The organism is Taibaiella lutea (assembly GCF_008629695.1).
Lineage (GTDB): Bacteria > Bacteroidota > Bacteroidia > Chitinophagales > Chitinophagaceae > Taibaiella > Taibaiella lutea.
On sequence record NZ_VWSH01000002.1, the window covers coordinates 608,126 to 665,796 of the forward strand.

Consider the following 57,671-nt stretch of genomic DNA (forward strand, 5'->3'; position numbering starts at 1 on the left):
AACGGAGCTACAAATGATACATCGGACCATGTACCGCCGCCATCTGTCGAAACGATAAGGATCAGGCTTTCGGTTTCAGGAGGTGTAGCATTTGACTGAATGCCAAAGTAGGCAACATCATATTCCAGAATAGCATTTACCGCTGATGCCGGAAGCGAAATGGTTGGTAAAGATAATATTGCCGCATCTGCAGTCGCCTGTGTGCCGTCAATGCCAATTGCCTTTGTGTGTGCAGGATTGTTAAGTGAAAAATTTAAAGCGCTTAATGCATTGGGTGTAATGTTATCCGGCGCTCCTGTAACCCATAGCGATGCGGGAGATGATGCCCAGCCCGTAGGGAGTGCCGGATTGCTTACCGAATCGAAATCTTGCGAGATAAATACCTGTGCGTTTGCGCTATTTGTAATAAGCGTCCCCACCGCCGCACATAGCAGCAGTATTTTCTTTGATATCATTGATGTTAATATTATTACGGTTTGAGTTTAAATATTGGTTTGTGATAAGGAGACAAGAGGCCGGAAAAATACCCTACCTGTGGTTGTTAAATCTTTTTAAAACTTAACGTAGGGAAATAACATGTGCACCTCGTTCGGCACGAGGTGATGCCTCGTAAATCACGAGGTTGACCTACTAAACCACGAGGTGATACCTCTTAAATCACGAGGTTGACCTACTAAACCACGAGGTGATACCTCTTAAATCACGAGGTTGACCTACTAAATCACGAGGTGATACCTCGTAAACCACGAGGTTAACCTGCTAAACCACGAGGTGGTACCTCGTAAATCACGAGGTGGACCTACTAAACTACGAGGTGGTACATCGTTTGGGACGAGGTAGGAGATAAATCGGTTAAAAAAGGGGGAATTTCCCCATGGGTGGGATTCTTTTTTGTGGTTTTGATTGGGTAATATTGTTGGAACAAATCGTTGTTTTTAGAGAAAACACCAAAAAAAGGAAATTTAAAAATAAACTAAATGACAGCTAATTTAGACGCATTAATACCAAGAGAAGACTTTGAGATTAAAGATAATAATCAAACTCCTTCACAGAGCTTACCTGCTATTCAGGTTAGAGATTTAGAATCGGGTTCATTTCTATATCAAACTTTACGTAAACCTGATTTTCAAAGAGAAACTTCAGAATGGACACCTGAAAAAGTTTGTGATTTAATTCAAAGCTTTTTGGATGGAGACTTAATTCCTGCTGTAATTTTTTGGAACTCTGGAGGATATAATTTTGTAATTGATGGTGCACATAGGTTAAGTGCAATCATAGCTTGGGTAACAGACGATTATGGAGATGGTGTAATTTCTCAATCCTTTTTCGAATATAGTATTTCACTTGAACAGGCAGAAATTGCAGATAAAACAAGAAGGTTAATTAAAAAGAAATTCGGCACTTATAATGACCATAAGTATGCAATCACAAATCAGGACAAAGTGACTTCTGAAATGCTTGAAAGAGCTAAGAAGTTAGCTACATTAACTATACAACTCCAATGGGTTCGTGGTGATTCCAGTAAAGCCGAAGCTTCTTTTTTTAAAATTAATGAGCAGGCTTCTCCAATTAATGATACTGAAAAAAAATTACTAAAATCAAGAAAGAAACCCAATTCAATTGCCGCTAGAGCAATTATTAGGTCAGGAACAGGGCATAAATATTGGTCAAAATTTACTAATGAAAGGCAAACTGAAATTGAAAATTTAGCAAAGGATATTAATGACTTACTTTTTACGCCAAAACTTGAAACGCCGATTAAAACATTAGATGTCCCTTTAGCTGGGAAAGGATACTCTACTCAAACTCTTTCATTAATTCTTGATTTAATTAATATCACAAATGATATTAAAAGTGATATTGATTTGATTGACGATTTGGATGGAACCGAAACCATTAATTACTTAAAAAAAACAAAAAAAAGACTAAACAGAATAACTGGCACTCATGCTTCCTCTTTAGGGTTGCATCCAGCGATATATTTCTATAGTACAACAGGAAGGTATCAAGTAACTGCATTTTATACAATATTGTATATAATGCAGGGCCTAGAAACAAAGCCAGAAGCATTAAATAAATTTATCGAAGTGAGAAGTAATTTTGAAGATTTTTTAATGAGTTATAAAAGTATCGTGAACCAGACTAATACAAAATTCGGTAGCGGGTTAAAAAGCTATAGAAAGTTAAGTAATTTATTTTTGCATATAATTACTCAACTGCAAAATGGTAAAACTGAGAACGAGATATTATTGAGTTTTCAAAGAAATCAAGATTTTGACTATATTAATCCAGAAAAAATTGATTACGATGAATATTTAAGAAAAGACTTTTCAACCGAAACAAAATCGGGTATTTTTTTACTAAGTGCTTTAAAAAATCCAATAAAATGTAGTATATGTAACTCTTTAATACATAAAAATTCGATTACGGTTGATCATATAAAACGAAAGGAAGATGGTGGTCTTGGAATAATTGATAATGGGCAATTAGCTCATCCTTATTGTAATACCACATTCAAAAATTAATTACATCAATAGTCGTTAAACCGAATTTTATATTTTATATGAATATACAAGATCAAATCAAGGACTACATTGCGAGTCAGCCTGAATCCAAACGCAGTGACATGCAGGAATTGCACAACACCATTCTGGAAATAAAGCCGGAATGTAAATTATGGTTCCTGGATGGTAAGGACGGTGAGAATAAAACGGTTTCCAATCCTAATATCGGTTATGGGGCTTACACTATTAAATATGCCGATGGAAAAACAAGGGAATTTTATCAGATTGGTATGAGTGCAAATACAACCGGCATCTCTGTCTATATCATGGGCATCGATGATAAGACCTACTTAGCCAAAACGTATGGAGAAAAGATTGGCAAGGCAAGTGTGACAGGATATTGCATTAAGTTCAAAAAGCTGAAAGACATAAATGTGGGTGTGCTGGAAACGGTGATAAGGGATAGGTTTGAAATGCAGGATGAAAAGGCGAATTAATGATTAAGTACAAATGAAATTTGATGAGTGTAATTATAGAGCAGATTCTTGATGAAGTAAAATATAAACTCAGCAGTGAAAATCAGGTTCTTTTTATTTCAATCTGTGGTTGTGCTGATACCGGTAAGAGCACGTTTGCAAAAGTCATAGCTGAAGTACTTTCTGCCATGAGTATCACCTGTAATTTCCTTTCAACAGATTCCTTCATGCTTGAAAGACAGGAAAGAAACAAGCTTGGCATAAGTGGCTATAATCCGCAATCATTGAATATAGACGCACTGCTGAATGTGTTGGCGTTATTAAGGAAAAACCAAACATACAGGTATTACGCCTATGATAACAAGACAGGAAGAAATTCAGATGAAGGCATAGTAATGCGACCTTCAAAGGTTTACATAATAGAAGGAATACATGCTTTCAACCAACAAATAAGGCAACACACATCATTCGGTATTTTTATTCATGCAGAAGATGAAATACTAAGGAAAATGAGGCTCCGTGCCAATGTCAGTAAAAGAGGATTTGACGAAGAGACTGCAGGAGAAAAGATTGCATCAGAGATGATGGAATTTAACGCCTATGTTTTGCCCGACCGTCATTATGCCAACCTGATTATAAATGTAGATGAACATTACAGTTATCGTATTGCATAGGAATCACATCCTGTTTGCCTTCTGCTCTCTTATCATGGTTCCGTAATCCTTATTTTGCGACAATGCCAGTATGCATTGTGTCAACCTTTTAACTTTGGTAGGTTCCGTTTTGGCATCGCTTATCCATTTGCTGAAATACAAACGATGGGATGGTGCAAGGCTTTCAAAATATTGCTTTGCGTCTTCATCCTCTTCAAGACAGGCTATCAATTCGGGATGTACAGGTATTCCTGAATCATCTTTTTCAATCTTTACATCCAGCATGGCTCCGTGTTTTTTTGCAATGCCTTTCCGCATTTGAGCATTGACAGCCATTATAAAACAGCCATCGCCCATAGGCATTAATGCTACATTATGAATAGGGAATTTATCCAGCATACCTTTTACCCTGAATGATTTTTTATTGCCGGGAAAAAGCTCCTGTGCGAGGTCTGCCGGAATTTCAATATAAGTCCAGCCGGTTTTTTCGCCTTGTTCGTCAAATTTGTGGATGATGGTTTTGTATTGAATCATCTTTCCTGTTCCTGTTTAAGAATGAATCGCAATGATAAATGTAGTGATTTTCTATTTTGCAACACTATCTGCATGACGGGCGCTGTCCTCCAGAAACCTGCAACATTCATTGATAAGCCATAGCTCGCTTTGCTTGTGTGGCGAATGGCCTGCATTGTTCACCATGCAGATTTGTTTTGCTCCCGATGTATTATTGGCAATAAATTGTACTTGTTCATAGCTTCCGAATTCATCTTCTACGCCCTGTATTACCATGACCGGACAGGTTATCGCAGGTAAGAAATGTTCTATATTCCAGTCCCTGAAATCATTCCTTAGCCAGGTTTCCGTCCAGGCATGGAATAGGGCTTCCGTTTTATTGCCATGATATTTTTGCAGCCGTTCTTTAAGATTGGTGGTTTGATATTGGTATTTGGTATGTGCTATACCGTCCAATGTAATTTCTTCTACAAAAACATGTGCGCCTTCGGTAATAACGGCTGTAAATGCATCGGGATGTTTTGCGGCAGCTATTAAGGCTATGGTGCCGCCATCGCTGTGTCCGAATAAGACAGGATTTTCAATATGCAGTTGCTCCAGTAATTCCATCAGAATAGTTGCTTCGGCTTCCATGTAATCCTTTGTCCTTTGCTCATCAGAGAATGGGTCTGATAAGCCGTAACCACGCCTGTCATACATCATATAATTCAAACCCGATGATGCGGCCAATTGCTCCGGAAAGCTTCGCCATAAGGCATTACAGCCTAAAGAATCGTGAAGGAAGACAATGGTTTTATTTTCCGGATGGAGTATTCCCTGCTGTATATTTAATTCGAAATCACGGATGGTGATTGTGTTGTTGGTTATGGTGTGTGTCATTTTCGTAAGACTTATTTTTAATGTTTGCTTAGTCCTGTAAGGGTTTAGAACCCTTACAGGGCTAATTTTTTAGATAACAAAACAGGCTATCCAAAATGCCATCTTAAAATAAGAAACCAGATACCTGTTGTAATCATGGAAATGCAAATTCCCAGGCCTACCACAAGATTGGCTAATTTGGGATTAAGATTATATTGGTCTGCAATGATGCCCGATGTGAGCAACGTGGGCATGGCGGCTTCAAAAATACTTATTTGAGGAATGATGCCTTTCAGTCCTAAAGCCACTACGATGCCAAAGACAATGAATGGCGCGAGCATCAGTTTATAAAAAAGCGTAAAGGCAATGTGTTTCATTTCGCCACGCCAGCCGGAAAACTTTAATTGTAAGCCTATAGAGAACAATGCCAACGGTCCTACGGTGCCTGCAAGCTTATCGAACAAGGGATTCAGCGGATTGATATCTATAAAATGAGGAATGGTCAGTGCAGCCACACATCCTATCAATGGCGGGAAGGTCAGCACTTTTTTTAAGACCACTCTCGCCGTAAGCTTTTGTTTTTGAGAAGAGCGAATGGCGATGATGATGCCTATGGTTGACAGAAGTGTAAATGTTACCTGGTCACAGATAATACCGATGCCCAACTCTTTTTCGCTGAAATAGGCCATGATTAAAGGAAAACCTACAAAGGAAGTATTGCTTAATCCTGCCACCAGTTTCAAACCTCCCTGAGTGGAACGTGACATGCCTTTTTGCCGCCTGGAATATAAGGTGATATAAAGCCATCCACAAAGCCATATCACAATGGGTGACAAAGCGGGTACCAATAAGTCTCTGGTCCATTGTATATGCGGTAAATACTTGAAAGAAACAGCAGGAAGGGCAAGGTAAATAAGCCATGCATTAATGCCTTTGTGCGCATCTTTGGGTAAAGCACCCGAACGCCGGAATAAGATGCCGGCAATCATACAGATCGCAATTATAATAAAGTTAGCCATAGAAACGAGGCCGCAATTTGCAGCTTTTCTTCAAAAGCATCCTACTTGTTTTTATGAAATCAGTTTAATATCATTAGCTTAATCACTCTGGCTTGTCTGTTTTTGATTACATTTCAGGAAACCTATAAGGTTTTTAAAACCTTATAGGTTTAAGTTAATGACGTTATTAATTACCTTTTTAAAGATTACTGAACAGGCAGGGAAGTGCGGTAGGCTGTTCCCTTAAACAAACAAACGAGTTCTCCTTTTTCATTGGTTGTCCTGATATCGTATAACCCTGTTTTATTTCCCAGATGTAACTCCTGAGCTTCTACCGTTAAGACCTCTCCTGCAAAACATGGTTTTGTAAAAGTAATAGAGACATCCAGCGCAACGGTGATAATGCCATGTGAGTTACAGGCGAAAGCAAAAGCCGAATCAGATGCAGAGAAGAGTACGCCGCCATGAATGCGTTCAAAGCCATTAAGCATGTCTTCTTTAACGGTATAATGTAGCTTGCAATAACCGGAATCAACTTTATCGACCTGCAGGCCAAGCCAATTGCTGAACCTATCGCGTTCATTCATTATTTTAAAAACTTCCTGAGGTGTTATGCTTTGTGTCATTGTTTTGTTTTTTATTCGTTGGTTGAAACCCACTGTCATTAACTTATGGTGTTACCTCCCCTCAATCCCCTCCGAAGGAGAGGAGGACGCGAAAACGACGAAGCTCTAATCCTATTTACTCTCGCCCCCTTCCCCTTTGGGGAAGGCTGGGATGGGGTTTCTAATCAGGATAATATCTTAAGATAATGACACTGGTTGACATCGACGGCAATTGAATATGGTATGCAATTACTCTAATTTCTAAATATTTCCGGCTGAATAATACTGCTTTGAATGTGAGATTTTCCCGCAGCGTCGCGGCGTCGCCGCGGGAAATAGATATTATTATATTACCCTTTTCTTTTGTCAATAATCCTATTCAGCTTTCCTCCGTCACTCCTTGGAATACTTTCAGGCATCATTAGCGTGATTTTCATGCTTAAACCTATATCGTCTTTGATCTTCTTTTTCAGTAGTTGCAAGGCTTTTTGAAAGCGATCATTTTGCAGCGGGACATCTTGTTCTTTTTGAATGGCTTCATGCAGATTCCTGTCAACTTCGGCGCATACTTCCACTTCGTCCATTGTTCCGGTTCTGGAAACGATCAGCTGATAATTAAGGCTTAGCTCCGGAATAAATTCCAATATGGCTTCCACTTGTGTGTGAAATAAATTAACGCCTCTTATAATCAGCATGTCATCTGCCCTGCCTGCTATGGGAGCCATTTTGATATGTGTCCGCTTATTGCTCTTTTCGTACGAAAGACTTGTAATGTCATTTGTCCAGAAACGGAGGAGGGGCATCGCTTCTTTGGTAAGTGTGGTAAATGTCAGCACACCTTGGCTTCCATAAGGCAGCGGTTCTCCGGTATCTTTATCAACAATTTCAGGATAGAAGTGATCTTCCCAGATATAACTTCCGGTGCCTTTTTCTTCAAAGTCTTCAGAAGAAACACCCGGCCCCATTATTTCGCTCAAACCATATATATTGCTTGCAGAAAGCCTTAATCCTTTTTCCACATCCGTTCTGATACCTTCCGTCCAGGGCTCTGCTCCTAATATGGCATACTTTAATTTTATGGATGAAGGGTCGATTCCCTGTTTCCTGATTTCTTCGGCAAGTGTCAATGCGTAAGATGGGGTGCAACAAATGGCATCGCTTTCAAAATCGCGCATCAGCATTAATTGTTTCTCTGTTCCGCCGCCTGATATGGGCAATACCGTCATGCCTAATTTTTCAGCGCCATAATGCAAACCCAAGCCTCCGGTAAATAATCCGTAGCCATATGCATTTTGCAAAAGCATGCTGGGTTTACAACCTGCTGCGGCTAAAGAACGTGCTACTACTTCCGAAAAGATTTCCAAATCATGCCAGGTATAACCTACAACAATGGGTTTCCCGGTTGTGCCGCTGCTGCAATGCAATCTTGCCACTTCATTTTTGGGAACTGTAAATAACCCGAACGGGTAGTTGTCACGTAATGCATTCTTTTTGGTGAAAGGTATTTTGTAGAGATCATGAACTGTTTGTATGTCTTTGGGAGCAATGCCGTTACTATCAAAAAGCTGTTTGTAAAACGGAACTTTGGCATAAAGCTGTTCTACTTTGTCTTTAAGATTCTTGTTTTGCAATGACCTTAATTTGTCTAAAGGCATTGTCTCTATTTCTTTATTGAAAAGTGACATACAATCGTTGATTTAATTTTTAAAGTTAAAACGAAAATGAATAAGGATGATGATTGTGTGCCCGTTTATGAGTTATGTCAATTTTTGGAGCTGAAGCTTTGGGATAAGGTTCTCGCAGCGGCGCGACGGCGAAAATGGAAAGGTGGAGTTATCCTGTGTCAAGGGAATCTTTCGCACAATAAAAAAAGCGGTTTGAAACTGAAGTCTCAAACCGCTTTAAAGTATTTGAATAAATTAGATTTTCTCTTGAGTGGTTTTGGGTTTTCTCATGATCGCTACCACTTCCACTACAAAACCTGCGATGATTAGAAACGGTGCTAATGTAATACGGCGGAAGCTATAGATTTCTTCTTTGTTGAAAACATGCGGATCCTGGCTTTTACCGCCTGCCATTAATATAAAACCTAAAAGAATCAGGCCTATTCCGGCAAACATGATATAGTAATTTGTTTTGTCGAAAAGGAACAGCGTGTTCTTGGATGCCGGTGATTTTTTTGGAGAATTAACTACTGCCATTTTATATTTTTTAAAGGGCTAAAATTAGTGTTTTTATTGGAATGTAATAAAGTTTTTAATAAAGGTCGTCGAGTTTTAGTTTCAGGTATTTGATTACGGAACGGTGCGTACTCAGAACGGAAATCAGTACTCCGACCAATAATATTACCAATGAAAGAATGGCCAACGAGGTTCCGTCATTAAAAATAACCATTTGAGGAATATAAGAACTTGCTGCATACTTCAAAAGATATAGCCCTATGATTGCTATCAGACCGCTGAGCAAGCCTGTGGTAATGGCTTTTTTGTCGAAAGGTTTTGCAATAAACCACCTTGTAGCGCCTACCATTTGCATGGTTTTTATCAACAAACGATTACTGAACATGGCCAATCTTACGGTATTGTCGATAATAATAATAACCGCAATAAATAATATTAACGCAATGGCACCCAATACCAGGCCGAATTTCCTGAATGTTGCATTCATCTGATCAACTACTACCTTTTCGTAAGTTACTTCCCTTACAATATTGCTTTGCATCAAAAAGGCTTTAATCTTATTGATGCTGTCGGTATTTACATAATCGGAACGCAGGTTTACAGAGATAGAAGAATACAAAGGGTTGACATCTAAAAGCTGCATGAAATCTTCGCCCATTTCTTTTTGCATTTGTGTGGCAGCCTCTTCTTTTGTAACAATGGTAGCCTTACTTACAAATGGTTGTTTCTGAAGAATACCTTCCAGTTGCTTGGTTGTTTCATCACGGGTATTGTCATGAAGGATAACCTGCAATTCCATTTGTTCCTTAAAGTACTTGGACATACCGCGACCGTTAATTACTAACCATCCGATTGTTCCCAAAAGGAAAAGAACTAATGAAATACCAATAATAGAATATATATATGAAGGTGCTTTTTTCATTTTGATTATTTAAATTATCCTGTCCGGATAATAAACGATTGCTGTTTACTATTATTCCGCACGACAAATGTTTACGGAAGCAAGCAAAAATAAAAATTTGAAACTAAAGCAGCCTATTTAATTTCAATAAAAAACAAAATAAAGGAAATGAATGATGGCGGGACGGATTTTTAACCTTATTTAACCCGGAGCATTTTATTCCTAACCTTTTATAGTGTTTAAAACCTCATAAAGGTTGGATTACCGATTACTTAAACCTCAAAGCTTTTACAATACTGATACCTTTTACCATTATAACCGGAATCAGCATAAACAAAACGCAGGCTAACAAAGTTCCCAGGTCAATCAGCAATATTTGCCAATACACTATTTTGATAGGTACATATTGCATATAGTAGGCCGATTCTTCCAGTTTAATGAAATGGGTATATTGTTGTATAAGGCAAAGGCCAAGACCAAATACAGTGCCAAACAGAATACCTTTGATGGCGACATTAGCGGCATGATACATAAATATTTTTTCCAATTTGGCATTCGGCATTCCGATGGCTTTTAAGGTGCCTATCATATTGGTACGTTCCATAATGAATATCAACAAGGCCGTTGCCATATTGATAATTGCCACGATAGCCATAATGAAAAGGATAACATAGGCATTTGTATTCATGAGTCCGAGCCAGCTGTAAATATTGCCATACAAATCCTTCATGGTTGTCCTGTCCATTGGCGGCGTCAGGTATCTCTGGTAAATATGTTCTGCAACAGTGTCGGATTGTTCATAATCCCTTATGCTGACCTGATAACCATTGATTGCTTTATCATTCCAGTTTGAAATCCGCCTGAGCAATCTTATATCACAAATAGAAAAATTATTGTCAATTTCTTCCATGCCCGTGTGGTAGGTGCCGCAAATCTGTAATTTTCTTACACGGGGAAATTCCTGTTCCGGGTCAATGAACCAGACCATAAGTGTATCGCCGATTTTCCGATCCAGTTTGTTTAGTATTGTTTGTGATAAAACAATCTGGCGTGTATATTCCGGAACATTAAAATCGGGTTTCGAGCCTTCAAACTTTATGGCATTATTGCTTTGCCAGTCATAATCATTTTCCACGCCTTTTAACTTAATGCCCTGCATGGTGGTGCCGGTATTCAGAATGGCTGCCTTTATGGCAAAAGGATGTACCGCTGTTACTTCAGGTTCCGATTTAATTTGTTTTTCAAGGGAAGCATTATAGTCAAATGGCGCAAGACTTATAATGGTTGACGGATTTGGATTAAAAGGTGCAATCTGGATCTGTCCCCAAAATACAAAAAGCTTATCCTTAATAGTTTCTTTAAATCCAAACACTGTTGCCACCGCAATAATCATTACTGCTACGCTCAATGCCGTTGCCACGGTTGCCAGTCTGATAATAAACCGGGAAAAGGAAGCTTTTTTATTAGCGCCTATGCGTTTTGCTATGTAATAAGATAAATTCAAACAGGACAGGAAATTATGAGGGACAAATGTAAGTTTCATGTTTCAAATTCCAAGTTCTAAATTAATAATAACCATCTCTTTCAAATCTAAATTTTGCTTCGCAAGAGAAAAGTTCTAAATTTCCGACTTCAAATCTTCCAACTTCAAAGGCATGTCCGTTACACTCATCATAATCATCATTACTGCTGCAATCTCATTTGCTGCTTTTCAAAATCATAGCTTAATGGATAAACTGTTGCTTTGGCCGGCCAAAATGAATAGTCCGGTTGAGTATTATCGCTTTCTTACAGCCGGATTTGTTCATGCCGATACCATGCATCTGGCCTTTAATATGATTTCATTCTATTTTTTCGGTGAAATATTAGAGAAGTATATTGGTTACCAGTATTTTATTATACTTTATTTAATCGGAATAATCGTTTCCTGCATTCCGAGCTATTTCAAAAAGCGCCATAATCCGGCTTATCGCTCCCTTGGTGCATCGGGTGGGGTAGCCGCTATTATTTTTGCAAGCATTTATTTAGATCCCTGGAATACGATTTATATCTTTTTCTCAATTCCCATGCCAAGTATCTTGTTTGCTGTAATATACCTTGGATATACCGCTTATCTGGCTAAAAAAGATGCCGGCTTCGTAAATCATGACGCGCATCTTTGGGGGTCCATTTTCGGCCTCTTATTTATGCTGGTTATTGATCCGAGCCACGGAATGTATTTCATAAATATGTTGCAACACCCAAGGTTCGGTTAACAATACCGGATTTTAGCTGAAAATAACTTAGCCCAATCTTCTTCTAAAGATTGGGCTTTTTTGTGTCCGGAATATCAAGAAGATGCTTTTATCCTTGTGATGCCTTAACGAGGTTCTAATCAGCGAAAGCAGGCTTATTAAGTTTAATCAAAATGAAGCCTGAAAGAGTAGGTGAATGTCAAATGAATCTCCTGAGAATTGCATAAAAGAAAATAAAGATATTATGTCTCATTTTAGCAAACTTTCAGCGGTCCGAATCTTTTGCTATGCCTGCCGTTTTTAAACCTGTTTTTGTATTTCAGTACTTGTTTTAGAAAGAAACATCCAACGCTTAATTGCCTGTTTTTATTTTAAGATTTTGTGTGATTTAGTCAATTGCGGAAGCATTTGATAAAATGGCATTTAATCATCCGTTTTTTGCTTTAAAACAAATTAGATATATAAATGAATGCTTCGTGTTGAATCTTCTTTTTTATTATTTATTTTTTAGTTTAAGATATTTTAGTTCTTATTGAAATATTTATCTGAAGCTAATTTGTGAAAAATAAAAATTCAAAATTAAATTATATAAGAATTGAATTCAAATCTGAATATTCAAACTATTTCGGAAGGTGACCTTTACGTTCGTAAATCTATTTATGTGATTTGTTTATATGTAATTGAACTGAACGAATGATTTTTATTTAATATTTATTTCTATTTCGCATGTGTTAATATCTAATGTTTTTATTTTATTTGTTAGTTAAATTAAATTTAATTATATTATTTAAATTTTTAATATTTAAATAAGGCTTCTTCTTTTAAATAGTTGTGTGGATTTTTAGACGTCTAAAATATTTTGATTTTATCAAATATTTACTTTTCAAACTATTAATATTATTAGCTAAATAAAAAACATGAAAAAATATAAATTTGTTTAAAATTAAAGTTTAAGTAAATATAAATTTATTGTGTCTATTTGGCACTATTTATTTCATTTCTCAGATTTCAATTAAATAGGGTAGGGATATAAAATTCTATTTTTTAAATTTAATAAAATCATTTAATGTTCTATTTTATTTTTTAATAATTTTTATAAACCATTTTAGCATAAATACAGAAATCTGCGGCTTCAAAAAATTGACTTAAACAATCATAGATAAAAATAGATAATTTAATTCATTTTTTCAAAGGTTTTTTTGCATCTGATTTTTTAAATTCAAATTTATATTTTAGTTTGAAAATATAATTTAAAATATTGAAAACCAAAATTTTAAGTTTATTTTTTATTTTACCTAATGCCATACTGGCAGAGAATAATTTTTGTTTAATTAATTTGATACTAAAATGCTAAAAAACAAAATTTTATATAGGTTATTGTTATAAAAATATACATTAAGCCTGATGTTATTTCAAATTCTAATTTCAAATTAATTTTTATACTTATGTATAAATGAAATTTACTGTTTTTCTCCCTTTTGCCGATAAAAATTTATATATTTAGGCATCGGATGGAAAATTCAAATTTTACATTATAATATTTTAGAATGAAAAAAATATTTAGTATATTATCTTTAATAACTTTTTCGTTGGCTGCGGTATTTACTTTCCTCTTTCTTGAAAAATGGGTTAATGTCGAAATGTCAGTAATTAATGCTTTGTGGTTTGCTTTTACTTTTTGTGTCGTAGGCTATGCTGTTTTCAGAAAATCTTTGACAACATGGATTTTAGTCGCCATGGTAGTAGGTGTACAAGTCGGATTACACTTTCCGGATATTGCACTTAACCTTCAGGTGTTAAGTAAGGTATTTTTAAAATTAATTAAAACAGTAATAGGACCCATTCTGTTCGGAACGTTGGTAGTAGGAATAGCCGGACATTCCAATCTGAAACAACTTGGCAGGATGGGTTGGAAATCCCTACTCTATTTTGAAATTGTAACCACTTTTGCATTGCTCATCGGGTTGCTTGCTATTAATATTTCACAAGCCGGAAGCAATATTCATATTCCGGAAAGACTCATTCATGCTTTGCCAAAGTCTTCTGAAAGACAGATGCAGGAGAAGATGATCGCTATTTTGGATAGTTCAAATGTGAGCGTACCGGCAGGACTTATCAATCGTTTACCTGATGCTCCGGGCAAAACCTGGCAGGATCATATACTCGATATCTTCCCTGAAAACATAGCGAAATCTGTCGCCGAAGGCCAAGTATTACCCATAGTGGTTTTTAGTATTATATTCGGAATCGGTCTTGCCATGCTTTCCGAAGAGAAGAAAAAGCCCATGCTTTTATTTGCCGAAAGCCTTTCGGAAACCATGTTCAAATTCACAAATATTATCATGTATTTTGCTCCTTTCGGTGTCGGAGCTGCCATCGCACATGCCACCGCTGAGCTCGGAACGGACATACTTTTTGCCCTTGGAAAACTGCTTTTGACCCTTTACTGTGCGCTCCTTGTGTTCATCATTTTGGCCTTTGGTTCAGTGATGGCAATCTGTAAAATACCCGTGAAAAATTTCATCAGGGCAATAAAAGAGCCCGTTTCCATCGCTTTTGCAACCACCAGTTCTGAGAGTGCACTTCCCAAGGCAATGGAAAATATGGAGAAGATTGGCGTTCCGCGTAAAATCGTCTCATTTGTAATGCCAACCGGATATACCTTTAATCTTGATGGCACTACACTTTATTTATCTTTGGCATCTATCTTTGTCGCACAAGCTGCAGGTATTCATATGAGTATCGGTCAACAAATCGCAATGGGGCTGACTTTAATGCTCACCAGCAAAGGCGTGGCAGGTGTGCCAAGGGCTTCTTTGGTTATTTTAATTGGCGCTGCAGCTACATTTAATCTTCCTTTATGGCCTATTATGGCGATTTTTGGTATTGATGAATTGATGGATATGGCGCGGACTTCCGTAAATGTAATGGGAAACTGCCTTGCAAGCTGTGTGGTTGCCCGTTGGGAAAATGAATTGGATGACACCAAATTGCACCAAAAATTTATTGTGGATTAATTTTTATTAAATTAAAGAATACCAATTAATTGTGAATTTTACTTTATCTATAAGTTCTATTAAGATTTTACTATTTGTTGTCTGCCTTTTCTGTTGTTTGACATCCATCGGGAAAGTGCGCATTGCATCCTGGAATTTGCAGAATTTCGGAACAAACAAGAAAGATTGAATAATCGATTTAATGGCTCAATCATTGAAAACCTTCGATATTGTTGCAATACAAGAGGTCAATTCCGGGTCTTCAGGTGCACAGGCAGTGGGAAAATTGGCAGATGCGCTCAATCGAACAGGTAACAAATGGACCTATTCCATCAGCGAAATCACCACTTCTGATAATCCGCAGGAAAGAGAACGCTATGCTTTTTTATGGAAAACCGGCGAAATAAAGCCCAAAGGAAAAGTTTATCTGGCTTCAAAATTGCGTAATGAAATTTGCAGGGAGCCGTTTATGGGTACCTTCGAGAAAGGAAATCTTGTATTTACTTTGGTAACTATTCATGCCATTCCGAAGAAAAAGCAACCTGAAACAGAACTGAAATACCTGAAATCAATACCTCAATTGTACTCCGGAAACAACCTCATTTTTATGGGGGACTTTAATTGTCCGGAATCGCATACGGTTTTCAATCCCTTAAAAAAGCTCGGTTTTGTGCCTGCATTCACAGGGCAGAAGACTACTTTAAAGCAGAATTGTAAAAATGGAGACTGTCTGGCCTCGGCTTATGATAATATATTTTATCCGGAAAATAAATTCAAGAAATTAACTTCCGGTATTATTTCATTTTATACTGCAATTCAATGGGATATGGTAAGAAAAGTGTCAGACCATTTACCTGTTTTTGTGGAGTTGGAATAATTATTGTGAATAGGTAAATGGCGAATAGTCAATTGGTTATTTCTCATTTACTTTTATTTATCTCTTTAAACCTTATAGGTTTTAAAAACCTATAAGGTTTAAATAAAAGCCTAACTTAATAAACATTGATTCGCCATTTGCCTATTCACTCCTTCAGCTCCGGATATTCCATTTTAAAAGCTCTCAAAGTATCCCTGATGATTGTAGCAACCAGATAAGATTTGTACCAATTCTGGTCAGCCGGAATAATATGCCAGGGCACCGAATCGCATTTTTTGAAAACTGTTTCATAGTATTTCATATACGCTTCCCAAAGTTCGCTTTCAGCCAGGTCTGACTGATTATATTTCCACATTTTGCGGGGAATTTCAAGGCGTTCCTCCAGTCTTTTTCTTTGCTCTTCATGACTTACATGCAGGTAAAGTTTAATAACATGCGTGGCATTCTCTTCCAGTAATTGCTCAAAATTATTGATAGCATCTATGCGCCTTTTTGCTGTTTTATCGTCGCACCAGCCATGCACTCTCGTTATCAACACATCTTCATAATGTGAACGGTTGAACAATTGAATCATGCCTTTTTCGGGCGTATTTTTATGAATGCGCCAAAGGAAATCGTGCGCTGCCTCCTCTTCCGTTGGTGTCTTAAAAGATTGGACTTTAACACCTTGCGGATTCAACGAACCGAAAACATCTTTAATCAACCCATCTTTTCCGGATGCATCCATGCCCTGAATGACAACCAATAAGGCATGTTTTCTCTCTGCAAACATCAGGTTCTGGAGCTCATCCAGCTCCTGAAGAATGGCCAGTGTTTTGCCTTTTGTTTCATCTTTGTCAATACCTTTTGGAGCTCGTGTACTTATTTTAGATAATTTGATCTGTTCTGACATTTATCTTGTTTTGTTGAAATTTTTCAATAGGTACTCCTTATTCTGAGTCTATCTGTTTCCTGTAAGCCTTAATAAAAATAGCTCCCAGATTCTTGTTCGGCGGTACATAATCGCTAAAAAGATCATTTGTTACAGCCCCTTGTGCGGCAAAATACCTCGAAAGATCATGCCACATCTCAATCCAGTTTACATCCTCACCGGCCAGCAACATTTTGTTTACTGCGCTGATAATAGGTGTATTAACCCGATATGCGCCTACTTGTTTGGATGAAATAATATTGGCATCAGGCGAAGCATCCAGCACTTTAGCCAGATTATGATAACCACCGCAGGAACCCAAAATCACGATTTTAGCAGCAGGGCTCAGATGTTCCAGCGTAGTAGGCAGGTAATAGCTATGTCCGCGGTGGATAACAATAGATGGTTCCAGGGCATTATCATCTATATATGTTTGCAATTGCTTTTGGGCATAAACATCGTTTTCGTCCGCCTCTTCCGGCAAAGGCACATTTACATAAATCTCAATCGGCACTTTCCCCGTTGCTGTAACAGTAGCCCAATATTTATTCCTTTCAATCTTCCAGTTGCCGTTTCTGAAAAGGCTGAGATAACCGTTAAAAGCACCCATTCCGTCCTTGTCGCCATAAAAAAAGACCTGTTGCACAATTTTTCCGTCCTTATTTTTTAAAACACTAATCGGCACATAAGTGATGGGCGGCAAAATATTCTGAAAATCATTATTGATAGCAGAATCGTTTCCGGCACTATTAAAAATAGTATAAAGCAATGCATAAACCGCTGTTCCTTTTTTATTAATTCTCTGATGGTATTGCTGCAATATTTCATCCTTCAAAAACGAAATCAGTTCCGGGTCGGTCAGGCTTCCGAAGGCATCCGCCACATCAACTGCATCTTCCAAATCATTCAAAGGGCCTTTTTCCAGACCCGAAACAAACTCTTTCATCAATTCATTCTGATGGTTTTCGTCCATCGAATTGAGGAATTTTGAAATTTCATTATAGCCTGCCGACATTCTCAGAAAGGTTCTGAAGCGGCTTTTATGCACTTTTTCGAGGAAAGCATCGCCGCTCATCGGTTTCATTTTTTCCATCATACGGTCAAACATCCAGGTGAAGCTGCTGGTATAAATTTCATCCTGGCTGCCAATCATCATGAAATAAAGCTCTTCAGCATTGAAATCCATCAGGCCTTTGAAACGGATATTTGCAGGGCTTTCGTGCAGCTCATTTGCAACCCTTACGAATTGCAATCCTCTGAAATTAATTTCATTATCCAATGTTTTTTCAACTTTAGATGTACCTTGTAACTTTAATGCTACCAGTGCTTTAAAATAATTATTTTGATTACGGCTAAGCTTATCGACTTCTTCAATTGTTTTGCGTCCTTCATAAATTTCATCTAAGAACGGCAAAGCTTTTTGTGGTGCAGCCGATTTTTCTGCAATAGCAGCAATAGTTTTTACAAGCGGATCCTGGTTCCTTTTAACGGCTTTTCCTAAATTGCCGGTTGACAAGGCATAATTCAAAACAATATTCGGAACCACTTTTGCCGCTGCTGCAATAACAGGATCAGCATAAGGTTCATTTACAAATTCAGGCAGCCTGTTTATCATCATTTCAGGGCTGGCCATTCCGACAGCTTCATAAACCGACCCTTTTAAATCAGGATAATTCGTCAACAGTGCAGTATTATCGAGGGTAATGATATTTTTATTTTTTGAAATGTAATCTGCAAGGTTATTTTCTTCAATTCCCCTCAATATATTATCGAAATTTTCTGCTGATTTTTGAATATAAGCAGCATTTTCCCGCGTAGTGCGTAGGTTATTCCATTGACGCATCCGTGTTTCCAGAATCCGGTAATATTGAATTTTGGTTGCATGAGGAATATGCATGTTTTCTATATGAATCAATATTTCCGGAGCTTTGAACAACAAAGCTTCGGTAAGTTTTTGAGAAATGACAGTATCTTCCAGTTCAATAACCTTATCCACTTCCCCGTCTTTTAAATCGCTCTGTCTGATTTGTGCCTTTACTTTATCTGCAAATAAAGCTCTGTTGACCGGAACGGGATTCATCAAAGTATCTGTTTCAAACACAGGAATTACTTTAATGCTGTCATTTTTAGATTTTTGTGCATTTGAATTTTCAGAAATGAGGATTGCCGACAGAATCAATAGTAGAAATTTGTCCATATTTAAAGATAATTAAATATTATGAGAACACGACTTTATATTAACAGCCATTTACCTGAAATAGTTCTTAAAATAAGGATTACTGAGTGTCTATTTTATATCAGAAAGACAGACGCAACCTGCGGCGCCTCATCGGTAGAGCCCGACAGCGTCCCTCAACCTGCGGCACTTCATCAGGAAAGTCCGATAACGTCCCTCAACCTGCGGCGCTTCATCGGGAAAGTCCGATAACGTCCCGCAATCTCCGGCACCTCATCGGGAAACCCCGACAGCGTCCCTCAACCTGCGGCGCCTCATCGGGAAAGTCCGACAGCATCCCTCAACCTGCGGCGCCTCACCGGGAAAGCCCGACAGGGTCCCTCAACCTGCGGTGCTTCATCGGGAAGCTCCGATGGCGTCCCGCAGGTTGCGGGATATTGATAATCAATTATTTAGGTATTTTGGCTAAAATCAGTCCAAAAAGGCAAAATGATTTATTAGTGTCCGAAATAAAAAAAGATGCATCTGAATGCATCTTTAAAAATGGGCTAGATCGTTGGCGGCAAGAGAATTAATTAATTTTCAAATCGTTTCAGAAAACGCTTCATCATTTCCGTTTCAATATTTCGATTTCTTCCTGTAGCTTTAATAAAATGTTTTGAATATTGGCAAGCGTTTGTGTCTCCTGTTTTTCAATCAATTCTTCTTCTTCGGTATCGCTTTCAATATCTTCCTGAATTTCATCTACATCTTTCTGAATTTCATCAATATTCTCCTCTATTTCTTCAATATCTTCCTGAATCTCTTCCACATCTTCCTGAATTTCTTCTACATTTTCCTGGATAATTTCAATGTCCTCGCTATTCTTATTGACAGACATCTGAATGAAAATGGCCAGATAAATGGCTTCGAGCGAAACAACCGTTGTTAATACCAGCAGCATTCTTTCGAAACTGACAATACCCATTCCCGGTAATAGAAATGCTATAATAAAGAAGAATGAATGGAAAATGAGGGAAGAAATAGACCCTATCCACCGCGTTGCAAGATCTGCAACACGTTCTAATTTTATTTTTCTTTCTTCTCTTGCTGTCATCATACCCTATATTTTGCAGATTGGCTGCAAAATTACTGTTTCGGGTTTACAATAAGAGATTGTATTCCATATTCGTTGGATTTAATAAAAAAGCGTTGCTGTTAAGCAACGCCCGGAAATACAAATTCAGTTTTATTGTACTCCGGTTTGTGGAAACACAAACCGGAGCAATCATTATTTTAAAATTATTCCGCTTCGTTATTCAACATCATTTTTCTGTACGCTTTAATAAAAATAGCTCCTAAATTCTTGTTAGGCGGCACATAATCGCTGAATAAATCCTTTTCTCCTGCAGGCCTTGTGCTGAAATATTTTTCCAGACCGGTCCATGTATTGATCCAATCCACATCTTTAGCCACAAGTAATTGATCAAATATAGATTTGATAATAGGCTCATTTACAGATTTGGAACCTACTTGTTTGGATGAAATGATATTTGCATCGGGTGCTTTGTCCAGCACTTGTGCCAGCATGTGGTAGCCGCCGCATGAACCCAGCATCACAATTTTAACTTCAGGCGTAAGGTTTTCCAGAGAGCCGCCCAGGTGATAGCTGTGCCCACGGTGTATGACAAAAGTCGGAACGACTTTATTATCGCTCATATATTTAAACAAAGCATTCTGAGCTTCTTCGTCCTGCGGCTCTTCCAAAGGTAAGTTTGCATAAACCGTAATAGGGTTTACCGCTCCTACAGATATAAAAGTCACCCAGCTTTTATTTTCCGTTTTTTTCCATTTGGCAGCCGGGAAATTTGTTTTAAAGCTTTCAAAAGAACTTTTTCCGTCTTCATCGCCATAAAAAAACGCCTGAACAACCACTTCTTTTTTATCATTAATCAAAGAACTATACGGCACAAACGTAATAGGAGGAATAACACTTAAGTTACCGCTTAATTGGGCTGAATTATCCGCACTGTTAAAAATGGTGCTTAATATACCATATACTATTATGCCCTTTTCGCTATGTTCATTATTGGCATTATAGGTCCTTTCATAGTTGCTTTTGATTTCTTTTTTAAGAAACAGCATTAATGAAGTGTCTGTAATGCTGCCGAATGCATCGGCCACATCTACCGCATCTTCCAGATCATCGTTACTGCCCATTTCCAGATTTGCCACAAAACCTTTCATCAATTCGTTTTTCTTGTCCTCATTCATAGTCATCAAAAAAGGAGAAAGTTTATTGTAACCAGCAGCCATTCTGATGAAAGTACGGAAATGGCTTCTGTGTACGGTATCCAGTAACTGATCGCCGGTCATGGGCTTCATTTGTTCCAGCATCCGGTCAAACATCCAGGTAAAGCTACTGGTGTAAATTTCGTCCTGGCTGCCAATCATCATGAAGTATAATTCAGGAGCGTTGTAATCCATTATTGATTTGAAACGGACAGGGGCGGGGGAGTCGTGGAGGCTGTTGACTTCACGCACCAGTTCCAGACCGCGCAAATTCAATTCCTGATCTACCGATTTTTCGGTAACGTTATCATTTTCTATCTTCAGGCCAACCAATGCTTTATAATAAAGTTTGGGATCGGAAGTAATAGCATCCACTTCTTTAATTGTGCGCTTCTTTTTATAGATCTGTTGCAGGAACGGCAAAGCCTTTAACGGCTGACGCGATTCGGTACCAACTCGCACAATGGTTTGTACCAATGGATCCTGATTTCTTCTTACGGCTGCGCTCAGGTAGCTCGTAGAAGTGGCATAAGTCAAGATAGTTCCCGGCATGATTTTTGCCGCAGCGGCTATAATCGGGTCGGCATAAGATTCTCTTGCAAATTCCGGTAGGCGCTTAATCATCATTTCCGGTTTCGCTTCGCCCACAACTTTAAAGACATAGGCTTTTTCAGCTGGGTAATCGTCCAGCAATGCGCTGTTGTCTAAAGTATAGATATTGGCATTTTGCTGCATAAAATCATGAACGGTATTGAATTCGCGCGCCAACATCAATTCCTCAAAATTGGCTATCATCCTTACTACATAAACGCCGTTTTCAGCTGTATGCGATTTGTTATTCAATGCGCGCAGAAGCACTTCCAAAGCACGGTGGTAATAAATTTTGGTTTGATGCGGCGTATTGGGCAGGTTTTCAATATGAACCAGTACATGTCTGGCATCGGAAAGCATGCCTTTGGTAAACAAACGGGCGGCCATAGTGTCTTCTATATCTATGGTGCCATCCACTTCTCCATCCATCAAATCGGCTTTTTTAATCTGTTTTTCAACATTTTCCGTAAACATCTGCCTGTTTATCGGAATTGGATTAATCAAAGTATCGATTTGCCAGGGCTCCAGATGTTCCACTTGTACCACTTTCTTTCTTTTCTTTTTGGATTGAGCAGCAACATCAGTCGAAAACAACAATGTTCCTGTGGCAACAGTCAATAAAAGAAAAGCAATTTTATTCCTCATAGATTCAGTTAATTAATTAAAAAAGCCAGGCATTCAGCACCGTTTTTGCAAATGCGGTTAAAATTAAGCTTTGCGCCTGTGATACAAAACCTTTTAGCAATTATTTAGGCATAAAATTAAATATAGACGCTTCTTTCATATTGTTTCTTTGGGGGCATCAAATGCCTTACTTTTGCAAACCCAAAACAGGAGAACTAAAACGCTTATATAAATAGTATGTTCAAAAAATATCTTCGGATTCAGCCTGCACCTGTACAATTAGTTATAATGCTTGCCTTTTGGAGTTTGTTGTTTTTGCTTGGAGCATTCGCAATGATGCGTTACATAAGCATTGCAGCGGGTATCTCTTCCGAGCATCTGGATTCGTTTATGCAAGGCGACATGTACAACCATCCCAATGTTATTTTTATTTCGCAGGCTATTTTCCAGATTACTACCTTTTTACTTCCCGCCTTATTATATGCTTATCTGGCAGATCCCCAACCCGGGGCATATCTGGGATTGAAGAAACCGGAGAAACCGATTCAGATTGTATTGGCCGTGTTTTTAGGTATTTTTCTTATATTTTTTGTAGCGCCATTAGGCTCCTGGTTAAAAGATCTTAACCTGGGAACAGCATCCAAGGAACTGGACGAGCAAAGAGAAAAATTTATAAATACCTATTTGTCAAGCGGCAATACATTGGCAACTATCAGAAATATCATGCTGATAGCAGTTGTTCCGGCGTTTTGTGAAGAATTTTTCTTCAGAGGTTTGTTGATGAAATTTGCCCACAGCTTTGTACCCAAATGGTGGTTTTCAATCGGCGTTTCTGCATTGGCTTTTGCTGTCTTTCATACCTCCATTTCTGAATTTGTACCCATTTTTATTTCAGGCGTCATTTTAGGAATTGTATATTATCTTACATCAAGCATCTGGTTGAGTGTTTTGTTGCACCTGGTTGTCAATGGTGTACAGGCACTGGCGAGTATTTACTCGAACCCGGCACTGGATAAAAGTCTTGAAAACAATCAGACAGTCATTATTTTATTTATTATAGCCACCTCGTTGGTTGCAACAACATTATTTTTTCTTTTTAAAAGCAGGACCATATTACCCCGCAACTGGAGCGTTCATATACCTGAAGGCAAAGAAGGGCAATGGGATATGAATAACATCTGATATCTAAAGTGTAATATCTAAACATCTAAAGTCTAACATCTCAAATCTGAATAATGAATTGGCCTGTCTTTTTTACCCGTTTGGGCTCTGCTATAGTTTTTGCCATTGTGATGATGCTGGGGCTTTTGCTTGAAAACCCGAGTGCAATTTTTATGCTGGCATTGCTGATTGGCTTTTTGTGTATCCGGGAGTTTTTTAAGTTGATGTCATTGATATTTCCGGATGCTTATTTCCCGGAATGGCTAATGTGGCTTACGCAGATTTTTGGTGCAGGCGTTACTGTTTCCATCCCCATGATGATGTTGACGGCGACACCTCAGATTGCAATTATCACTGTAATTTTTCCGGTATTATTGATGTTATTGACCATTTTACATAAGAAAACAGGATTAATTGCAGGTTTTTCTGCAATCGTGGCATTGTTTTATATTTCAATGCCAATGGCTTTTCTGGTAACACTAAGGGGCATTTACTTTGTTATTCCCCTGGCTTTGATTTTAATGATCTGGATGAATGATACCATGGCTTATATCGTAGGTTCCTTTATCGGTAAAACGCCTTTTTCTCCGATATCTCCAAAGAAAACATGGGAAGGAACAGCCGGTGGCGCTATCCTGACCATTGCAGGCGCCGCAGTATGGGGTTATTTTGCGCCTGATTCTGTCAAGCAAAATTATCAGATGATTGACTGGATGGTGCTGGCATTACTGGCTGCCACAGCCGGAACCGCAGGTGATTTACTGGAATCTAAAATGAAAAGACTGGCCGGCGTAAAAGATTCCGGTAACATGATGCCGGGGCATGGCGGCGCTTTGGACAGATTTGATTCTTTGTTGGTTACCTTGCCATTTGCTTTTTGCTATGCTGCTTTGTTCATGAACTAAAATTGTGCTTATCTTTGCACCCTTTTGAAAAAAGATATCAGCTTTTAGACAATAGATATTAGATTTCCATACTCTATATCTTTGGTTTATGGACAGGCTTTAAAGTAGAATCTTTAAACGCAAGTATCCGATTCAACTCTTTTTCTAATAGCTGACATTTAAAATCCGGTATCTAATATCTAACATCTAAAGTCTAACATACCCATAATTATGTACTTACATCGCGAAGGTTATATACACGTAACAATAGCAACCATTCTTTTTGCCGGTCTGGCGTGGTTGAATGCCCATTTTCTTTTAGAAATTATTCCGGTTTTATATTGGCTGTTCCAGATAGTATTCTTCTTGCTGTGGTTTTGGGTTCTATGGTTCTTCCGTATTCCGAAGCGTAATTTTACAAAAGGAGACAATTTGATTGTAGCGCCTGCCGATGGTAAAGTTGTGGTAATTGAAGAGGTGATGGAGCCTGAGTTTTTTAAAGACAAAAGATTGCAGGTTTCAATCTTCATGTCACCATTAAATGTGCACGTAAACCGCAGCCCTATCAACGGAAAGGTTGATTATGTAAAATACCATCCCGGAAAATATCTGGTAGCATGGCATCCGAAATCTTCTACGGAGAACGAACGCACAACAGTAGTGGTAAGCAATAATAATGTAACTTTACTGATGCGTCAGATTGCAGGAGCAATGGCCCGCCGTATTAAGTATTATGTGAAAGACGGCGATGCGATTAAGCAAAATGACGAATTCGGATTTATTCGTTTCGGTTCCAGGGTGGACGTATTTTTCCCGGTTGGAACACAGATAGATGTTAAGATTGGTGAAGCGGTAAAAGGCGGTATTACTGTTTTGGCTAAAATGTAGTAGATTCGATTAGGTTTTACAAAATTCATTAAAAACGAAACTGTTATGCCTCTGAAAAAGATAAAGGGAGATCAGCCGAGAAGAAAAAAAGCATTGGAAAGATTTAAAAACAGAGTGCCCTTACCGGCTATGTTGGACAGGAAACAACAAGATATATTAATTATTGATAAGGCATTAGCATCATTGTATAACGATGGTGACAAAGTTATCAGATCTTTGCAGGACGATATTTTAAAACCCAATAAGATAAATCTGGTAGAAAAAGATACCGATCGCATCTGGGACATCATGATGAATTCGGGTTTGGTACATGCCGTAATTGGCTTTGGAAACACCGGAAAACTTGATTTGACGTCTGAAGGTTATCAGTTAATGAGCCAGTTTGGAAGCTACAGCGCTTTTATACAGGAACATCAAAGACAAATTGCGCAGCAAAACCAGACAATGGCTTTCCCCCAATTTATCATCGAGCAAAGTGAAAAAGAAGCGCCTAAAGAAGAAGGTGGTGAAGAAGAAAAAAAGGCCGTAGGCAGAAAACCTTCGGATTCTTAAAATTTGAATTAAAATGACAGATATAATAACAGCAGCGCCCGTTACATTTACCGAAGGTGCTTTGAAAGAAATAAGACAACTACAGGCGCAGCCTGATATGGAAGGCATGATGTTGCGCGTGGGCGTGAAAGGTGGCGGTTGTTCTGGATTGAGCTATGTGCTTGGTTTTGACAAAAAGGAAGATGATGATGTAGAAAGCGAAGTGCAGGGCATTCCGGTTATCATGAAGAAAGCACACGGTATGTATCTTTTGGGAATGGAAATCGATTATGCCAGCGGATTGAATGCAAGGGGTTTTATTTTTAATAATCCGAATGCAAGCAGTTCCTGCGGTTGCGGCACCTCGTTTGCGGTATAATTAGTGCTGTATTTGGAAATTTAATAATTGGAATTTGGTACTTGATGCCAAATTCGTGATAATGGATACTTAATGAAGAAGGTAATTCAATATATCGTATGCACAGCAACTCTTTCGGGTTGCTTTGTTGCTTTTGGGCAAAACAAAAAGACAGTAAGCAAACCGGAAACTTCTAAGCAGGAAGAAAGCAAAAAGGATAACCTTAATAAAACCGACAATCAGAACCGGAAACAAGGCCTTTGGTTTTATAAGCACGAAGCAGGGATGGGGGAGCCGCTGACCTATGAATACGGCCAGTATATCAATGACAAAAAAGAAGGTGTCTGGACAACGCTGGATGCGGAACAGCGATTGGTTTCAACCGAAAATTATACCAAAGGCGTATTGAACGGTACTTCGCAATATTATGAAAAAGGCAGACTGGTGTGTATCGGTAATTATCGCGGACTTGATCAGAGCAAAGAATACGAAACAATTGTGGTGACTGACCCCGATACCTACAACGATACGCTGGTAACAGTCAGGACAGATATCGGATATACCAAACATGGAATCTGGCGTTATTATAATCCTGTCACCGGTCAGATGACAAGGGAGGAAGAATATCAGGTCGATAATTTGATTTTCAGCAAAGAATACCATTTCATTTCCGCCACCGATAGCCTGAAAGCAGTAGAAAGAAACAGCCGTTTCCTTTCAGATAAGAAGAACTATTACAAACCGCCTTCTGGAAAAAATAAGAGTCTGATTAAATAAGAGGCAGAGTAATCAAAAAAGAAAAGATGTTTTATTGAACAAAGGGCAAATCAAACGATTTGCCCTTTGTATTTTCATCAGCATTTATTGCTTAATTCTTGCTAATCTTGATGCTTTCGGTATGACTGTCATCATTGTATTGAATCATATAAAAGCCCTGGCTTATTTCAGAGATATCTAATGTAGATGCATTGCTTATCTCATTCCATGTTTTGATAACTTTACCACTTATGTCCACCAACTGAACATGGGCATTGTTACCGATCGTGCCGATGATATTCAATTCCACCTTATCTTTTGCAGGATTAGGATAACATTGTATTTTGAATGTTTCACCGGTAGATACCTGCAACTTAATTGTGTTACTTATGTATCTACCGTCATTTTTATCAATTGAAACAAGGCGGTAAAAATTATTACCTGTAAATGGTGCATCATCCCAGAAATTATAAGCACCTGCCTTTCCGGTTGCCTTCACTGTGCCCATTTGTTCAAAGCTTTTACCATCTTTACTTCTTTCAATATTGAATTGAGCAGTCACGTTTTCTTCAAATGTTTTCCAATCGATACGGTTTCTTGAACCAGCATTGATACCACTGATATTTGAAATCCTTAATGGCAACGCGGTATTGCTGCCACCGATTCCAAATTCGGAAAACCCTGTCAGGCCTGAACTTGCAATTATAGGATTTGCGTTAGAGCCTGTAGGGGCAATAGTAGTGCCCGGTGCATCCCAATTTGAAGATGAATTAGCTCTTTTCAACAATACGAGTCCTGTATAGTCGGTAACATCTGTTGCACCGCTATCAACAAACGTAGCTGTATAAATACCATCCGTTAAACCGTCGCCGGCTTCCACTCTCCAGTAACCATCATGAGAAACTTTGGTGATACTTGGATTGGATGACAATGGCAAACCTGTAGTACCGGGGCTTGAATTGATCCATTGTGCGGTAAGTGTTCCGCCTGCTGCAGGAGATGCCGTGAAATTAATAGTAGCAGACTTGTTATTAGCCGAGGTACCTATAGGAAATGCGGTTGTAGATAATGAAGCGCCGATCCATCTTTTTAAAAGACCATTTGCAGTTCTGCCCCCGTTGGCTGTTAACGTGCCCAGTGCAGTTGGAGAAGTGCCTACTGTTAGCGTGGATCCATTTAAATTCAGGTAGTTTGTTGTAAGTGTCAATGTACCTGTTACATTTAAGTTACCACCGCTCAAAGTTGTAGGATTAGTATTGCCATCAATAGTAAGGTTATTTAAGACACGTGCAGTGTTGACTTCCGGTCCGATAGTAATGGGATTGGTTGTTCTCAGATAAGAAATGTTTTGACCTCCTGTTCCGATATTGAAGTTTGGAGCTACGTCGAATGTACCGCCGGTCGTAGCTGTAGTCGTATTACCAATTTGAAGTGTGGCCGTTGTGCTTCCGCCGTTGCCCAATGTCAGGTGATTGGCATTTACAAAACTTCCGGAGAAAATGATAATTCTGGTAGCCGTAATATTACCGAAAGCAGGATCAATAGTGAAATTCAGGTCATTCTGTAATTCAAGGCTTGTCATAGGCGCTGTTACCGAACCGGAACCTGAATAGCTGATATTGGTAGCCGCTTTAAATGTAATGAACCTTGAACTTGCACCATTATGCACCATTGTACCATTGTTTATGATGCTATTGCCATTGAACAAATAAACGTTATTGCCAAAATCAAAAGTGTTTCCAGCATTGATCTTTACATTGAGTGAAAGGTTATTGTAACTTACAGGACTGGCATTAAAAATTGCCGAATGCGCTGCTGAAGTATTGCTGATCTCAACATTGGGTAATACACCGGCTACAGTAAATGTTTTTGCTGTACCGGAATTCTCATTTCCTAAAAATAAAGTCCCGCCGGTTACGCCTAAAACGCCTGTGCCGGCCTGATTACGGAAATCTCTTGGTGTTGTTGCAGCACTATTTGCCAGTTGTACCGTGATGTTACCTCCTGAAATCAATATAGTGGAAGAAGTGCTCGTTCCTAAATCAAAACAGGCAAGTGTAGTAGAGCTGTATCCCAGTTGGTTTACCGTAACATTACCTGCAGTTTGGCTGTAACTTATAATGGTTCCTGCAGCGGTGGTACCGTATCTGCCTGCTACATTCAATGTGCCACCTTCTATGGTGGTGATACTATTAGCTCCCAAAGCGGCTGAATTGCCCGACGCAGTACCTATATTGTAAGTACCTGCAGACAACCTCAATGTACCGTTCATAGTAACATTTCCGGCTTGTCCTGGTATTGTAAAGTTTGGATTGTTAAGCCAGATTCCGCCTGTTGCCGGAATGGTATAAGCTGCTGATGTAAACACGCGGTTGGTCATGTTGAATGAACCCGATATTTTCAAAGTACCATTGGTAATTGTAAGGAAGCCGGAAACATCTGTATTAACTCCTTTTACAGTAAAAGTAGGTATAGTCAAATCCAGAATATTTGTTGCTGCAGTTCCTTTATTCATCGTCATCGACATGATATTTGTAGTTGTGCCTGTGCCGCTGAAAGTATTGCTGCTCGTCCCCGTAAAAGTAAGGTTTGCACCGGCCGTATTGGAATTGGTACTGAGATCCAGAACGCCGTTATTAGTCAGGTTTCCACCTACGGAAAGCACATGTCCTGTTTGTGTGCCTGTAGTACTTGTAGTAACACTTGAACCTGCATTGATGGTCAAATTACCTGTAAGTGTTAATGTTCTTGCTGTAGTAGCTTCAAATACAACTGAGCTCGGAGTAGCTCCGCCAATCGTAAGATTATTTGCATTTGCGTTTATGTCAACAGTGATATTGTCGCCATTCTGAATTGTAACATTATCACCCGATGTTGGAACTACGCCATTTGTCCATGTAGAGGTGGCGCTCCATAATCCGCCGCCGGTACCGTTTGAAGTTATGTTGCCGGGAGGAAGAGTCGTAAGTGTAGCACTCGCAAAGCTTGAATTGCTTTCCCTTATGGTGCAGACTTTCCAATAAGAAGTTGAGCTTGGCAAGAATCCCGTAGCATTATAAGTGGTCGTATTTGCGGCGTTAGTAGTTATATAAGTGTAAGTAATTCCGTCTAAAGAGCGATATATAGCAAATCCTGTTTCATCAGTTGAATTGTCAGTCCAGTTTAAGGTTCCCGAAGCTTGTGTTATTGCTGTAAAATTCGCAGCAGTCGGAGCCGGTACCGTTGAAGCAAAACTATATACAGTCCTTGAACCATCAGTTGTGGAAGAAAGGTCGGCTACCGTAGATCCCAAAGTATATTGATTGCTGGTAGCTGTTCCGGAAGTGGCAACTGCTAATGTGCTGGATGTTATGGTTTCAAATGATGTGGCAGAAGTAGAAAAACCGATGTATTGCGGTTCCATGCCACTCAGGTAGCCTGTGCTTGAATTCCTGATGATTGTTCCGTAAGTATAATCGATATTTCCGGTCGCTTCAGATAGTTTTATCTGATAAGTAGAATAAGGAGCCGCACCTGCTGCATCATATATTACAGACATATTCAGGTATTCTATCACCAGTGTTCTGTTAGGAGCAGTACCTAAAAGTTTATAGTGAATCTTACCCGTAGTACCTGTAACACAATCTGAGCCCCAGGCTGCTATCAATGACTGGCTTGCAGTGCCTAAAACGTATTGAGCAGTACCTACTACGGTACCTCCCAGTCTTAAGTAGCCATTTGAGTTAACGGAAAATTGCGTGTATCTCGTACCCATAAACCAAAAATCGAAACCGATATTGGTTACAGAGGATGCACCATCATCAACACCTGCGGCTACCAATTGAGTGGTTCCCGAACTCATGTCTGTTAGCGAACCATTCGTGGTTTTCGTGAATGCGTAATTTACAGCAGATTGCCCTCGTACAGCAGTGGACATCACACAACCTGAAAGCATTGCCAGGGCGGCAAAGTAGATTTTTTTCATAAAATTGGTCTTTGGTAGTGGTTAAAAAAATGGTTATTAGTTAATAAAACAAATCTGTTTTATTCAGTCATGTCATAAATATAATATATTTTTTGGGTTTAAAGAAGGTTTTAATTTTTTGTAAAAAATTTATGTTTTGGGCGAAAACATAGGTATAATGATACGGGCCTCTAAAAAATAAATGTGCAATTCAAACAAATCATAAGCAGGCAATTGAAAAACCAATTCTTTCCCTATCTTCGTAGCCTCGAAAAAGATAACCATATGTTTCAGGCATTAAAACAAATAAAGGCTAAGCTGACCTCTCCGGGTGAGCCGTATTTTATTGTTTAATTGTCAGAATATTTCAATAATTACGAAGCTTGCCTCCAAAGGGCAGGCTTCTTTTTTTACAACAATTATCAAAACAAAAAACAAGGAATGAGTACATCGATTGCACCCCAACAATTAATCCGCTTAGCGCAGGAATTTGACGCGCCATTGTATGTTTATGATGCAGCTACTATGCGTCGCCAATATCATAAGCTTGAAAATGCATTCAAGGATTGTAATGTAAAGATTCATTATGCCATGAAAGCGCTTTCCAACATCAATGTGCTGAAGATTTTCAAGGAATTGGGTGCAGGACTGGATGCTGTTTCCATTGAAGAAGTGAAAATCGGATTGATGGCAGGTTATGCAGCTGAAGAAATTCTTTACACACCCAACTGCGTTTCCTTTGCCGAAATTGAAGCATGCATTGATTTGGGCGTAAAGCTGAATATCGATAATATTTCCATACTGGAACAATTCGGTAATAAATATGGAAATACCGTTCCTGTTTGCATTCGCGTCAATCCGCATATCATGGCAGGCGGTCATTACAAAATATCTACCGGGCATATCGACAGCAAATTCGGTATTTCCATTCATCAGATGCGACATGTGGAGCGTCTTATCAAATCATTGAATATCAAAGTAGAAGGCATTCACATGCATACCGGCAGCGATATCCTTGATGTGGGTGTTTTTCTGAATGGTGCCGAAATCCTGTTTGATCTTGCATTGGGTTTCCCCGATATTGAATACATCGATTTTGGCAGCGGCTTTAAAGTAGGGTACAAACCCGATGATGTTACTACTGACATTGATGTATTGGGCGAAGGATTGACGGAGCGTTATCGCAAATTCTGCAGGGAATATGGTAAAGACATTCAAATACATTTTGAGCCGGGCAAATTCCTGGTAAGTGAATCGGGTTATTTCTTAGCCAAAGTAAATGTCATCAAACAAACCACTGCAACGGTTTTTGCAGGATTAGACGCAGGTTTCAATCATTTGATGCGCCCTACCTTATACGATTCCTACCACCATATTACCAATCTTTCCAATCCCGAAGGCAAACAACGTGTTTACACGGTTGTAGGCTATATCTGTGAAACCGACACTTTTGCATGGGACAGGCCATTACCCGAAGTAAACGAAGGCGATATCCTTTGCTTCCACAATGCAGGTGCTTACGGATTTATGATGGCTTCCAATTACAATTCAAGGACACGTCCGGCTGAAGTTTTAGTTGATGGAGACGATTATAAACTGATTCGCAGAAGGGAAACGCTCGATGATATCCTGGCAACACAGGTTTTATAACATACTTCTCTATAATACAAACCGCCCGGCTTATATAGTCGGGCAATTTGCTGCTATGCTGAAATTAATTAATGATTGCTCCTTTATTATTGGCCAGTTTTTCCCGCCATTGTTGTATCTGCTCAGGCGTAAGTTTTGTCCAATCTGTTGTTTCGCCTACAATTTTTAAAGGCGCCTGAGTGCGGTAGGAACGGGTAGGGTTACCGGGAAACTTTTTGTCAGTAACGTTTGGGTCATTCTCAAAAGCCCCTGTCGGTTCTACAATATAAACCCGTTCCTTTCCCTCGCCTTTCGCTAATGCGGCAGCAAGTCCTGCGCCATTGGCATTTGCCGTGAAATAAATATGATTCATTATTATTTCGGGCTGGTAATTGGACCTGTTGCCCGGTATCAGTAAATCGCCAACCTGCAAATCTGCTCTGGTGCCATGATAAAAAGGGCCTTTGTCAGATAATTTACCTGCGGACGAAATGGATAATTCATAATTCCTTTTTGCATTGTCAGGATCATTTAATTCCTCGTAGCATTTGGAGATATTAAGATACAGGTTAGGAAAAGCACCGCTGACCAGGTCGTTATTGATTGCCAAAGCAAGCTGCAAAGCTGTTTCCAGCCATTTTAGTTTTTCTGAAGCAGTTTTCTGATGCCTGGCAACATAATAAGCTGCGATAAATTTTTCAAAATCGTTTGTTGCTTCGTTCCATGCCTGAAGGAATAAACTGCTTGCTTCTTCCGGTTTATCCTTTTCTTCCATCTCCATGCCTTGCATACAGAGCTGTACAATATGATTGCCTGGGTTGAATTCCATTGCTGTATTTTGTTTGGTTTTTGTTATCGCTAATATCGGGTATTATTAACTTTTGTGGTTGTTAAAATAAGAATAAGCGCATACGCCTTACCTTATTAAATTCACATCTCCTTTTTGTTTATACGAGGTGGTGTTGCTGCAATTTGCTGTGACAATATAATAGTATGTGCCCATTCCCATATTGCCCCCATTATATTTGCCGTCCCACTTTTCTTTGGGATTATGAGATATAAATACTCTTTTGCCCCATCTGTCGAATACCTGCAATACAAAGTTGTAGGGATGCCCTAATGTTTCTACTCCAAATCCATCGTTTAAGCCATCTCCATTGGGTGAAAATGCATTCGGTATCATTATGTTGCAACAGGCTTCAGCATATATGGTTACTCCGGATTGTCCGGAGCAACCATACTCGTCTGTTCCTTTAACAAAATAATGGTTTTCATCGGTGATAATCTTTACTACCGGCCTTTGCCTGTCCCGAAGTGTATCTCCTAAATTGTTATAGTAGATATATTCTTTTGCCCCGGCCCCAATTAACGATATAGTATCCCCTTCGCAAAGCACATCTCTTAAATGCGGTTCATATTCCAATGTTACATTTGGTAATGGATGTACTTTTAAATCTAACGTTATGAGCGAATCACAACCATTGCTATTTGTAAAAGTATCTGTTGTTAAGGCTGTAGTTGTAAAATTCCTTCCATTAAAATCATACGATTCGCCCTGACAAAGATTAATATGTAACGTATCATGAGTTGTTTTTGATACATTTATCGTAACATTCCTATACAAGCTATCGCAGCCATTGCTGTTTTTGAATGTATCAATAAATTCAGTGTTATTTGTATATACCTCACCTGAATACATTACCGCATCACAACCCGTTATAACCGAATCGATCGATGTCGGCACAGGAGTATATGCCACTGATATATGTACTATACTATCACAATTCAATGAATTAGTACCCGTAAAATAATAATCACCTGATGACGTAATGGTATTTCCATTCCAGTTAAAGATAACATTGTAGCAGAGTATTGTATCCAATTCATTATGGCTTTGGGGTTTTACAGTAAGGTGTATGGTGCGGATACTGTCACAGCCATTAGCAGCAGTAAAAGTATCTATATGTGTGCCTGTAGTTGTATAACCATATAAATTTCCTCCCTGGCATATCGAGTCTGTTATAGAAAGATATGATTTTGGTTTTACGGTAAGGTTTATGTTGCGAATACTGTCACAGCCTTGTACTGAAGTAAATGTATCTATATATGTCCCAGAAGTTGTATGACCCAGAAATGATGCCCCTTCACAAATGCTTTGATTGATTGTGAAAGAATAACTTATACATTCGTTGAATTTTACCAAAAAGGCATCATAAGTTCCTCCACCAAAAATGTTCTGATGGCCTCCGAAAGCAATATCATTTGTAGATCCAGTGAAACCTGATAGATAAAGATTACCCGAAGCATCAGTAGCACAATGCCATCCCTCTTCATAACTTGATCCTCCGTAATAGGTAGCCCATTGACGAATACCTGAAGCATTGAACTTTGCCAAAAAAGCGTCATAACCTCCCCCATAAACATTTTGATATCCTCCCGATGTGATGCCGGTTGTAGACGTAGTCCAACCAGTCATATAAACATTACCAAAAGCATCGGTGGTACACGCTTCTGCTGCATCCGCACCGGCCCCACCATAATAGGTAGCCCATTGGCGAATGCCAGTAGTGCTGAATTTTACCAAAAAGGCATCTGAACTACCTCCTATAATATTTTGAAAACCTCCTGAAGCGATATTATTGGATGAATAGGTCATACCCGCTAAATAAATATTGCCTATATTATCAGTAGTACAGGACCATCCCTCTTCATAACCTGATCCCCCGTAATAGGTAGCCCATTGACGAACGCCGAAACTATTAAATTTTACAAGGAAAGGGTCAGAATTCCCCCCAAAGGTATTCTGATAACCTCCTGAGGCAATTCCATTTGTGGAAAAAGTTCTACCCGACATATAAACATTACCTGAAGCATCAGTAGCACAAGAAAAGCCATCTTCATTGTTGGAACCACCATAATAAGTAGCCCATTGACGAATGCCAGCGGCATTGAATTTTACCAAAAAAGCATCTCCAAATGATCCTCCACCGTAAACATTTTGATAACCTCCAGATGCTATACCACTTGTAGATGCAGTGCTTCCTGCTAAATATACGTTACCTAAAGCATCGGTAATACAAGAACCTCCGTAATCATAATCTGATCCACCATAATAAGTGGCCCATTGACGAATGCCAGCAGCATCAAATTTTATTATAAAGGCATCGCTTGTTCCTCCCCCATAGACATTCTGATAGCCTCCGGAAGTAATGCCGCTCAAGGAAGCTGTAGTTCCTGTCAGATAAATATTGCCCGAAAAATCAATAGTACAACTTCTGCCAGCATCATTACTTGCACCGCCGTAATAGGTAGCCCATTGGCGGATGCCGGACGCATTGAATTTTACTAAAAAGGCATCATTACTTCCTCCTCCATAAATATTCTGATAACCTCCCGAAGCTATAATACTTGGAGACTGGGTTGATCCATTTAAGTAGGCGTTACCAAGGGCGTCAGTAGCACAGGAATAACCATAATCAAAACTCGTACCACCATAATAAGTAGCCCAATCCAGCGTCGGGTCTATTACCAAAGTTTGATTCGGATCGTATTGTTGTATATTAAAGCTTAGTTTTTTGTCATTGAGAATATAAGCACTTTCTATCTTTTTTCCGCTCTGGAAGGTTTCAGGTGCTTTATCCGTAATTTTACCCATACTGTTCTCCAAATGCAGATTGCCGGATGTATCAATGCTGCTTTTTTTTACCCATTTTAATTGCATCTGTATCTTATTGGGGTCGCCGCCGGGATGCACTTCAAATTCATATTCCATTTTTCCATCCCGTACATACAATACCCAATCTATATTCGGGTAAATATTTTTGTAACGTACTTTTTGATAGCTGTGCACATTCAAAGCATCATGGTTGTAATAATTGATATAATCAGTGCTTTTTTGTTCAGTTGTAATCCTGGCATGTTGATTAGCTCCGAATAGTTGCATGTCCATTCTGTAAGTTTCCACGCTTACTTTCTCCATTAATTCCTGCTGATGTTTTTGCTCCTGAGGTGTAGATGCCGGATCTGATATTGCCTTTGGATCATAACCTTCAGGGTAATTTATCTTTTCAAACTGATAGGCAATGCCATCATTCAGCAAGAATACTTTAAGGTTTTGATCTTTTACAGTAAACTTAACCCGGTTGGCATCCGGTCCTGTAATTTGCCCTTTGTTTTCTTCAAACGATAAGTTGTTTTGGGTACGATTCAGAAATCCTTTGGCTTGTGATAAATGATTTTCCTGTGCAGAAATGGCAATGCAAGAAAGGATATGAATAATTGTAGTTGCTATGAAGAATATTCTTTTCATGGATATAGATATATGAAGCTGATTGAGTAATCATTACCGAAGCTGCTATCCTGAATCTGTTTAGTCAATTATGCTCTTAAATAGTGTTCAATTTATCATGCATCAAATATACTAATATTAGTAATTGCTATTGACCATTATCTTGTTTTTCTACGTTTGCCATTCTTTAATATTCAGTTTTCATTATGTCTGTGGCAGATCCGATTTTTCTTGTGCACTTTTTGATTGCGTAACCTTCCATCTCATTTATGTAAACCTCCATTTCTATTATTAAAACTTCTGTTTCAATTATTTAAACTCTAATTTTATTTAAGTAAACTTCAATTTCTATTATTTAAACCTGAACTGCAATTATTAAAACTTCATTTTTAGTTTTATAAACCTCTTTCTCTTTTTTTAAACTTCCTTTTCTTTTATTTAAACTTCTTTTTTAATTATTTAAACTTTGAATGCTATTCATGCTACTTAAACTGTAAAAGGCTGAAACGACAGATCTGCCTTAATTGTTATACGGATCTTTATCAGTATACGAGCGAATCTGTCATTAATTCCAAATATAAAGGCCTGCCGTCTGTAATCCTTCCTTCGTCGAAGATTATACGTAATTCGTCTAAAATGTAATATCGACGAAATATATCGGCGGTAAGTTTGCATAGAAATAAAGAAACAATAAACTATAGAAGTAACCGGTAACCCTAATCCCTGACAACTCCCCCCATTGGAGGTAAGATTAGGGTGATTTTACTCAATAACTTTGCAAACACAATTTACTATCATGAAAAAGCTATTATTTACAACTATAGCAGCATTAGGTTCCCTCTCGCTGTTCGCTCAAATGCCTGAAATAAATATACCCGTTCAGCAAGCGCCTGTGGCTAACAGTGTTACAGTGAGTGGAAACGTATATGATTCCGTTGCCAAAACACCGCTGGAGTTTTCTTCCGTAATGTTGGTGCATGAAGGCGAAAAGGCTGCAGACGGTATCAATTCCGACAGCCTGGGTCACTTTGCATTTAACAACGTAAAGCCCGGTAATTACAAACTGACCATTTTTTATGTCGGTTATAACAAACTGGAACGCAACATTAAAGTAGAAGGTACTGACCTTAACCTGGGCAATGTAAATATGAATACATCATCCACTACTTTGAATGAAGTACAGATTATAGACAGGAAACAATTAATTGAGCAAAGGCCTGACGGGTTGGTTTACAATGCTGATAAAGATTTTACCAATAAAGGCGCTATGGCTGACATGGTACTTCGTAAAGTGCCTATGGTAACGGTAGATTTACAAGGTAATGTTTCTTTACGTGGAAGCGGTAACATCAAAGTATTGATTGATGGCAAGCCATCTACGCTTATTGCTGCTTCTGTTAAAGATGCTTTGCAGCAAATTCCTGCCGATAATATTAAATCGGTGGAAGTCATCACCAGCCCCGGTGCCAAATATGATGGCGAAGGTTCTGCCGGCGTTATCAATATCATTACAAAGAAAAACGTGATGAAAGGTATGAGCGGTTCTTTGTTCAGCCAATTGAGCTATAACGTTCCCCGCGAATTCTTTACAGGCAATGCCGGTTTCAATATGAATTACAGAAGCGGTGATTTTGGCCTTTCATTGAATGCAGGTTACAGCCGCTGGCAAATGGTATTGGGTATGAACTCGACCAGAACGGATTTTCCGGGTACTGCACAGGAATCAAAACTGGTTCAGGAAAGCATTATGGACGGTGGCGGTAATTTTTACTGGAGCCAGTTAAGTGCTGACTATTCCATAGATTCTTTGCAAAGCGTACAAGTCGGAGTAGGGTACCGTCCGGGCAACTGGGTGCAGGATCAACCGATGACCAGCACCATTATACCTGATGTTCCGAATGCTAATTTTAAATCAGATACGCATTCTGAAAACCCGCGTGATAACGGAAGTGTATATGCTTCTTATTCCAAGAAATTCAAGAACAATCCGAAACGTACCTTAGATGTCCTAACGCAATATTCTCTGAATTCAAAGAACAGCGAATACACTATGAAACGTACGCCTGAGGGCAGCAACGCTGTAACTTATCAGGAACTGAACAAGAATAAAAGTGATAATAACGAGTTTACGATTCAGGCTGATTATGTACAGCCATTAAAGAACCCTAAACAGAAAATTGAAACCGGTCTGAAATATATTAACCGCGACATCAGCAGTGATTATCAATTACAATACCTGGATACCGCCCATACAGATTTTGTTATTGCACCAAACAGAACCAACCATTTGGATTATACCCAACAAGTCGGAGCGGCTTATGCCCAGTTTACTACGCCTTTGGGTAAGAGCTTCAGCATGATTGCAGGCGCCAGATATGAATATACGGATATTAAAGGCCAGCAATTAGGTGTAAGCACAGCGTTCAATTCTCAGTTCAATAATGTATTGCCAAACGTAAGTTTTGCTTATACTCTTAAGAACTTCAGCAAGTTGAAACTGGCTTATAACATGCGTATAGAAAGACCTTCTATTGATTACATTAACCCTTATGTGAACTATAGCGACCCTTATAACATCAAACAGGGAAATCCTGAGTTGGTGCCGGAGAAAACACATAATGTGGAACTGACTTACAGCACTTTCTTTAATAATACGAATCTGAATTTCTCCGCCTTCTATCGTCATACAGGTAACGGCATTGAAAGCATAACAGCTGTAGATGAAAATAATATCAGCCATACCACTTATGGTAATATCTCGAAGAATAATACCACCGGTCTTGACCTTTTCGGAAGTACAACTTTATTTAAAAACTGGATGATTAACCTGAATGGTAGTCTGTACTATAAAATGCTGAAAAGCCCGTCTTTGGATATTAAGAATGACGGATTCCAGTACAATGCAAGCTTATATACCAGTTATAAACTGACAGAGAAGTTTTCACTTGCAGGTTTTGCAATGTATAATGGCAATCAGGTGCAGTTGCAAGGTTCTCAGCAAGGTTGGTACTATTATTTCTTAGGTGTTCAGCTGGAAGTATTGAAAGGAAAAGGAAGCATTGGTCTTTCAGGCGAAAACTTCTTTAATCCTGAAGTACACATGAAAACCGAATATACTTATCAGAATGCCAAGTATGTAAATGAAACGGTATATTACGGAAGAGGCGCAAGATTGACCTTCAACTGGAACTTCGGTAAAATGACCTTCAGCCAGAAAAAGAAAATCAAGAACGACGATTTGAAGGATGAAGGCAGCAGTTCACCTGGTATGGGTGGCGGCGGAATGTAGGTTTTTACGATTGGTTGTTTAATAGTCGAAGGCCGGAACTTTTGTTCCGGCCTTTTTATTATCATTACTTTTAAACGCTGAACATTACCTACGGGTTCGGGAAAGTTGCCATTCCCACCCATATTCGACATTTTTAGCAGTATATCAAAAATTGCTTTAATAAACCTGTAGGAGTCAGTTTATTATTATGCGATTGCGCCTAAAATACCAACTACGACAATAAGAATAAGATATAATGCAATTACAATTATAGTCATAATACCCATGAATTTAAACAGGTTTTTCTGATGGCGAAAACCTTCTGTTATCAATTCGATATTACTGGTTTGAATACCGGCTTTCATGTTTGTCGAAAACTTTAGTAACGAAAGGATAGGGAAAAGGTATAAAACTCCGATTACAATATATAGCAGACCCATTCCGACGCCAAAATAGCTTCCTAAACCGGCAAAGCTCGAAACATAAGAGCCCATAGTAAACATTGCCAACGCTACGACAAGCATTAATCCGATGAAAATAAATCCTATAATAGCAAGGAATTTGGTCCATCTGGTTGTTTCCAGTAAATAGGCTTTTGACCTTTCATCGAGTCCGCCCTCAAAAATGTTTAAATCTTGTAATGACATAAGATTGCTTTTAGAATTATAAAGAAATGATTTTTCCTTTAAAATCTGAAATATATGCTATGTTTTTGAAAAAATTAAAGAACTGCAATTACCACCAAAGCCAAATGAATTGGAGAGTACATGTTGAATATTCGCCGGAACGATATCAACATTAGGTTGCCAGTTTAATGTTTCAATTGGTTGTTGCAACCTTAAATGCGCCCATGCTTTTTGCTCCTGTAAACTCAGCAGTGAAAAGACGGCTTCAACAGCGCCCGCTGCGCCCAATGTATGTCCTGTAAAGGCTTTGGTAGAACTTGCCAGTGGTGCCTTTTCCGTAAAAACAGCCTGTATAGCTGCGCCTTCCGATGCATCATTATTTTCTGTTCCCGTTCCATGCAGGTTTATATAATCAATATCAGCAGGATTCAGGTTTGCTTGCTGCATGGCGTTCTTCATGGCCAGCTGATTACCCCTGCCTTCAGGTGAAGATGCCGTCTGATGATGTGCATCATTGGCATTTGCATAACCCGATACGTAAGCTTCCGGGGCAACATTCAATTGTTGCATAGCTTTTTCATTGCCCATTACAAGATAGGCCGCACCTTCACCTAAGTTAAGCCCTTTGCGGTTCTGGTCAAACGGGCGGCATAATGCCTTATCAAGAATCAATAAAGAATTAAAACCGTTCAATGTAAAGCGGGAAAGGCTGTCTGCACCACCCGCAACGACAATATCATAATGGTTGTTCTCGATCAGCTTTGCTGCCATCATGATACTATTGGCCGACGAAGAGCAAGCTGTACTTATGGTGGTACTCCAGCAATCCAGCTCCAAAGCTTTTAATGTCAATTCCGTAATAGCGCCGCATTCATGGTATTTAACGTCTCTCAAATCACCACTGTTCTTATCTTCCTTAAACGATTTGTAAAAATGTTCTGTTAAGTCCATGCCCCCAACCGTATTAGCACCGATAAAACCTATTCTTAGCCCATCCGATTTTCCTGCAAACGGTTCCCATGCTTCTTTTGCAGCTATAATGCTTAACAATGCCGTCCTGGGCAGGCTTTCTTTTATGCCCGATAATGTGGCCAGTTGTTCGTTACTTAGTTTGATTTCTCCGACAGGTAACTGATGTGCTGTCTGTAAAATTTCAGGTAAAGTAATACCTGCCTCAAGCTTCAATAAAGAATGAAGGTTAGCCGCTACGTTTTGTCCTATGCTTGTAATAATGCCGCTTCCGGCTATAAATGCTTTGCTCATTTGTTACCGAAAATAGCTGAAAGATTTTGCAGGTTGAACAGAATATTACATGTTTGTTTATTTACCCAAATCATAAGGGCCTCAATGCCTGATGCTGTAGCCTCTACATGCCCGCACAACGCCGCTTCCGTTCCTCTGTTCTTTATTAAATCATTGATATAAAAATCAAACCAATCACAATCTGTTTCATCGGTAAGCGTACACATTTGCTCCCCTTTAAACCCGTTTGCAATGCATATTTCGCCCAACATAATATTGGGTAGCGTATAAACAAACAATGCCGGGCTTGCAATATCAGCCTGACTTTCCCTGAATTTTTTATCAACATCCAGACAACCCGATTTGCTGCTTAAAACCGTTGCAATCTTTAACCTGTCTTCTTCGATTTCCTTTGGTAAAACAGTATTTGCAGAAAGAAATGCAGCCTTGCTCAATAAATCCATCTTGAAAAACTTGGGATAAGTTATAGCAGCTTTATTATAGAAATCCATGCAACTATCCACAGCGGTTGAAGGAGCCAGTTCAAATAGTAAATTACCATTTAGCATGACTTTATTGTCGCGCCAATGCAGGTATTGTTGAATATATAAAGTTGTTTCGTTTGAAAAATTGCTTGCCATTATGAGGCAAAATAAGCATTAATTCTTTGTAGTAATAAACGAAAGAGAAAATTACCATCAGGGTTTTATGAAAAAAATGCAATAATGCGTCATGACAAAAACATATAGCAATGAAATTGATTTCTTTACTCTTTATTTTTTGCTTCTTAGGATGCGTGAATAATTCAGTTGAAGGTTTTGAAAAGCCGTTTCCGGTTGCAGCAAAAATGGCTATGCTTAAAAAGAAAGCTATCGCAGCAAAAGCTTATTGTAAGGCAAATGACATGGATTTGAGTACTGTCATTCTTATAAACATGAATATTCATTCGGGGCTTAAACGCTTTGTAGTATGGGATTTCAAAAAAGATACCATAATGATGGAAGGGTTAGTGACACATGGTTGCGGTACATCAAAGTGGGGTAGCGACGAATCAAAAACAAAACCGGTGTTTAGCAATACGCCCGACAGTCATTGTTCCTCTTTAGGGAAATATAAGATTGGTGAACGTGGTTACAGCTCCTGGGGCATCCATGTAAAATATTTATTGCATGGCCTGGAAAGTACCAATAACAATGCGCTTGCAAGAACGGTAGTGCTGCATGGATGGAATGCCATTCCTGATTACGAAACTTATCCTGACGGGATTTCTGAAAGCTGGGGCTGTCCGGCTGTTTCCAATGATTTTATGGCTGCTTTGGATAGTTTGCTGAAGAAAAAAGCAAACCCGGTTCTATTGTGGATTTACAAATAGGTAAGGTTTATTATAAAAGAAAAAGTTTTCCGCAGCGTTGGCGTGCCAACGCTGCGGAAAACTTTCCGTATCAATATTAGAATCAAAAAGTTACCGCGACATGTAACATCATTTTATTCCTTGCTTGCACAATACCTGCTGCCAAATCCTGAGATACGGATGGCTGCCAGTTTCCGCCGATAGCTATATTTTTATATTTCGCTTCCAGTCCCGCAGTGGCAAACAAAGCATAACCGCCTGATGTAAAAACCGCATTGCCATCGTTTAAATCTGTTGCAGCATTTTCATAGCTCAGGCCTGCATTCGGTGAAATAGTCAATGCTTCCTTTATCCTGAATTTATAATACAACTGGGCATTGGTACTTACTTTGTTGCCATAATTGTAACCATATTTATTGGTTGTATTCATCTTATAGCTTGCTGAAATATTCATACCGATATCTTGTAATCTGATATCATACATACCGGTAATAACAAAGTCAAAACTATTGGTACCTAACTGAAAAAGGTTGGCATTCTCAATCGTAGTCTCATCATCTAAAGGATTGTATTTCCCGGTTGGCAGTTTTACGCCGCCGCCTATCCATATATCCTGAACCAGCATTTTGTTCTTGAAAGCCATACCCCTCTTGTTCAGTAAATGATAGAACCCCTGAACCGTTGCATCGCCTAAACCTGTTTTTGAAACATCCCCTTCTGAACTTGATTTAGTATCGTAGTTCAAAGGCAATGTAGCCATCAGCCTGAAATGCTTGCCTATATTCCATCCGCCCCAAAGCTCGAAAGTGTTATAATGCTCTATGGAAGTCAGATAGGTATTTTGTCCATCTGCTCCGACATGTGTTCTTATGCCGCTGTTCCGGAAACGCAGTCCCACAATCTTTGCATTAAAATCGGGCAGGATACCCAGGTAATTACTGCCGGCGCCACAGCCGCATATATCGCAAGCCATCGTGCCGCTGGCTATCCACAGAAGGCAAATGATTATTAAGAATATTCTTTTCATTTTTATTAATTTTTATTGTTCGGCCAAAATGGGATTGGTCACAAAATGTTTGTCATTTAAAGTATTCAGGAAAGCCAGAATTTTTGTTTTTTCATCCATTGTCAATGGAATACCATAAACATTGTTTTGTTGTAATAGCGAGTCCAATGTCGGCATAGCGGTAACATGATTGACATATTGATCCAGAACAGCATCCAGTGTATAAAAACGACCGTCATGCATATAGGGGGAAGTGTACTGAAGATTGCGCAAAGAAGGCACTTTAAATTTGTATTTATCGGCCTCATCTAATGTAACGGCATAACGCCCTACATCTCCATTGTATCCGATTCCTATGCCATTATTACGGAAACTATTATCGCTGAACAATGGTTCTGTATGGCATTGCGAACATTTTTGTTTATAAATGGAATAGCCTTCCTGTTCTGCTGCTGTAAAAGCAGGGCCTTCATTTCGCATGATGCTGTCATATTTCGAATTGCTGCTTATACACATCAGCATGAACTGTGACAAGGCTTTCAGGAAATTGGCGCTTGTAATAGTACTGCTTCCGAATGCGTTCTGAAATAATGCCGGATAATCTTTATGCTGTTGCAATTTCTCAATTACATGCTGCATCGTCTCATCCATTTCCTCAAAAGTTGTAATTGGAGCAATAGGTTGTAAATCCAAATCGAAAATACCGCCATCTGCCATGAACGACTTGCTCCAGGCAAGATTCATGATGGCAGGTGCATTCCTTTTTCCCAATCTGTCATCTATGCCATGGCTGATGTCATGGCCATGATGCGTAAAGCCAGCCGACTGTATATGGCAACTGCCGCAGCTTATAGTGTTGTTCCTGCTGAGTATGGGGTCATAAAAGAGCTTCCGGCCCAATTCAAAGCCTGCCTTGGTTATTTCATTTGTTTCAAAATGATAAGCAGGAGCAGGGAAATTGGAGGGTGTTTCAAAACCCTGAAAAGGTATTTCTACCTTCTCAGGAGCATCTTTATGACAAGCCGCAACAATCAGCATCGATACGCAAAGCGTGAATATGATGATGCTTTTTATTTTCATGACTATTCGTTTTCAGTATGGTCATGACGGAACATAGTAGCATAGTTATTGGCAATGTTTACACTGTAATCGCTAAACATTACACTTGGGTTTGCAGCAATGCTTACTGTTGTAGCACCACTCAGCACTTTATCAATGTCAACCATCAGGTGGATATTGCTTTTTTTGTCTTTACGAACCAATGCAGGTCCCCTTTCCGTCAAATCGAGCGTAATGGTTTTTATATTATTGATAGTAGGGCTGCTATAACCGCCGAAGCCACCGATATGATACCTGAAAATATGCTGGCCGCTGCCGTCAACTGGTGCAGCGGAAGAGGTTCCTTCCATTTTAAAGAAGATATAACCGCTGTTCCAGCCCCAATACAAACCATCGTTTTCAGGGCTGGCAGGATCAAGCACACCGGTGCGTTTGCTGACATCCATTGTGCTGCGCAGGCTGTCAATACCAACAGTAAAAGCCAGCGATGTATAATCGCCTTCCGGTACATTTACAAGCGCTTCTTCGTGGTCTTCATCGCCTTCTTTTATTAAAAAGTAACTGTTATCCTGTGGTACTACATATTCTGTTCCGTCCGCTTTCCTGACTTTGATATTGCTGATGTAATATTCCAGAAGGGAGATTTTATAATCTTCACCGGCAGCATTTGTATAGGTTTCGGAATTAAGGATAAGGTTTTTACCTCCGACAATATTGTCAAATTCTATCGATAAAGGTGCGAGATCTTTATCATCGAAAACGGGTTCTTTCTTTTCTTTTTTACAAGATGCAAAAACAGAAAGTAAGGATATAGATAGTATAAAAAGTTTGTTAATTGTTTTCATTTTTAAAATTATTTGAGATTGTAGTATAGTCTTGAATTGGATAATGATATTCCGACGACAGTTTCTGACACAATCATTAAATCTTTCCTGCAATGCAGGAAACGAGACATCGTTGGCATACTATAAATTTATAGCACGACTGCAATGCTTCCTTCGCCGGCAGGACAAAAGGGAGTAATGAGTGAATTATATTACCTGTCTAATGAATCAAATCATTAAACGAATACCATAAAGATGCTACTGCATTAATGCAGCGCAATAAAAAGAAAGATGCTATACTACAGCAGGTGGGTGAAAACAAGACGCAGACCAACCTACAGGTTGACCGATAGATAAAGGGTGGGGGATTTTTTCTTTCAATAAAGTGTAGAACGATGATTCAATATTAAAATTATTGGCCTGGCAAATCATTACAATTTCCGAAAAAGAAGAACTTTTGAGTGGATCTTTTTTATCCTTTTCTTCTTCAGCTTTTAATTTTTTACCTAACTGACATTTACCGTCACAATGCATTTGAGGCCTTGCTTTGTTGACGCAATAACGTTCGTAAGCCTGTTTGTTGGTATAGTAGCTCAGCAAAATGATTCCCCTGCTCATACTTTGAGTAAAGATTGCTAAGGCTAACAATATGACAACCGGAACTTTCAAGATTTTGTAAATGTTGTTGCTTGTTGGATGACAAAGGTAACTATTGATTACTTTCCATTCAAAATTTTTCTGACTGTTTCAACAGAAGGAAGTTCGCTAAATGTTCTCAATTGCTTTCCCGAACTGCTGTAAAGCACGATGAATGGGAGTTGCGTGAAATCATAAGCCTTGTGCATCTGATGGTTATTATCCTGTACAACAGTAAGGTTGTTTACGTCATATAGCCCTGCCATGTCTTCAAATGTCCTTAAAGCCGGAATTTCTTCAGCACTTACCATCCATATAATTGCAGGATATTTTGCAGCAGTTGTTTTTAACTGCATGGCAGTATGTTCGCAATGATCGCAATCTGAACGGAAATAAATCAATAACAAAGCCTTTCCCTTCGGAATGTCTTTTTTACCAACCGCTTCTTTGTCTGTATTTAAAAAATGAAAATCAGGTAATGCTTTTTGTTGGGAACGGCTTGTATAAGGCAATAACATCAATAATGCAAAAAGGACGCGGATACTCAGGTATTTCATTTATTAATGGCTTAAGATTTTCAATTTTACCTGTTCAATACGTGTATCCGTTACCAACATAATTTCAAACTCATAATTGTCTATAATGATGCGTTCCTTTTGTTTCGGTATTTTTTCATGACTTGAGATAATAAGTCCGGAAAGGGTTTCGGCCTCATCAGCCGGTAATTCCAGCTCATATTTTTCGTTCAGGTAATCTACCTCCAATCTGCCGGAAAAAAGATATTCGCTATCGTTAATCTGTTTTTCGGTATATTCCTGAGTGCCATATTCGTCTTTAATATCGCCAAATACCTCTTCCAGTACATCTTCCATAGTAACAAAACCCGCTGTTCCGCCAAATTCATCCACCACCCATCCGATGCTTTTGCGCTCTTTCGTGAATTTATGCATCAAATCGATAGCGCTCATAGTTTCCGGAACAGTCGGAATAGGATGTAAGATTTCCTGGATGCCATTTGGCCTGCGGTTCAGGTCAAGATGATGTGTATAGCCAACTACATTGTCCAATGTTTCATCATAAATGACGATTTTAGAAAGTTTGGTATCGACAAAAAGATTCCTTAAATCTTTGATAGATGTTTTAATATCCGCTGCGGTAATTTCGTTTCTTGGCGTCATGCATTTACGTACCTTAATTTTCGTAAGGTCAAGCGCACGGTCAAAAAGCTCTTTATTGGATTCATCCCAGTCAACTGCATTACCATGTGTGGCCTGCTTTAAGAATTGCACGGTATTGGTTCTTTCAAAAATACTCTCCTTTTTATTGATGCGGACATTGAATAAGTACTTCAGGATAAACTCTGAAACACCTACAAAAATATTGGCGAATGGCGCAGTAACATCACAAACAAGATTGATAAACTTACTCCATGTGTTTAATTTGGCTTCCGGATAAAATTCAAAACCGCGTTTTGCAATGACACCGATACTGCCTAATATGATAAATGTTGCCAGAATAAAATCAATTATTAAGTGCAGATAAAAAATAGGATTCTGGAAGTTGTCGACTTTAAAATAAAAACCGCTTTTGCTGATATATTTATCTTCTAAAATAGAAGTCAGTTTTGAGAAAAACAAACAGAAACAAACCAATGAAATATAGAACCCGATTACAGTAGCACTCCAGAATTTCTCCGGATTATCAAAAAACGAACCCAGGATCTTACCGGAGGTATGACCCTGTTTTCTCTTAAGTTCAATGGTAAGTTTGTTGGATGCCAGATAAGCATATTCCACACCTGTCAGTATAATTATCAATAATATACAAATAACGGCCAGCGTAATGGTTACTCCCATAGGTTATAATAGCGTTTGTAAAAACAAAAATAGTCTTTTTATGGTAACAACAGTTCCTTGAAAAGCGTTCAGTCACATGCCCGGTTTCTCTGTTTTGGCAATGGCATTCAGATAATGTACCTTTGCATCCTTTTTTAGAAAATTATGATAAGCCGTAGAAATATAAGAGTGAAGGTAATGCAAGCCATTTATACATTAGATGCCTATGCTGTTAATCCCGCCGAAAAGGAAAAAGGCGAAAAAGCACCTTCGCTTGAAGAAAACCAGAAAACAGGCATTAAAGTATTGGTGGAAAAATTCCACCGTTCATCCGATGTATTTGCCTTGCTACTGCTTTATGTAAGCAAAGTGGCTCAATATGCGGAGACGAATGCGCGACAAAGAGCATCAAAATATTTGCCTACTGAGGAAGATATGGTCGTGAATACCAAAATTGCAGGCAACAGCTTTCTTTGGGATTTATTGAATAACAATACTTTTCAGGAAAAGGTAAAAGAAGATAAAATTGAACATTTTATTGACGAAGAATGGGTGAAAAAACTGTACACATCGTTAATCAAATCGGATATTTACAAAGAATACATCACCGAACAAAGTCGTTCCAATGCCACCGAAAAGCAGATTATGCAACATATATGGCGTAAGGAAATGTTGGAAAACGAAGATTTTCAGGAGTATTTGAATGATGAATGGAGCGGTTGGGAAGACGATAAAGAAATGATAGTCATGCTGATAGATAATTATTTCCGGAGCCCTAAAAATGTGAATTTTCTTCAGTTTATTTCAGCTGAAAAAAGGGAATATGCTTATAGCTTGCTGAAAACTGTTTTGGAAAAAGATGATTATATCATGGATCTCATCAAGCCAAAGTTGAAAAACTGGGATGCGGAGCGCGTAGCCATCATTGATTTGATTTTGTTGAAAATGGGTATCGCAGAATTACTGTACTTTCCTACTATCCCAACCAAAGTAACGATTAATGAGTTTATTGAAATTGCCAAAAACTACAGTACACCTCAAAGCGGACAATTTGTAAACGGCGTTTTGGATAATCTTCTGAAAGAACTTACTACCGCCAATAAGATTAGAAAAGTAGAAAGGACAAAATAAAATTATATAACACTTAAAGCTGCCAACTTTTCAAAAATTGGCAGCTTTTTTTATAGTCGTATATTTCGTAAAGAAGCCTGTAATGGCTTACAGGCTTCAGGTTGAATAATAGTACAGAACTGATTTTTTTATAATTTAAAAGCTCTTTATTACATTTTCGCATTCATTCTTTGTATGGCTTTGTCATAAACCACATTGGCATTATTGATTTTAGCTAATTGATACATGCGCAGTGCATTCGCAAATTGCGATTTATCTTCATAAATACGCCCGATATTATAGTAAGAGCCTGCCCTTACAACATTTGCATTAGAGCCACGAGCCAATGTTATTGCTTTCCTGTTAGCCCATATTGCTTCTGCATTTTTACCTGCCTTTTTATATGCAAGGCCAAGATTCCCATAAGCTTGCCCGTAATTTGGGTCTTCCTGAATAGCCTGATTATAATAGCTTATAGCAGTCTGGTAATCTTTTCTGTGATAAGCATTTTCTCCTTCCGCATTAAGACTTTCAGCATTGCTTATATCATAATTCATTGTCGCGGTTATGGCGTCATGTGGATGCAACATAATATTATTTACCTCACTCGCATCCAGATTAATTCTGTTCATAGTATTGATATCTTCCATTTCTCCATTTGCATTTAACTTAAAAACGGTCCAGAGATTTCCTTGCATATTGCGTGGAACATAATAAGTACGCACCAATGATGACCCTATATACACAAAAACTTTAGCCTGGCTATTGCTTAAATTCATTGTATTCGGATTCTTTCTGTCCGAGTAATCATGAATGGAAAATATATATTCCTGACCATTATTCTTTTGTTCAATTGTTATGGTTTCAGGACCATAGCTATTTATGTCATCCACATCAAGATTAGCATTGCTTCCTTCTTTATGGTCCCAGTATATGTGATTGCTACCATAAGCAAGATGCGCATCAAGGTCGCTTGGGGATGCTCCCCAACTTAACACAATACGCATACCATCAAGATTTTGCATGGTCGGGCTTATGGCATAAGTAAGATTATCGCAGGGACATTTGGCTACCAGCGTGGAGTAGCCTGCTTTCTTGATAATTACAGTAGCATTATTATCATCATTAAAAGAAGCATTAATATGCACATTCCCATTTAGGTCTGTACGGCCAACTACAGTTTGAGAACCGTTTTTTTGTAACAGCACTTCCGCATTTTCGATCTTTTTATCCTTTATAGTGGCACTTAATACCTGAATGGTCCTTTGTTGTGCCGTTGCAAGGAAAGTCGTTAGGAGCAGAGAAGATGTCAATATTCTTGTTTTGTTCATGTAATATCTTTTGTTGCCAATAATACAATCATATTTTATTAAATGGCTGTTTTTGCGTTATTTTAACCTTTTATTCAATTTTAATAGTCGGTGCTTTAGTATGAAAAGGTTTTGAATTTGGATTGCTTCCTTGCTTGCCTTAAAACATTTAATCCCTACCTTTGCACCTCAATTTAAAAATAGATTAAAAAAATGACAACAACCTTTGCAAGTGTAATACTTCAGGCACAACCGGGTGGTGGCGCAATGATGCCGATTATGTTAGTTGGTATGATTGTAGTTATGTATTTCTTCATGATTCGTCCTCAGCAAAAACGTGCTAAAGAACAAAAGAAATTTACAGAAGGTACAGGTACAGGCGATAAAGTTATTCTGACTTCAGGTATTCACGGCCGTATTGTACGTACGAATGATGACGGTACTGTTGCTGTTGAAATAGATCGTAATACAACCGTTACTATCGAACGTGCTGCTATTTCTATGGAAATGACAATGGCATACCAGAAGAAAAACGGCACCAACACCACAACACCGGTAAAAGCTTAATTTATTTTAGAGCATTATTGAAATAATATGCTGAAAGTAGGACTGACAGGCGGTATCGGTTCAGGCAAAAGCCTGATAGCTGAAATGTTCAAACTATTAGGTGTTCCTGTAATACATGCAGATGTTACAGCCAAATACCTGATGGAACATGATGAAGCCCTGAAAGCCGCTATCTCAAAATTATTTGGTGAAGAAGTATATGAAAACGGCCGGCTCAACCGGCCGTTTTTAGCATCTCTTGTATTTAAGAATAAGCAAAGACTGGAAGCCTTGAATGCATTGGTACATCCGGCAACAGTGGCGTATGGTAAAAAATGGTTTGCAGCACAAAAATTCCCTTATTCCATTAAAGAAGCTGCCATATTTTTTGAAAGTGGCACTTATGTGGAAATGGATAAAATGATTGGTGTTTATGCACCTGCTGATTTGCGTTTGAAAAGAGCTATGGAGCGTGATGCTGTTTCTGAAGAAGAAATCAGAAAACGTATGCAGCATCAGATGAATGAAGAAGAAAAAATGAGCCGTTGTGATTATGTCATTCAAAATGACGGAACTAAATCTATCATTGAACAAGTATTGGAACTGAATAAAGTTTTAATTGAAATTTCAAATTGTAAATAAATTTAAATAACAGATTATATCTGACATTTAATATCTAAAATCTGATATGGCATTATCAACTGAAAGCAATAATTTGCTGAATATTTCTTCCCTTATAGATATGGAGAATGCGCGTGTGGCAATTGTTGCCACCGAATGGAATGACAAAATGGTTGCGGCGCAAATAGAAGGTGCAAAGCGCATTGCTCAGCAATGTAATTCGGTTATTACACACGAAATATATGTTCCCGGAAGCTTTGAACTGCCATTTGCATGCAAAGCTGTATGGGATAGTAATAAAATTCTTTCTGAAGCGCCGGAAGCTATTATTGCATTCGGAGCAGTTATAAGAGGCGGCACGCCACACTTTGAATATGTTTGTAAAGCAGTTACGGAAGGCGTTTTGCAATTGAACCTGACCTTGCCAATTCCTGTTATTTTCGGTGTGCTTACACTAAATACGGAAGAAGAAGCCTGGGAGCGGCTTGGCGGAAAACATGGCCACAAAGGTGAAGAGGCAATGATAACCGCCTTGAAAATGATAAAAATGAAAAATGAGTTATAAATAAAAACGGAGCACATTGTGCTCCGTTTTAGTCTTTTATTAAATGTAGAATTATTGCAATTCGCATTTAATTGTAGAACCACCTGAAGTTTGTTGTTGGTTACAAGCAGTTTCAGCGTCAGATTTTTTAATGTCGTTCCAAGTTACTCTCGCTACTTCAGTACCATCTAAAGTACATACACAAGTGTAATCACCTTTTTTAGAACAAGAAGTGAAAGCAATAGCAGCTACAGCTACAACAGAGAAAAAAGTCGCAATTTTTTTCATGGAAATCAATTTAAGATTTTAATGTTAAGAATACGCAAATGAAAGAATTAATTTTAACAAAACAAAATATTTTGCAAAATCATTTTAAATCTATGCATTTTTATTGCATGTTACGCATAATAAAACCTGTTTGTGCTTCGTCTCGATTTGTTTTACCTTTGCGCTCCAATTGATATAAATATTATGTTCGCAGTACGTCGATTTATTGTTCTGAACCGCATCTGGATTGCGGTAGCACTTTTAGCTTTAGGGTTTTATCTTGGTTTTGAAGTTACCTGGTGGCTTGGTTGGCTGCCAATGTTAATTGCTGTTCTGATGGTAGTTGCTCATTTTATGGTTGGTCCGGTTACTATTATGCAACGGTATATTGAAGAAGGAGATGTTGAGGGTGCACAAAAAATCATTCAGCGGGTTAAATATCCTAATCTTCTTTACAAACCTATCCGTTCGGCTTATTATATGTTAAAAGCCAATTTTTCTACTATGAGTGATGATTTGGATTCGGCGGAAGCAGAATTACGCAAAGGTTTGGAAATGGGTGGCGCAGACAAGGATTTTCAAGGTACCGCTTTATTGCAGTTAGGTTCTATAGCTTATCGTAAAGGCAATATGAAAGAAGCGTCCGAGCATTTAAGAAAAGCAGTTCAGTCAGGTTTGCCTGATGCCGACAGCAGTGCTACAGCATATTTACAATTAGCTTCCATTGCATTGCAGCGTCGTGACTTCAAAGGTTCTAAATTTTATTATGGTAAAGCAAAAGCAGCAAAACCTAAAAATGAGCAGATTGTAGAGCAATTGAATGAAATGAAAAAATACATGGCTCGTATTCCCGGTTAGTAAGGTTTATGAAAATAGAAGAGGGGCTTGATTATTATTACAATGAAGAAGGCAAAATGGTGCTGACAGCCCATTATTTGTTAAACAGAGGCTACTGTTGCGGTAATGGCTGCAGGCATTGCCCTTACGATTATCTTCAGGTGCCGGAGCCCCGCAGAACGGCACTATTAAAAGACAGAAAAGAAGACAATAGAGATACTGATTAAAATTCTCCTTTTGAATTAAAAATATTTTCCGGTAAGCTTTGTAGCTTTACCGGAATTTTTCTCTTAATTATCTGCTGTTTTGAAAACATCTATCTACGATTTGATTTATGACATTGTAAGGCATATACCCAAAGGCCGTGTTACTTCATATGGTGCAATAGCCCAAAGTATTGGTACCGGAGGTTCTGCACGTCTGGTAGGGTGGGCTATGAATGCTGCTGCCAATTTGCATGACGTGCCTGCACACAGGGTAGTAAACAGTAAAGGGCTTCTAACCGGGAAACATCATTTCGGAGGCGATACAATGCAGCGGCTTTTGGAGGCAGAAGGTATTCTAATCAAGGATGATCAGGTTCAGGATTTTGATAAAGTATTCTGGCATCCGAATGAATTAATTGACTGAAAATAATGTTTATTTATTTTTTGTCTTTCATTGTGTTCATTTTTTCTTTCTCGCATAATATACCATTTCTCCAAGTTATCATTTGATTAATAAATTGTAAACAGATACTTTTGCGCTCACAAAAAACATTCAGTGAAAAGTATTCTTTACAAAATAATTACCGCCTTTGCTTTAATATTTGGCGTGTCTTTCTCTTACGGTCAAAATCTGAAAACAGATATACAAAGCCTTAATCTGAACGGCAATCCAAATTTGCTTACAGATATGATTGATACTTCTACCCGCATTGGTAAAAGTATGTTGACCATATATAATAAATTTGGGAATATTGGCTTTAGCGGTTATATCCAGCCCCAGTTTCAGGTTGCGGAATCAAAAGGTGCGCCTAATGAATTTGAAGGCGGCACATGGCCGGTGGCTGTAAGCAATCGTTTCAGAATCAGGAGAGGCCGTATCAGAACGGATTATACGCATTATACAGATGAAGGAAAACCTTCGGTTTATTTTTTGGTGCAATTTGACGGAACAGAGCAGGGGCTCAATATCCGTGACTTATGGGGGCGTTATTATGAAAATAAATTTGAATTGTTTCACTTCTCAATGGGTATGATGGCGCGCCCGTTTGGTTATGAAATTCTATTATCTTCTATGAACAGGGAGTCGCCGGAAAGAGGAAGGATGTCACAGACTTTAATGAAAACCGAACGTGATTTAGGTTTTATGGTAAGTTTGAATCCGCGTAAGGCAAGTTCAAAGTTTAAATGGTTTGCCATTGACCTGGGAATATACAATGGACAAGGCTTAGCCGGTCCGCAGGAATATGATAATCATAAAGATGTAGTTTTTAGGATTAGTTCCAAAAGGCAAACCATTAAAGGGTTGAATGCTAAAATTTCCGGTGGTTTGAGTGGATATATCGGCGGTATTACCAATCAAAGCACTATGTTGTATTCCATGAAACAGGAAGATGGCATCTGGAAAATGCAGACGGATTCATTGTCAGGTAATATAGGCAAGAATGCATCACGCAGATATTTCGGTGCTGATTTTCAGATAATATTCCCCAATGCAGAAGGGCAAACCGAATTCAGGGCTGAATATATAAGAGGCCAGCAAACAGGAACACTTTCCAATTCTGCTTCTCCCGGTACTTATCCTGTCGATGGAACCGGCAAAAATCTGCCTTTAGCCATTCGTTCATTTGATGGTGCTTATATTTATTTCCTGCAACATCTGGGAAGCTGGCATCATCAAATCGGATTGAAATTTGATTGGTATGACCCCAACAAAAAGGTAAGTGGTAAAGAGATTTCAAAAGATAACGGATTGACTGCAGCCGATATACGATACAATACTTTTGGCATTGGTTATATTAATTATGTCAATCCTTATTTGAAACTTGTTTTATGGTATGAGCATCCGGTAAATGAAAAAACATCTTTAACCGGATTTGAAAAAGACCTGAAAGACGGCGTTTTTACTGCAAGAGCGCAATTCAATTTTTAAAAATTCAGGCGATTTAAACAAAAGACACAGCATGCTGTGTCTTTTGTTTTTTAGCGAAATCACCCGGATTTTTAAACAATTTTCCCGCCGGAATACACTCAATATTAGTCAATTCAATTCCTTTTCATTTCTTTATCTTTGCCATCCGATATGAAAAAAAGATTAGCGATACTTGGTTCAACAGGCTCGATAGGTACGCAGGCTTTGGGTGTTGTAGATGCCCATCCTGAGTTGTTTGATGTGGAAATATTAAGTGCTCACAGCAATGCGGATTTATTGATTGAACAGTCGCAAAAGTATAAACCAAATGCCGTAGTCGTTACAAATGAAAATGCTTACGAAAAAGTAAAAAAAGCATTGAATAACACGGATATCAAAGTTTTTAGCGGAGCAAATGCCCTTTGTGATGTAGTGCAATGGGATACGGTTGACATGGTTTTGGCAGCAATTGTTGGTTTTGCCGGATTACATTCTACTATTGCAGCAATCGATGCAGGCAAGCAGGTTGCCATTGCAAATAAAGAAACATTGGTGGTTGCCGGGGAAATTGTAATGCAAAAAGCAAAGGAAAAAAACATTCTTCCGTTGCCTGTTGATAGCGAGCATTCTGCTTTGTTTCAATGCATGATTGGCGAGCATCTTGATTCAGTAGAGAAAGTGATTCTTACGGCGTCCGGCGGACCTTTTCTTGGAAAGAAAACCAATTTTCTGGTAAATGTAAAGAAAGACCATGCTTTGCAACATCCTAACTGGGTGATGGGTGCTAAAATTACTATTGATTCAGCAACTCTTATGAATAAAGGCTTGGAGATGATTGAGGCCAAATGGTTATTTGATTTGCAAAACGACCAGATTGATGTAGTAATTCATCCGCAATCTATCATTCATTCATTGGTTCAATTCAAAGATGGTTCGTTGAAAGCGCAAATGGGATTGCCCGATATGAAATTGCCTATTCAATATGCACTGGCATTCCCGCAAAGGCTGAACAATGATTTTAAAAGATTCGATTTCAAGGATTTTCCCAAACTGAATTTTGAGCAACCCGATTATAAAACATTCCGTAATCTTGCGTTAGCTAAAGATGCCATGTATAAAGGCGGAAATGCTACCTGTGTGCTGAATGCAGCAAATGAAGTGGTGGTTCATGGGTTCCTTCAGAATAAAGTAGGCTTTCTGGAAATGAATGACATTATTGAACGGGCTTTGAATGATGTTGCATTTATTGAAAAACCAACCTTACAGGATTTAGAAGAAACAGATGCGGCTACAAGAAGACTTACGGAAAGCTTGCTGAAAGGCAGCCAGCTTTACAATTAAAATAATTTATATTCAGCCGGCAATTCCTTTAATGATTGCCGATAAAAAATTTATAATTCAAAATATTTATGTCCGGAACTTTGATAATGATAGTACAGTTTCTTATGGCGCTGTCTTTATTAATCGTATTACATGAGGGTGGTCACTTTTTCTTTGCGCGTTTGTTCAAGACAAGAGTAGAAAAATTTTACCTCTTTTTTGATTTCCTTTTTCCTTTCAGCAATATATTGCCCTTCTCATTGTTTAAAAAGAAAATTGGTGAAACACAATGGGGCATTGGTTGGTTTCCTTTGGGCGGTTATGTGAAAATTGCGGGGATGGTGGATGA

General features: G+C 38.6%; 52 protein-coding genes (2 of these 52 running past the window's edge). 25 read left to right on the forward strand and 27 right to left on the reverse strand.

The genetic code is table 11. The annotated features are described in order from the left end of the window. Positions 1 to 455, reverse strand: partial view of a T9SS type A sorting domain-containing protein gene (locus tag F0919_RS09725; protein WP_150032550.1) — the start only. Its footprint begins 1,528 nt before the window's first position; 455 of the gene's 1,983 nt are visible here — the first part of the coding sequence; the start codon lies at positions 453 to 455; its stop codon lies beyond the left edge, outside the window. Positions 456 to 977: 522 nt separating this feature from the next. Between F0919_RS09725 and F0919_RS09730 the strand changes: the two genes are divergently transcribed. The 3 genes from F0919_RS09730 to F0919_RS09740 are packed head-to-tail and all read left to right on the forward strand — an operon-like array spanning position 978 to position 3,654. Further along, positions 978 to 2,525, forward strand: coding sequence for an HNH endonuclease (locus F0919_RS09730; RefSeq protein WP_150032551.1), 1,548 nt, complete (start codon positions 978 to 980; stop codon positions 2,523 to 2,525). A gap of 38 nt (positions 2,526 to 2,563) precedes the next feature. Continuing rightward, positions 2,564 to 3,001 (forward strand): DUF1801 domain-containing protein, encoded by a 438-nt coding sequence (locus F0919_RS09735; protein WP_150032552.1) that lies wholly within the window; start codon positions 2,564 to 2,566, stop codon positions 2,999 to 3,001. 23 nt (positions 3,002 to 3,024) lie between these two features. Then, a complete protein-coding gene (locus F0919_RS09740; protein ID WP_150032553.1) occupies positions 3,025 to 3,654 on the forward strand; it encodes a uridine kinase family protein in 630 nt (209 codons plus the stop codon). Between the two features lie 3 nt (positions 3,655 to 3,657). Here the strand turns inward: F0919_RS09740 and F0919_RS09745 are convergent, their stop codons facing one another. The 8 genes from F0919_RS09745 to F0919_RS09780 form a co-directional block, all read right to left on the reverse strand. After that, a complete protein-coding gene (locus F0919_RS09745; RefSeq protein ID WP_150032554.1) occupies positions 3,658 to 4,167 on the reverse strand; it encodes a YdeI/OmpD-associated family protein in 510 nt (169 codons plus the stop codon). A gap of 51 nt (positions 4,168 to 4,218) precedes the next feature. Next, positions 4,219 to 5,025, reverse strand: a complete 807-nt coding sequence (locus tag F0919_RS09750; RefSeq protein ID WP_150032555.1) for an alpha/beta fold hydrolase — start codon at positions 5,023 to 5,025, stop codon at positions 4,219 to 4,221. An 86-nt stretch (positions 5,026 to 5,111) separates the two neighbouring features. Further along, positions 5,112 to 6,023, reverse strand: a complete 912-nt coding sequence (locus F0919_RS09755; protein WP_150032556.1) for an AEC family transporter — start codon at positions 6,021 to 6,023, stop codon at positions 5,112 to 5,114. Positions 6,024 to 6,208: 185 nt separating this feature from the next. Then, positions 6,209 to 6,628, reverse strand: coding sequence for a hydroxyphenylacetyl-CoA thioesterase PaaI (paaI, locus tag F0919_RS09760; protein ID WP_150032557.1), 420 nt, complete (start codon positions 6,626 to 6,628; stop codon positions 6,209 to 6,211). A gap of 329 nt (positions 6,629 to 6,957) precedes the next feature. Continuing rightward, entirely contained in the window at positions 6,958 to 8,292 is a 1,335-nt protein-coding gene (locus F0919_RS09765) for a phenylacetate--CoA ligase (RefSeq protein ID WP_150032558.1), read from the reverse strand. A 234-nt stretch (positions 8,293 to 8,526) separates the two neighbouring features. Then, complete coding sequence (locus F0919_RS09770) at positions 8,527 to 8,808, reverse strand: DUF3098 domain-containing protein (RefSeq protein WP_150032559.1); 282 nt, start codon at positions 8,806 to 8,808, stop codon at positions 8,527 to 8,529. Positions 8,809 to 8,863: 55 nt separating this feature from the next. Next, complete coding sequence (locus tag F0919_RS09775) at positions 8,864 to 9,709, reverse strand: cell division protein FtsX (RefSeq protein WP_150032560.1); 846 nt, start codon at positions 9,707 to 9,709, stop codon at positions 8,864 to 8,866. Positions 9,710 to 9,956: 247 nt separating this feature from the next. After that, positions 9,957 to 11,231: an ABC transporter permease gene (locus F0919_RS09780; RefSeq protein ID WP_150032561.1), complete on the reverse strand. Its 1,275-nt coding sequence runs from the start codon at positions 11,229 to 11,231 to the stop codon at positions 9,957 to 9,959. Between the two features lie 112 nt (positions 11,232 to 11,343). On the opposite strand from F0919_RS09780, the gene F0919_RS09785 reads away from it, so the two are divergent. From F0919_RS09785 to F0919_RS09795, 3 genes are all read left to right on the forward strand, one after another. Beyond that, a complete protein-coding gene (locus tag F0919_RS09785) occupies positions 11,344 to 11,943 on the forward strand; it encodes a rhomboid family intramembrane serine protease (protein ID WP_150032562.1) in 600 nt (199 codons plus the stop codon). A gap of 1,526 nt (positions 11,944 to 13,469) precedes the next feature. Then, on the forward strand, positions 13,470 to 14,939 hold the full coding sequence (locus F0919_RS09790; RefSeq protein ID WP_150032563.1) for a dicarboxylate/amino acid:cation symporter: 1,470 nt from the start codon (positions 13,470 to 13,472) through the stop codon (positions 14,937 to 14,939). Positions 14,940 to 15,120: 181 nt separating this feature from the next. Next, positions 15,121 to 15,795: an endonuclease/exonuclease/phosphatase family protein gene (locus tag F0919_RS09795; RefSeq protein ID WP_216629410.1), complete on the forward strand. Its 675-nt coding sequence runs from the start codon at positions 15,121 to 15,123 to the stop codon at positions 15,793 to 15,795. Positions 15,796 to 15,940: 145 nt separating this feature from the next. Here F0919_RS09795 and F0919_RS09800 read toward each other — a convergent pair whose 3' ends face one another. From F0919_RS09800 to F0919_RS09815, 4 genes are all read right to left on the reverse strand, one after another. Further along, a complete protein-coding gene (locus F0919_RS09800) occupies positions 15,941 to 16,687 on the reverse strand; it encodes a PPK2 family polyphosphate kinase (protein WP_150032564.1) in 747 nt (248 codons plus the stop codon). 37 nt (positions 16,688 to 16,724) lie between these two features. Continuing rightward, positions 16,725 to 18,902, reverse strand: coding sequence for a hypothetical protein (locus tag F0919_RS09805; protein WP_150032565.1), 2,178 nt, complete (start codon positions 18,900 to 18,902; stop codon positions 16,725 to 16,727). Positions 18,903 to 19,488: 586 nt separating this feature from the next. Then, a complete protein-coding gene (locus F0919_RS09810; protein WP_235903487.1) occupies positions 19,489 to 19,980 on the reverse strand; it encodes a DUF1003 domain-containing protein in 492 nt (163 codons plus the stop codon). A 182-nt stretch (positions 19,981 to 20,162) separates the two neighbouring features. After that, complete coding sequence (locus F0919_RS09815; RefSeq protein ID WP_150032566.1) at positions 20,163 to 22,388, reverse strand: hypothetical protein; 2,226 nt, start codon at positions 22,386 to 22,388, stop codon at positions 20,163 to 20,165. 216 nt (positions 22,389 to 22,604) lie between these two features. Between F0919_RS09815 and F0919_RS09820 the strand changes: the two genes are divergently transcribed. The 6 genes from F0919_RS09820 (at position 22,605) to F0919_RS09845 (ending at position 26,966) form a co-directional block, all read left to right on the forward strand. After that, on the forward strand, positions 22,605 to 23,549 hold the full coding sequence (locus tag F0919_RS09820; protein WP_150032567.1) for a CPBP family intramembrane glutamic endopeptidase: 945 nt from the start codon (positions 22,605 to 22,607) through the stop codon (positions 23,547 to 23,549). A gap of 53 nt (positions 23,550 to 23,602) precedes the next feature. Next, positions 23,603 to 24,433 (forward strand): phosphatidate cytidylyltransferase, encoded by an 831-nt coding sequence (locus tag F0919_RS09825; RefSeq protein ID WP_150032568.1) that lies wholly within the window; start codon positions 23,603 to 23,605, stop codon positions 24,431 to 24,433. Positions 24,434 to 24,643: 210 nt separating this feature from the next. Next, the gene (locus F0919_RS09830; RefSeq protein WP_150032569.1) at positions 24,644 to 25,300 is read left to right on the forward strand and encodes a phosphatidylserine decarboxylase family protein; all 657 of its coding nucleotides are present in this window, start codon (positions 24,644 to 24,646) and stop codon (positions 25,298 to 25,300) included. Positions 25,301 to 25,345: 45 nt separating this feature from the next. Continuing rightward, the gene (locus tag F0919_RS09835; protein ID WP_150032570.1) at positions 25,346 to 25,852 is read left to right on the forward strand and encodes a hypothetical protein; all 507 of its coding nucleotides are present in this window, start codon (positions 25,346 to 25,348) and stop codon (positions 25,850 to 25,852) included. A gap of 13 nt (positions 25,853 to 25,865) precedes the next feature. Next, entirely contained in the window at positions 25,866 to 26,210 is a 345-nt protein-coding gene (locus F0919_RS09840) for a HesB/IscA family protein (RefSeq protein ID WP_190277337.1), read from the forward strand. Between the two features lie 72 nt (positions 26,211 to 26,282). Continuing rightward, complete coding sequence (locus tag F0919_RS09845; RefSeq protein ID WP_150032572.1) at positions 26,283 to 26,966, forward strand: toxin-antitoxin system YwqK family antitoxin; 684 nt, start codon at positions 26,283 to 26,285, stop codon at positions 26,964 to 26,966. Between the two features lie 91 nt (positions 26,967 to 27,057). On the opposite strand, the gene F0919_RS09850 is transcribed toward F0919_RS09845, so the two are convergent. Next, on the reverse strand, positions 27,058 to 30,909 hold the full coding sequence (locus F0919_RS09850; protein ID WP_150032573.1) for a T9SS type A sorting domain-containing protein: 3,852 nt from the start codon (positions 30,907 to 30,909) through the stop codon (positions 27,058 to 27,060). Positions 30,910 to 31,329: 420 nt separating this feature from the next. On the opposite strand from F0919_RS09850, the gene lysA reads away from it, so the two are divergent. Further along, positions 31,330 to 32,538 carry a diaminopimelate decarboxylase gene (gene lysA / locus F0919_RS09855; RefSeq protein ID WP_150032574.1) on the forward strand — a complete coding sequence of 403 codons (1,209 nt, stop codon included), beginning with the start codon at positions 31,330 to 31,332 and terminating at the stop codon, positions 32,536 to 32,538. 64 nt (positions 32,539 to 32,602) lie between these two features. On the opposite strand, the gene arr is transcribed toward lysA, so the two are convergent. Both arr and F0919_RS09865 read right to left on the reverse strand, forming a co-directional pair. Next, positions 32,603 to 33,010 carry an NAD(+)--rifampin ADP-ribosyltransferase gene (gene arr, locus F0919_RS18835; RefSeq protein WP_394349710.1) on the reverse strand — a complete coding sequence of 136 codons (408 nt, stop codon included), beginning with the start codon at positions 33,008 to 33,010 and terminating at the stop codon, positions 32,603 to 32,605. 423 nt (positions 33,011 to 33,433) lie between these two features. Beyond that, a complete protein-coding gene (locus tag F0919_RS09865; protein WP_150032576.1) occupies positions 33,434 to 36,826 on the reverse strand; it encodes a gliding motility-associated C-terminal domain-containing protein in 3,393 nt (1,130 codons plus the stop codon). Between the two features lie 775 nt (positions 36,827 to 37,601). On the opposite strand from F0919_RS09865, the gene F0919_RS09870 reads away from it, so the two are divergent. Next, on the forward strand, positions 37,602 to 40,094 hold the full coding sequence (locus F0919_RS09870) for an outer membrane beta-barrel family protein (protein ID WP_150032577.1): 2,493 nt from the start codon (positions 37,602 to 37,604) through the stop codon (positions 40,092 to 40,094). Positions 40,095 to 40,279: 185 nt separating this feature from the next. Here F0919_RS09870 and F0919_RS09875 read toward each other — a convergent pair whose 3' ends face one another. The 3 genes from F0919_RS09875 to F0919_RS09885 are packed head-to-tail and all read right to left on the reverse strand — an operon-like array spanning position 40,280 to position 42,582. Next, complete coding sequence (locus F0919_RS09875; protein ID WP_150032578.1) at positions 40,280 to 40,720, reverse strand: DUF5362 family protein; 441 nt, start codon at positions 40,718 to 40,720, stop codon at positions 40,280 to 40,282. Positions 40,721 to 40,777: 57 nt separating this feature from the next. Continuing rightward, positions 40,778 to 41,962, reverse strand: a complete 1,185-nt coding sequence (locus tag F0919_RS09880) for a beta-ketoacyl-[acyl-carrier-protein] synthase family protein (protein WP_150032579.1) — start codon at positions 41,960 to 41,962, stop codon at positions 40,778 to 40,780. Then, the gene (locus F0919_RS09885) at positions 41,959 to 42,582 is read right to left on the reverse strand and encodes a hypothetical protein (RefSeq protein WP_150032580.1); all 624 of its coding nucleotides are present in this window, start codon (positions 42,580 to 42,582) and stop codon (positions 41,959 to 41,961) included. Before F0919_RS09885 ends, F0919_RS09880 begins: the two co-directional genes overlap by 4 nt. A gap of 110 nt (positions 42,583 to 42,692) precedes the next feature. On the opposite strand from F0919_RS09885, the gene F0919_RS09890 reads away from it, so the two are divergent. Then, positions 42,693 to 43,313, forward strand: coding sequence for a murein L,D-transpeptidase catalytic domain-containing protein (locus F0919_RS09890; RefSeq protein WP_150032581.1), 621 nt, complete (start codon positions 42,693 to 42,695; stop codon positions 43,311 to 43,313). Between the two features lie 82 nt (positions 43,314 to 43,395). Here F0919_RS09890 and F0919_RS09895 read toward each other — a convergent pair whose 3' ends face one another. The 6 genes from F0919_RS09895 to F0919_RS09920 all read right to left on the reverse strand — a co-directional run bounded on the left by F0919_RS09895 (position 43,396) and on the right by F0919_RS09920 (position 48,673). Continuing rightward, a complete protein-coding gene (locus F0919_RS09895; RefSeq protein WP_150032582.1) occupies positions 43,396 to 44,319 on the reverse strand; it encodes a transporter family protein in 924 nt (307 codons plus the stop codon). Positions 44,320 to 44,331: 12 nt separating this feature from the next. Continuing rightward, the gene (locus tag F0919_RS09900) at positions 44,332 to 45,378 is read right to left on the reverse strand and encodes a cytochrome-c peroxidase (protein WP_150032583.1); all 1,047 of its coding nucleotides are present in this window, start codon (positions 45,376 to 45,378) and stop codon (positions 44,332 to 44,334) included. A gap of 2 nt (positions 45,379 to 45,380) precedes the next feature. After that, a complete protein-coding gene (locus tag F0919_RS09905; RefSeq protein ID WP_150032584.1) occupies positions 45,381 to 46,202 on the reverse strand; it encodes an MbnP family protein in 822 nt (273 codons plus the stop codon). 273 nt (positions 46,203 to 46,475) lie between these two features. Further along, positions 46,476 to 46,799, reverse strand: a complete 324-nt coding sequence (locus F0919_RS09910) for a hypothetical protein (RefSeq protein WP_150032585.1) — start codon at positions 46,797 to 46,799, stop codon at positions 46,476 to 46,478. Positions 46,800 to 46,897: 98 nt separating this feature from the next. Continuing rightward, positions 46,898 to 47,374 carry a TlpA family protein disulfide reductase gene (locus F0919_RS09915; RefSeq protein ID WP_150032586.1) on the reverse strand — a complete coding sequence of 159 codons (477 nt, stop codon included), beginning with the start codon at positions 47,372 to 47,374 and terminating at the stop codon, positions 46,898 to 46,900. A 3-nt stretch (positions 47,375 to 47,377) separates the two neighbouring features. Beyond that, positions 47,378 to 48,673 carry a hemolysin family protein gene (locus F0919_RS09920; RefSeq protein WP_150032587.1) on the reverse strand — a complete coding sequence of 432 codons (1,296 nt, stop codon included), beginning with the start codon at positions 48,671 to 48,673 and terminating at the stop codon, positions 47,378 to 47,380. A 144-nt stretch (positions 48,674 to 48,817) separates the two neighbouring features. Here F0919_RS09920 and nusB point away from each other — a divergent pair, with 144 nt between their 5' ends. Then, complete coding sequence (nusB, locus tag F0919_RS09925; RefSeq protein WP_150032588.1) at positions 48,818 to 49,783, forward strand: transcription antitermination factor NusB; 966 nt, start codon at positions 48,818 to 48,820, stop codon at positions 49,781 to 49,783. A gap of 149 nt (positions 49,784 to 49,932) precedes the next feature. Here nusB and F0919_RS09930 read toward each other — a convergent pair whose 3' ends face one another. After that, the gene (locus F0919_RS09930; RefSeq protein ID WP_150032589.1) at positions 49,933 to 51,093 is read right to left on the reverse strand and encodes a tetratricopeptide repeat protein; all 1,161 of its coding nucleotides are present in this window, start codon (positions 51,091 to 51,093) and stop codon (positions 49,933 to 49,935) included. Between the two features lie 192 nt (positions 51,094 to 51,285). Here F0919_RS09930 and yajC point away from each other — a divergent pair, with 192 nt between their 5' ends. From yajC to ribH, 3 genes are read left to right on the forward strand one after another with little or no spacing between them, the layout of a single operon-like run. After that, positions 51,286 to 51,639, forward strand: coding sequence for a preprotein translocase subunit YajC (gene yajC, locus F0919_RS09935; protein WP_150032590.1), 354 nt, complete (start codon positions 51,286 to 51,288; stop codon positions 51,637 to 51,639). 27 nt (positions 51,640 to 51,666) lie between these two features. After that, positions 51,667 to 52,260: a dephospho-CoA kinase gene (coaE, locus tag F0919_RS09940; protein ID WP_150032591.1), complete on the forward strand. Its 594-nt coding sequence runs from the start codon at positions 51,667 to 51,669 to the stop codon at positions 52,258 to 52,260. 46 nt (positions 52,261 to 52,306) lie between these two features. Further along, entirely contained in the window at positions 52,307 to 52,804 is a 498-nt protein-coding gene (gene ribH / locus F0919_RS09945) for a 6,7-dimethyl-8-ribityllumazine synthase (protein ID WP_150032592.1), read from the forward strand. Positions 52,805 to 52,855: 51 nt separating this feature from the next. On the opposite strand, the gene F0919_RS09950 is transcribed toward ribH, so the two are convergent. Next, positions 52,856 to 53,071 (reverse strand): hypothetical protein, encoded by a 216-nt coding sequence (locus F0919_RS09950; RefSeq protein WP_150032593.1) that lies wholly within the window; start codon positions 53,069 to 53,071, stop codon positions 52,856 to 52,858. A gap of 183 nt (positions 53,072 to 53,254) precedes the next feature. Between F0919_RS09950 and F0919_RS09955 the strand changes: the two genes are divergently transcribed. The 6 genes from F0919_RS09955 to rseP all read left to right on the forward strand — a co-directional run. Beyond that, the gene (locus tag F0919_RS09955; RefSeq protein ID WP_150032594.1) at positions 53,255 to 53,908 is read left to right on the forward strand and encodes a tetratricopeptide repeat protein; all 654 of its coding nucleotides are present in this window, start codon (positions 53,255 to 53,257) and stop codon (positions 53,906 to 53,908) included. An 8-nt stretch (positions 53,909 to 53,916) separates the two neighbouring features. Continuing rightward, positions 53,917 to 54,114: a DUF5522 domain-containing protein gene (locus F0919_RS09960; RefSeq protein WP_150032595.1), complete on the forward strand. Its 198-nt coding sequence runs from the start codon at positions 53,917 to 53,919 to the stop codon at positions 54,112 to 54,114. Between the two features lie 79 nt (positions 54,115 to 54,193). Continuing rightward, positions 54,194 to 54,517, forward strand: a complete 324-nt coding sequence (locus F0919_RS09965; protein WP_150032596.1) for an MGMT family protein — start codon at positions 54,194 to 54,196, stop codon at positions 54,515 to 54,517. Positions 54,518 to 54,649: 132 nt separating this feature from the next. Further along, a complete protein-coding gene (locus F0919_RS09970; protein WP_235903488.1) occupies positions 54,650 to 56,023 on the forward strand; it encodes a porin in 1,374 nt (457 codons plus the stop codon). 150 nt (positions 56,024 to 56,173) lie between these two features. After that, a complete protein-coding gene (locus F0919_RS09975) occupies positions 56,174 to 57,343 on the forward strand; it encodes a 1-deoxy-D-xylulose-5-phosphate reductoisomerase (RefSeq protein ID WP_150032597.1) in 1,170 nt (389 codons plus the stop codon). A gap of 68 nt (positions 57,344 to 57,411) precedes the next feature. Further along, on the forward strand, positions 57,412 to 57,671 hold the beginning of the coding sequence (gene rseP, locus F0919_RS09980) for an RIP metalloprotease RseP (protein WP_150032598.1). Its footprint extends 1,096 nt past the window's final position; 260 of the gene's 1,356 nt are visible here — the first part of the coding sequence; it begins with the start codon at positions 57,412 to 57,414; the stop codon falls past the right edge of the window.

Bases quoted from the DNA above. Each gene is read 5' to 3' on its own strand.
- coaE (WP_150032591.1), top strand. From the start codon at position 51,667: ATGCTGAAAGTAGGACTGACAGGCGGTATCGGTTCAGGCAAAAGCCTG.
- F0919_RS09960 (WP_150032595.1), top strand. From the start codon at position 53,917: ATGAAAATAGAAGAGGGGCTTGATTATTATTACAATGAAGAAGGCAAA.
- F0919_RS09870 (WP_150032577.1), top strand. From the start codon at position 37,602: ATGAAAAAGCTATTATTTACAACTATAGCAGCATTAGGTTCCCTCTCG.
- F0919_RS09785 (WP_150032562.1), top strand. From the start codon at position 11,344: ATGTCCGTTACACTCATCATAATCATCATTACTGCTGCAATCTCATTT.
- F0919_RS09805 (WP_150032565.1), bottom strand. From the start codon at position 18,902: ATGGACAAATTTCTACTATTGATTCTGTCGGCAATCCTCATTTCTGAA.
- F0919_RS09775 (WP_150032560.1), bottom strand. From the start codon at position 9,709: ATGAAAAAAGCACCTTCATATATATATTCTATTATTGGTATTTCATTA.
- F0919_RS09850 (WP_150032573.1), bottom strand. From the start codon at position 30,909: ATGAAAAAAATCTACTTTGCCGCCCTGGCAATGCTTTCAGGTTGTGTG.
- F0919_RS09740 (WP_150032553.1), top strand. From the start codon at position 3,025: ATGAGTGTAATTATAGAGCAGATTCTTGATGAAGTAAAATATAAACTC.
- F0919_RS09745 (WP_150032554.1), bottom strand. From the start codon at position 4,167: ATGATTCAATACAAAACCATCATCCACAAATTTGACGAACAAGGCGAA.
- F0919_RS09910 (WP_150032585.1), bottom strand. From the start codon at position 46,799: ATGAGCAGGGGAATCATTTTGCTGAGCTACTATACCAACAAACAGGCT.
- F0919_RS09920 (WP_150032587.1), bottom strand. From the start codon at position 48,673: ATGGGAGTAACCATTACGCTGGCCGTTATTTGTATATTATTGATAATT.
- F0919_RS09930 (WP_150032589.1), bottom strand. From the start codon at position 51,093: ATGAACAAAACAAGAATATTGACATCTTCTCTGCTCCTAACGACTTTC.
- F0919_RS09865 (WP_150032576.1), bottom strand. From the start codon at position 36,826: ATGAAAAGAATATTCTTCATAGCAACTACAATTATTCATATCCTTTCT.
- paaI (WP_150032557.1), bottom strand. From the start codon at position 6,628: ATGACACAAAGCATAACACCTCAGGAAGTTTTTAAAATAATGAATGAA.
- F0919_RS09755 (WP_150032556.1), bottom strand. From the start codon at position 6,023: ATGGCTAACTTTATTATAATTGCGATCTGTATGATTGCCGGCATCTTA.
- F0919_RS09840 (WP_190277337.1), top strand. From the start codon at position 25,866: ATGACAGATATAATAACAGCAGCGCCCGTTACATTTACCGAAGGTGCT.
- F0919_RS09900 (WP_150032583.1), bottom strand. From the start codon at position 45,378: ATGAAAATAAAAAGCATCATCATATTCACGCTTTGCGTATCGATGCTG.
- F0919_RS09820 (WP_150032567.1), top strand. From the start codon at position 22,605: ATGTTCAAAAAATATCTTCGGATTCAGCCTGCACCTGTACAATTAGTT.
- F0919_RS09975 (WP_150032597.1), top strand. From the start codon at position 56,174: ATGAAAAAAAGATTAGCGATACTTGGTTCAACAGGCTCGATAGGTACG.
- F0919_RS09915 (WP_150032586.1), bottom strand. From the start codon at position 47,374: ATGAAATACCTGAGTATCCGCGTCCTTTTTGCATTATTGATGTTATTG.
- F0919_RS09765 (WP_150032558.1), bottom strand. From the start codon at position 8,292: ATGTCACTTTTCAATAAAGAAATAGAGACAATGCCTTTAGACAAATTA.
- F0919_RS09735 (WP_150032552.1), top strand. From the start codon at position 2,564: ATGAATATACAAGATCAAATCAAGGACTACATTGCGAGTCAGCCTGAA.
- F0919_RS09770 (WP_150032559.1), bottom strand. From the start codon at position 8,808: ATGGCAGTAGTTAATTCTCCAAAAAAATCACCGGCATCCAAGAACACG.
- F0919_RS09790 (WP_150032563.1), top strand. From the start codon at position 13,470: ATGAAAAAAATATTTAGTATATTATCTTTAATAACTTTTTCGTTGGCT.
- F0919_RS09810 (WP_235903487.1), bottom strand. From the start codon at position 19,980: ATGATGACAGCAAGAGAAGAAAGAAAAATAAAATTAGAACGTGTTGCA.
- F0919_RS09730 (WP_150032551.1), top strand. From the start codon at position 978: ATGACAGCTAATTTAGACGCATTAATACCAAGAGAAGACTTTGAGATT.
- F0919_RS09835 (WP_150032570.1), top strand. From the start codon at position 25,346: ATGCCTCTGAAAAAGATAAAGGGAGATCAGCCGAGAAGAAAAAAAGCA.
- F0919_RS09890 (WP_150032581.1), top strand. From the start codon at position 42,693: ATGAAATTGATTTCTTTACTCTTTATTTTTTGCTTCTTAGGATGCGTG.
- F0919_RS09830 (WP_150032569.1), top strand. From the start codon at position 24,644: ATGTACTTACATCGCGAAGGTTATATACACGTAACAATAGCAACCATT.
- F0919_RS09875 (WP_150032578.1), bottom strand. From the start codon at position 40,720: ATGTCATTACAAGATTTAAACATTTTTGAGGGCGGACTCGATGAAAGG.
- F0919_RS09895 (WP_150032582.1), bottom strand. From the start codon at position 44,319: ATGAAAAGAATATTCTTAATAATCATTTGCCTTCTGTGGATAGCCAGC.
- nusB (WP_150032588.1), top strand. From the start codon at position 48,818: ATGATAAGCCGTAGAAATATAAGAGTGAAGGTAATGCAAGCCATTTAT.
- F0919_RS09880 (WP_150032579.1), bottom strand. From the start codon at position 41,962: ATGAGCAAAGCATTTATAGCCGGAAGCGGCATTATTACAAGCATAGGA.
- F0919_RS09825 (WP_150032568.1), top strand. From the start codon at position 23,603: ATGAATTGGCCTGTCTTTTTTACCCGTTTGGGCTCTGCTATAGTTTTT.
- F0919_RS09845 (WP_150032572.1), top strand. From the start codon at position 26,283: ATGAAGAAGGTAATTCAATATATCGTATGCACAGCAACTCTTTCGGGT.
- yajC (WP_150032590.1), top strand. From the start codon at position 51,286: ATGACAACAACCTTTGCAAGTGTAATACTTCAGGCACAACCGGGTGGT.
- ribH (WP_150032592.1), top strand. From the start codon at position 52,307: ATGGCATTATCAACTGAAAGCAATAATTTGCTGAATATTTCTTCCCTT.
- F0919_RS09905 (WP_150032584.1), bottom strand. From the start codon at position 46,202: ATGAAAACAATTAACAAACTTTTTATACTATCTATATCCTTACTTTCT.
- F0919_RS09885 (WP_150032580.1), bottom strand. From the start codon at position 42,582: ATGGCAAGCAATTTTTCAAACGAAACAACTTTATATATTCAACAATAC.
- F0919_RS09800 (WP_150032564.1), bottom strand. From the start codon at position 16,687: ATGTCAGAACAGATCAAATTATCTAAAATAAGTACACGAGCTCCAAAA.
- F0919_RS09950 (WP_150032593.1), bottom strand. From the start codon at position 53,071: ATGAAAAAAATTGCGACTTTTTTCTCTGTTGTAGCTGTAGCTGCTATT.
- F0919_RS09750 (WP_150032555.1), bottom strand. From the start codon at position 5,025: ATGACACACACCATAACCAACAACACAATCACCATCCGTGATTTCGAA.
- F0919_RS09815 (WP_150032566.1), bottom strand. From the start codon at position 22,388: ATGAGGAATAAAATTGCTTTTCTTTTATTGACTGTTGCCACAGGAACA.
- F0919_RS09780 (WP_150032561.1), bottom strand. From the start codon at position 11,231: ATGAAACTTACATTTGTCCCTCATAATTTCCTGTCCTGTTTGAATTTA.
- F0919_RS09955 (WP_150032594.1), top strand. From the start codon at position 53,255: ATGTTCGCAGTACGTCGATTTATTGTTCTGAACCGCATCTGGATTGCG.
- F0919_RS09795 (WP_216629410.1), top strand. From the start codon at position 15,121: ATGGCTCAATCATTGAAAACCTTCGATATTGTTGCAATACAAGAGGTC.
- lysA (WP_150032574.1), top strand. From the start codon at position 31,330: ATGAGTACATCGATTGCACCCCAACAATTAATCCGCTTAGCGCAGGAA.